The sequence below is a fragment of the Methylobacterium persicinum genome (genome assembly GCF_022179525.1).
In the GTDB taxonomy this organism is placed as follows: Bacteria; Pseudomonadota; Alphaproteobacteria; order Rhizobiales; family Beijerinckiaceae; genus Methylobacterium; species Methylobacterium persicinum.
The window spans coordinates 1-57289 of sequence record NZ_BPQX01000022.1 but is presented as its reverse complement, the minus strand read 5'-3'; the positions used below and the strand labels follow the sequence as shown (position 1 = coordinate 57289).

General features: G+C 68.1%; 51 protein-coding genes (1 of these 51 cut by a window edge). 26 read left to right on the top strand and 25 right to left on the bottom strand.

Annotation, left to right across the window (positions count from 1 at the left end):
* The 7 genes from MFF22_RS09840 to MFF22_RS09810 form a co-directional block, all read left to right on the top strand.
* Positions 1-760: the 3' portion of an inorganic phosphate transporter gene (locus MFF22_RS09840; RefSeq protein WP_238248790.1), read on the top strand. It extends 863 nt beyond the left edge of the window; 760 of the gene's 1623 nt are visible here — the last part of the coding sequence; its start codon lies beyond the left edge, outside the window; its stop codon occupies positions 758-760.
* A 162-nt stretch (positions 761-922) separates the two neighbouring features.
* Positions 923-2545, top strand: coding sequence for an ABC transporter substrate-binding protein (locus MFF22_RS09835; RefSeq protein WP_238248789.1), 1623 nt, complete (start codon positions 923-925; stop codon positions 2543-2545).
* Between the two features lie 197 nt (positions 2546-2742).
* Positions 2743-3696, top strand: coding sequence for an ABC transporter permease (locus tag MFF22_RS09830; RefSeq protein WP_238248788.1), 954 nt, complete (start codon positions 2743-2745; stop codon positions 3694-3696).
* 16 nt (positions 3697-3712) lie between these two features.
* Positions 3713-4636 (top strand): ABC transporter permease, encoded by a 924-nt coding sequence (locus tag MFF22_RS09825; RefSeq protein WP_238248787.1) that lies wholly within the window; start codon positions 3713-3715, stop codon positions 4634-4636.
* A complete protein-coding gene (locus MFF22_RS09820) occupies positions 4633-5688 on the top strand; it encodes an ABC transporter ATP-binding protein (RefSeq protein ID WP_238248786.1) in 1056 nt (351 codons plus the stop codon). The genes MFF22_RS09825 and MFF22_RS09820 overlap by 4 nt, the downstream gene beginning before the upstream one ends.
* On the top strand, positions 5685-6713 hold the full coding sequence (locus MFF22_RS09815) for an ABC transporter ATP-binding protein (protein ID WP_238248785.1): 1029 nt from the start codon (positions 5685-5687) through the stop codon (positions 6711-6713). The genes MFF22_RS09820 and MFF22_RS09815 overlap by 4 nt, the downstream gene beginning before the upstream one ends.
* A gap of 398 nt (positions 6714-7111) precedes the next feature.
* Positions 7112-7843, top strand: coding sequence for a GNAT family N-acetyltransferase (locus MFF22_RS09810; protein WP_238248784.1), 732 nt, complete (start codon positions 7112-7114; stop codon positions 7841-7843).
* A 121-nt stretch (positions 7844-7964) separates the two neighbouring features.
* Here MFF22_RS09810 and MFF22_RS09805 read toward each other — a convergent pair whose 3' ends face one another.
* Positions 7965-9515, bottom strand: a complete 1551-nt coding sequence (locus tag MFF22_RS09805; protein ID WP_238248783.1) for a GMC family oxidoreductase — start codon at positions 9513-9515, stop codon at positions 7965-7967.
* The gene (locus MFF22_RS09800) at positions 9512-10930 is read right to left on the bottom strand and encodes an alpha/beta hydrolase (protein WP_238248782.1); all 1419 of its coding nucleotides are present in this window, start codon (positions 10928-10930) and stop codon (positions 9512-9514) included. The genes MFF22_RS09805 and MFF22_RS09800 overlap by 4 nt, the downstream gene beginning before the upstream one ends.
* A gap of 73 nt (positions 10931-11003) precedes the next feature.
* Here MFF22_RS09800 and MFF22_RS09795 point away from each other — a divergent pair, with 73 nt between their 5' ends.
* Positions 11004-11750, top strand: a complete 747-nt coding sequence (locus MFF22_RS09795) for a GNAT family N-acetyltransferase (protein WP_238248781.1) — start codon at positions 11004-11006, stop codon at positions 11748-11750.
* Between the two features lie 159 nt (positions 11751-11909).
* Here the strand turns inward: MFF22_RS09795 and xseA are convergent, their stop codons facing one another.
* Positions 11910-13541, bottom strand: a complete 1632-nt coding sequence (xseA, locus tag MFF22_RS09790) for an exodeoxyribonuclease VII large subunit (protein WP_238248780.1) — start codon at positions 13539-13541, stop codon at positions 11910-11912.
* 112 nt (positions 13542-13653) lie between these two features.
* Between xseA and MFF22_RS09785 the strand changes: the two genes are divergently transcribed.
* Positions 13654-13869, top strand: coding sequence for a hypothetical protein (locus tag MFF22_RS09785; RefSeq protein ID WP_238248779.1), 216 nt, complete (start codon positions 13654-13656; stop codon positions 13867-13869).
* A gap of 83 nt (positions 13870-13952) precedes the next feature.
* Here MFF22_RS09785 and MFF22_RS09780 read toward each other — a convergent pair whose 3' ends face one another.
* Positions 13953-15596, bottom strand: coding sequence for an AMP-binding protein (locus MFF22_RS09780; protein WP_238248778.1), 1644 nt, complete (start codon positions 15594-15596; stop codon positions 13953-13955).
* Between the two features lie 244 nt (positions 15597-15840).
* On the opposite strand from MFF22_RS09780, the gene MFF22_RS09775 reads away from it, so the two are divergent.
* Positions 15841-16380 carry a phasin family protein gene (locus MFF22_RS09775; RefSeq protein WP_238248777.1) on the top strand — a complete coding sequence of 180 codons (540 nt, stop codon included), beginning with the start codon at positions 15841-15843 and terminating at the stop codon, positions 16378-16380.
* A complete protein-coding gene (locus MFF22_RS09770; RefSeq protein ID WP_238248776.1) occupies positions 16380-17312 on the top strand; it encodes an alpha/beta fold hydrolase in 933 nt (310 codons plus the stop codon). The genes MFF22_RS09775 and MFF22_RS09770 overlap by 1 nt, the downstream gene beginning before the upstream one ends.
* Before the next feature lie 504 nt (positions 17313-17816).
* Here MFF22_RS09770 and MFF22_RS09765 read toward each other — a convergent pair.
* From MFF22_RS09765 to MFF22_RS09750, 4 genes are all read right to left on the bottom strand, one after another.
* Entirely contained in the window at positions 17817-18896 is a 1080-nt protein-coding gene (locus tag MFF22_RS09765) for an HlyD family secretion protein (protein WP_238248775.1), read from the bottom strand.
* The gene (locus MFF22_RS09760) at positions 18896-19090 is read right to left on the bottom strand and encodes a DUF1656 domain-containing protein (protein ID WP_238248774.1); all 195 of its coding nucleotides are present in this window, start codon (positions 19088-19090) and stop codon (positions 18896-18898) included. The genes MFF22_RS09765 and MFF22_RS09760 overlap by 1 nt, the downstream gene beginning before the upstream one ends.
* A 22-nt stretch (positions 19091-19112) precedes the next feature.
* Positions 19113-21149, bottom strand: a complete 2037-nt coding sequence (locus MFF22_RS09755; protein WP_238248773.1) for an FUSC family protein — start codon at positions 21147-21149, stop codon at positions 19113-19115.
* Between the two features lie 130 nt (positions 21150-21279).
* Positions 21280-21561 carry a hypothetical protein gene (locus tag MFF22_RS09750; RefSeq protein ID WP_238248772.1) on the bottom strand — a complete coding sequence of 94 codons (282 nt, stop codon included), beginning with the start codon at positions 21559-21561 and terminating at the stop codon, positions 21280-21282.
* Between the two features lie 221 nt (positions 21562-21782).
* Here MFF22_RS09750 and MFF22_RS09745 point away from each other — a divergent pair, with 221 nt between their 5' ends.
* Complete coding sequence (locus MFF22_RS09745) at positions 21783-22418, top strand: glutathione S-transferase N-terminal domain-containing protein (protein WP_238248771.1); 636 nt, start codon at positions 21783-21785, stop codon at positions 22416-22418.
* Between the two features lie 16 nt (positions 22419-22434).
* Here the strand turns inward: MFF22_RS09745 and MFF22_RS09740 are convergent, their stop codons facing one another.
* Positions 22435-22899 (bottom strand): DUF2147 domain-containing protein, encoded by a 465-nt coding sequence (locus MFF22_RS09740; RefSeq protein ID WP_238248814.1) that lies wholly within the window; start codon positions 22897-22899, stop codon positions 22435-22437.
* A gap of 304 nt (positions 22900-23203) precedes the next feature.
* Here MFF22_RS09740 and ndk point away from each other — a divergent pair, with 304 nt between their 5' ends.
* Both ndk and MFF22_RS09730 read left to right on the top strand, forming a co-directional pair.
* Complete coding sequence (ndk, locus tag MFF22_RS09735; RefSeq protein ID WP_238248770.1) at positions 23204-23626, top strand: nucleoside-diphosphate kinase; 423 nt, start codon at positions 23204-23206, stop codon at positions 23624-23626.
* A gap of 170 nt (positions 23627-23796) precedes the next feature.
* A complete protein-coding gene (locus tag MFF22_RS09730; protein ID WP_238248769.1) occupies positions 23797-24159 on the top strand; it encodes a hypothetical protein in 363 nt (120 codons plus the stop codon).
* A gap of 60 nt (positions 24160-24219) precedes the next feature.
* Here the strand turns inward: MFF22_RS09730 and purN are convergent, their stop codons facing one another.
* Together purN and purM are read right to left on the bottom strand one after the other, a co-directional pair.
* Entirely contained in the window at positions 24220-24870 is a 651-nt protein-coding gene (purN, locus tag MFF22_RS09725; RefSeq protein WP_238248768.1) for a phosphoribosylglycinamide formyltransferase, read from the bottom strand.
* Positions 24870-25934 carry a phosphoribosylformylglycinamidine cyclo-ligase gene (purM, locus tag MFF22_RS09720; RefSeq protein WP_238248767.1) on the bottom strand — a complete coding sequence of 355 codons (1065 nt, stop codon included), beginning with the start codon at positions 25932-25934 and terminating at the stop codon, positions 24870-24872. The genes purN and purM overlap by 1 nt, the downstream gene beginning before the upstream one ends.
* Positions 25935-26038: 104 nt before the next feature.
* Between purM and MFF22_RS09715 the strand changes: the two genes are divergently transcribed.
* The 3 genes from MFF22_RS09715 to ppx all read left to right on the top strand — a co-directional run bounded on the left by MFF22_RS09715 (position 26039) and on the right by ppx (position 30805).
* Positions 26039-26752, top strand: a complete 714-nt coding sequence (locus MFF22_RS09715; RefSeq protein WP_238248766.1) for a P-loop NTPase family protein — start codon at positions 26039-26041, stop codon at positions 26750-26752.
* An 88-nt stretch (positions 26753-26840) separates the two neighbouring features.
* Positions 26841-29255, top strand: coding sequence for an RNA degradosome polyphosphate kinase (locus MFF22_RS09710; RefSeq protein ID WP_238248765.1), 2415 nt, complete (start codon positions 26841-26843; stop codon positions 29253-29255).
* An 11-nt stretch (positions 29256-29266) separates the two neighbouring features.
* A complete protein-coding gene (gene ppx, locus MFF22_RS09705) occupies positions 29267-30805 on the top strand; it encodes an exopolyphosphatase (protein WP_370877541.1) in 1539 nt (512 codons plus the stop codon).
* 72 nt (positions 30806-30877) lie between these two features.
* Here ppx and MFF22_RS09700 read toward each other — a convergent pair whose 3' ends face one another.
* Both MFF22_RS09700 and MFF22_RS09695 read right to left on the bottom strand, forming a co-directional pair.
* Positions 30878-31126 (bottom strand): DUF3297 family protein, encoded by a 249-nt coding sequence (locus MFF22_RS09700; protein ID WP_238248764.1) that lies wholly within the window; start codon positions 31124-31126, stop codon positions 30878-30880.
* Complete coding sequence (locus tag MFF22_RS09695) at positions 31123-31791, bottom strand: CatB-related O-acetyltransferase (protein WP_283206168.1); 669 nt, start codon at positions 31789-31791, stop codon at positions 31123-31125. Before MFF22_RS09695 ends, MFF22_RS09700 begins: the two co-directional genes overlap by 4 nt.
* Positions 31792-31863: 72 nt before the next feature.
* Between MFF22_RS09695 and MFF22_RS09690 the strand changes: the two genes are divergently transcribed.
* The gene (locus MFF22_RS09690; protein WP_283206167.1) at positions 31864-34194 is read left to right on the top strand and encodes an NADP-dependent malic enzyme; all 2331 of its coding nucleotides are present in this window, start codon (positions 31864-31866) and stop codon (positions 34192-34194) included.
* A 221-nt stretch (positions 34195-34415) separates the two neighbouring features.
* On the opposite strand, the gene MFF22_RS09685 is transcribed toward MFF22_RS09690, so the two are convergent.
* From MFF22_RS09685 to aspS, 4 genes are all read right to left on the bottom strand, one after another.
* Positions 34416-34751 (bottom strand): hypothetical protein, encoded by a 336-nt coding sequence (locus tag MFF22_RS09685; protein WP_238248762.1) that lies wholly within the window; start codon positions 34749-34751, stop codon positions 34416-34418.
* Positions 34748-35866, bottom strand: a complete 1119-nt coding sequence (locus MFF22_RS09680; protein ID WP_238248761.1) for an acyltransferase family protein — start codon at positions 35864-35866, stop codon at positions 34748-34750. The genes MFF22_RS09685 and MFF22_RS09680 overlap by 4 nt, the downstream gene beginning before the upstream one ends.
* A complete protein-coding gene (locus MFF22_RS09675) occupies positions 35824-36693 on the bottom strand; it encodes a glycosyltransferase family 2 protein (RefSeq protein ID WP_238248760.1) in 870 nt (289 codons plus the stop codon). The genes MFF22_RS09680 and MFF22_RS09675 overlap by 43 nt, the downstream gene beginning before the upstream one ends.
* Positions 36694-37016: 323 nt before the next feature.
* On the bottom strand, positions 37017-38861 hold the full coding sequence (gene aspS / locus MFF22_RS09670; protein WP_238248759.1) for an aspartate--tRNA ligase: 1845 nt from the start codon (positions 38859-38861) through the stop codon (positions 37017-37019).
* Positions 38862-39134: 273 nt separating this feature from the next.
* Between aspS and rnd the strand changes: the two genes are divergently transcribed.
* From rnd to xoxJ, 5 genes are all read left to right on the top strand, one after another.
* Positions 39135-40298 carry a ribonuclease D gene (rnd, locus tag MFF22_RS09665; RefSeq protein ID WP_238248758.1) on the top strand — a complete coding sequence of 388 codons (1164 nt, stop codon included), beginning with the start codon at positions 39135-39137 and terminating at the stop codon, positions 40296-40298.
* A 90-nt stretch (positions 40299-40388) separates the two neighbouring features.
* A complete protein-coding gene (locus MFF22_RS09660) occupies positions 40389-40670 on the top strand; it encodes a hypothetical protein (RefSeq protein ID WP_238248757.1) in 282 nt (93 codons plus the stop codon).
* A gap of 949 nt (positions 40671-41619) precedes the next feature.
* Positions 41620-43425, top strand: a complete 1806-nt coding sequence (xoxF1, locus tag MFF22_RS09655) for a lanthanide-dependent methanol dehydrogenase XoxF1 (RefSeq protein ID WP_238248756.1) — start codon at positions 41620-41622, stop codon at positions 43423-43425.
* A gap of 133 nt (positions 43426-43558) precedes the next feature.
* Entirely contained in the window at positions 43559-44167 is a 609-nt protein-coding gene (locus tag MFF22_RS09650) for a c-type cytochrome, methanol metabolism-related (RefSeq protein WP_238248755.1), read from the top strand.
* Positions 44167-45012: a rare earth element methanol dehydrogenase accessory protein XoxJ gene (gene xoxJ / locus MFF22_RS09645; RefSeq protein ID WP_238248754.1), complete on the top strand. Its 846-nt coding sequence runs from the start codon at positions 44167-44169 to the stop codon at positions 45010-45012. Before MFF22_RS09650 ends, xoxJ begins: the two co-directional genes overlap by 1 nt.
* Positions 45013-45152: 140 nt before the next feature.
* On the opposite strand, the gene MFF22_RS09640 is transcribed toward xoxJ, so the two are convergent.
* The 4 genes from MFF22_RS09640 to MFF22_RS09625 all read right to left on the bottom strand — a co-directional run bounded on the left by MFF22_RS09640 (position 45153) and on the right by MFF22_RS09625 (position 50036).
* Positions 45153-45965 carry an enoyl-CoA hydratase/isomerase family protein gene (locus MFF22_RS09640; protein WP_238248753.1) on the bottom strand — a complete coding sequence of 271 codons (813 nt, stop codon included), beginning with the start codon at positions 45963-45965 and terminating at the stop codon, positions 45153-45155.
* A 34-nt stretch (positions 45966-45999) separates the two neighbouring features.
* Positions 46000-47220, bottom strand: a complete 1221-nt coding sequence (locus tag MFF22_RS09635) for a CaiB/BaiF CoA transferase family protein (protein ID WP_238248752.1) — start codon at positions 47218-47220, stop codon at positions 46000-46002.
* A 2-nt stretch (positions 47221-47222) separates the two neighbouring features.
* Positions 47223-48515, bottom strand: coding sequence for an MFS transporter (locus tag MFF22_RS09630; protein WP_238248751.1), 1293 nt, complete (start codon positions 48513-48515; stop codon positions 47223-47225).
* 270 nt (positions 48516-48785) lie between these two features.
* A complete protein-coding gene (locus MFF22_RS09625; RefSeq protein ID WP_238248750.1) occupies positions 48786-50036 on the bottom strand; it encodes an MFS transporter in 1251 nt (416 codons plus the stop codon).
* A gap of 457 nt (positions 50037-50493) precedes the next feature.
* Here MFF22_RS09625 and MFF22_RS09620 point away from each other — a divergent pair, with 457 nt between their 5' ends.
* Positions 50494-51450 (top strand): L,D-transpeptidase, encoded by a 957-nt coding sequence (locus MFF22_RS09620; protein WP_238248749.1) that lies wholly within the window; start codon positions 50494-50496, stop codon positions 51448-51450.
* A gap of 121 nt (positions 51451-51571) precedes the next feature.
* Here the strand turns inward: MFF22_RS09620 and hemW are convergent, their stop codons facing one another.
* The 3 genes from hemW to rph form a co-directional block, all read right to left on the bottom strand.
* Positions 51572-52747 (bottom strand): radical SAM family heme chaperone HemW, encoded by a 1176-nt coding sequence (gene hemW, locus MFF22_RS09615; protein ID WP_238248748.1) that lies wholly within the window; start codon positions 52745-52747, stop codon positions 51572-51574.
* 140 nt (positions 52748-52887) lie between these two features.
* Complete coding sequence (rdgB, locus tag MFF22_RS09610) at positions 52888-53523, bottom strand: RdgB/HAM1 family non-canonical purine NTP pyrophosphatase (RefSeq protein WP_238248747.1); 636 nt, start codon at positions 53521-53523, stop codon at positions 52888-52890.
* The gene (gene rph, locus MFF22_RS09605) at positions 53520-54233 is read right to left on the bottom strand and encodes a ribonuclease PH (protein WP_238248746.1); all 714 of its coding nucleotides are present in this window, start codon (positions 54231-54233) and stop codon (positions 53520-53522) included. Before rph ends, rdgB begins: the two co-directional genes overlap by 4 nt.
* A 161-nt stretch (positions 54234-54394) precedes the next feature.
* Here rph and hrcA point away from each other — a divergent pair, with 161 nt between their 5' ends.
* A complete protein-coding gene (gene hrcA / locus MFF22_RS09600; protein WP_238248811.1) occupies positions 54395-55450 on the top strand; it encodes a heat-inducible transcriptional repressor HrcA in 1056 nt (351 codons plus the stop codon).
* A 143-nt stretch (positions 55451-55593) separates the two neighbouring features.
* On the opposite strand, the gene MFF22_RS09595 is transcribed toward hrcA, so the two are convergent.
* Positions 55594-56385 carry a DUF1236 domain-containing protein gene (locus MFF22_RS09595; protein ID WP_238248745.1) on the bottom strand — a complete coding sequence of 264 codons (792 nt, stop codon included), beginning with the start codon at positions 56383-56385 and terminating at the stop codon, positions 55594-55596.
* Between the two features lie 230 nt (positions 56386-56615).
* On the opposite strand from MFF22_RS09595, the gene MFF22_RS09590 reads away from it, so the two are divergent.
* On the top strand, positions 56616-57289 hold a 674-nt coding region (locus tag MFF22_RS09590), incomplete at its 3' end, for an MFS transporter (RefSeq protein ID WP_238248744.1).

Genomic DNA, 57289 nt, shown 5'->3' with positions numbered 1-57289 from the left:
GGCGTACGCCCTGAACCGGACCATGTCGGAGTCGGCGACCCCGGGCTTCGTGCAGTCGTCGCAGGCGGCGGCCACAGTGTTCGGCTCCCATGCCGCCGGCGCGTCCAAGCCGGATCCCGCCGCGGCCCGGACCATCGTGAGCGATGCCCTCAAGACCAACGGCCTGAACAAGCCGGATGTCTTCGCCGCCCTCCAGACCCTCTCCACCGACATCGCCGACAAGGTGAAGAATTACGGCGCCGTCCGTGCCGTCCCCGCGGCGCAGACCCAGAACCTGCGCAGCGACATGTACCTCACCTCCGATGCAGTGCGCCTGCTGCCGAAGGCCGGTGCGAGCCTGAATGACTCCGAGACCGCCACCCTGAAGGGCTATACCGGGCTTCTGAACGAGGGCACGCGCTACATCCCCACCTGGGTGAAGGTCTGCGTCGCCCTGGCCCTCGGCCTCGGCACGATGGTCGGCTGGAAGCGGATCGTCGTCACGGTGGGCGAGCGTATCGGCAAGACCCATCTCACCTACGCGCAGGGCGCCTCGGCAGAGATCGTGGCGGCGGGCACGATCGGCCTTGCCGAACTCTACGGCCTGCCGGTGTCCACGACCCACATCCTGTCGTCTGGCGTCGCTGGAACGATGGCGGCGAACGGCTCGGGCCTGCAGGTCTCGACCGTGCGCAACATGGCGCTCGCCTGGGTTCTCACCCTGCCGGCCGCCATCACCCTGGCGGCAGGTCTGTTCTTCATCCTTCGCCATCTCTTCTGAGGGCGAGACGGCGTCCCTCAGGCGCAGGACTTCGTGACGAGCGATGCGGCGGCCTCCGGAAGGAGCCGCCGCATTCTTCATTCAGAAGTTGGCCGAGGCTTTGCATCAGGGCTGTCCTGACCGGGCGCGACAGGCCCGGGGCCAGGAGCGAACCCAATCCCGATGCCTGTGGTTTTCAAGACAATCGGCGCCCCTGCGGTGCTCACCGGAGCCATCCTGCTGGCGGCGACCTCCGCCTCCCTCGCGCAGGGCGTCCTGCGGATCGGCATGACCGCATCGGACATTCCCCTCACCACCGGCCAGACCGACAATGGCGGCGAGGGCATGCGGTTCATGGGCTACACGGTCTATGACGGCCTCATCAATTGGGACCTGACCAGCGCGGAGCTGGCATCGGACCTCGTCCCCGGCCTCGCCGAGAGCTGGACGGTCGATCCCGCCGACAAGACCAAGTGGACCTTCAAACTCCGTCCCGGCGTGAAATTCCATGACGGGTCCGACTTCACCGCCGACGCGGTGGTGTGGAATTTGGACAAGCTTCTGAAGAGCGACGCGCCGCAATACGATCCGCGCCAGTCGGCCCAGGGCAAGACCCGCATCCCCTCGGTAGCGAGCTATAAGGCCATCGATCCGATGACCGTCGAGATCGTCACCAAGGCCCCCGACGCAACGCTGCCCTATCAGATCGCCTGGATCATGATGTCCTCCCCGGCACAGTGGGAGAAGCTCGGTAAGTCCTGGGACGAGTTCGCCAAGCATCCCTCCGGCACCGGCCCGTGGAAGCTGACCCTGTTCGCCCCCCGGGAACGCGCCGAGATGGTGCCGAACCCGGCCTATTGGGACAAGAAACGCATCCCGAAGCTCGACAAGCTGGTCCTCGTGCCGTTGCCGGAGGCCAATGCCCGTGTCGCGGCCCTGCGCTCGGGGCAGGTGGACTGGATCGAGGCCCCGGCGCCGGATGCCGTCGCCTCTCTGAAGGGTGCGGGCTTCACCATCGTCACCAACGCCTATCCGCACAACTGGACGTGGCACCTCTCCCGGGTCGAGGGCTCGCCCTGGAACGATATCCGCGTCCGTAAGGCGGTGAACCTCGCCATCGACCGCGACGGGCTGAAGGAACTGCTCGGCGGACTCGCCATCCCGGCCAAGGGCTTCATGCCGCCAAACCACCAGTGGTTCGGCCACCCGACCTTCGACGTGAAGTACGATCCCGAGGCGGCCAAGAAGCTGCTGGCCGAGGCGGGGTACAGCAAGGCGAAGCCGCTGAAGCTGAAGGTCGCCATCTCGGCCTCGGGTTCCGGCCAGATGCAGCCGCTGCCGATGAACGAGTTCGTGCAGCAGAACCTCGCGGACGTCGGCGTCGAGGTCGATTATCAGGTCGTGGAGTGGAACACGCTGATCAACATCTGGCGGGCCGGCGCCAAGGCCGACATCTCCCGCGGCGTTTCGGCGATCAACTACTCGTATTTCATTCAGGACCCCTTCACCGGGTTCATCCGCCACCTGCAATGCAACCTTGCGCCGCCGAACGGCACCAACTGGGGGTATTATTGCGACCCCGAGATGGACAAGCTGTTCGATCAGGTGCGCAACACCTTCGACAAGGACGCGCAGACGAAGGTGTTGCAGAAGGTCCACGAGAAGTACGTGGATGACGCCCTGTTCGTGATGATCACCCACGACGTGAACCCCCGGGCGATGAGCCCGAAGGTGAAGGGCTTCGTCCAGGCGCAGAACTGGTTCCAGGACTTCTCGACGATCACCATCGCCACCGCGGGACGGTGAGGCCGCATTGTCCCTCCCCCCTCTGCGGGGGAGGGTGCCGAGCGGAGCGAGGCGGGAGAGGGGCAGCGCGACGGTGCGGAAGAAGGCTCCCGTCGCGACATCTCCGGTGCCGGCGCTCCCCTCTCCCAACCCCCTGACGGGGGCCAACCTCCCCCGCCGAGGGGGGAGGGATTCCCGTGGCGACATGACCAGGACCAATGCTCCTCTACATCCTCAAACGCCTCGTCACCGTCACCCCCGTCGCCTTCGGGGTGAGCGTGGTGTGCTTCCTGCTGGTCCACCTCGCCCCGGGCGATCCGCTGAGCGCGGTGCTGCCGGCCGATGCCACGCAGCAGACAATCGACGAGATGCGCTCCGCCTACGGCTTCGATAAGCCGCTGCCGGTGCAGTACGCGATCTGGCTGTGGCACGTCCTGCACGGGGATCTCGGCGTCTCCATCGCCACGGGGCGGCCCGTCGCCCAGGAGGTCGGCCGGGCGGTGGTGAACTCGCTGATCCTGGCGAGCGTCGCGACCCTGATCGGCTTCACCTTCGGGACGTTCTTCGGCTTCGTCGCCGGCTACAAGCGCAACTCGCTCCTCGACCGGGCGGCCTCGGCCCTGTCGGTCTTCGGCGTAAGCGTGCCGCATTACTGGCTCGGCATGGTGCTGGTGATCGTGTTCTCGGCCACCCTCGGCTGGCTGCCGCCCACGGGGGCAGGGCCGGACGGCTCCGGCAACTGGCGGCCGGATATCGAGCACCTGCGCTACATCATCCTCCCCACCGTCACGATGGCGGTGATCCCGATGGGCATCATCGCCCGGACCGTCCGAGCGCTGGTCGCCGACATCCTTGGGCAGGATTTCGTAGAAGCCCTGCGTGCGAAGGGCATGAGCGAGTTCGGCGTGTTCAAGCACGTCGTGCGCAACGCCGCGCCGACCGCCCTCGCCATCATGGGGCTGCAGCTCGGCTACCTGCTCGGCGGCTCGATCCTGATCGAGACCGTGTTCGCGTGGCCCGGCACAGGCTTCCTCCTCAACGCGGCGATCTTCCAGCGGGACCTGCCCCTGCTTCAGGGCTCGATCCTCGTGCTGGCGATGTTCTTCGTCGCCCTCAACCTCATCGTGGACGTGATGCAGACCGCCCTCGACCCGCGCATCGAACGCGCCTGAGCCAGGAGGAACGGCCATGACAGCCCCCCTGACCGCCGCCTCCGTCGCCCTCGACGGGAACCTCGCCGCCGCCCCTGATGCACCAGAAGCCTTCGTGGCCTCCCGGGGCTTCTGGGGCCATGTCGGCCACCGGCTGGTGCGCGATCCCGTGGCGATGGCCGCGGGCGTGGTGATCCTCGTGGTCATCGCCATCGCGATCCTGTCGCCGTGGATCACCCCGATGGACCCGTACAAGGGGTCGATGTTGCGCCGGCTGAAGCCGGTGGGCGACGCCACCTACTGGCTCGGCTCCGACGAGCTCGGCCGCGACATGATCAGCCGTCTGATGCTCGGCTCACGGCTGTCGCTGTTCATGGGCGTCACGCCGGTGCTGATCGCCTTCGTCCTCGGCTCCGGGATCGGTATCCTCGCCGGCTATGTCGGCGGCTGGACCAACACGATCCTGATGCGCACGATCGACGTGTTCTTTGCTTTTCCGTCGGTGCTGCTGGCCATCGCCCTTTCGGGTGCGCTCGGCGCCGGCATCTTCAACTCGATCGTGTCGCTGACCTGCGTGTTCGTGCCCCAGATCGCCCGCGTCGCGGAGAGTGTCACCACCGGCATCCGGCGGCGGGACTACATCGATGCCGCCAAGCTATCCGGGGCCTCGGCCTTCACCATCATGCGGGTGCAGGTGCTCGGCAACGTGGTCGGGCCGATCTTCGTCTACTCGACCAGCTTGATCTCGGTCTCGATGATCCTGGCCTCGGGCCTGTCCTTCCTCGGTCTGGGCGTACGCCCGCCGGAGCCGGAATGGGGCCTGATGCTCAATACCCTGCGGACGGCGATCTACGTGAACCCCCTCGTCGCGGCCCTGCCGGGCGTGGCGATCTTCCTCGTCTCGATTTCGTTCAACCTTTTCTCGGATGGGCTGCGCAGCGCCATGGAGATCCGCCAGTGAGCGTCATCCCCCCCGGCCCGGACCCCTTCGCCGCCGACCGGGGCGGCCCCGCCCAGCCGCTCCTTTCGGTCTCCGGCCTCGTGAAGCACTTCCCCGTCCGTAAGGGTACCGGCCCGAAGAAGGTGGTGCGCGCCGTAGACGGCGTCAATTTCGATGTCCTCAAGGGCGAAACGCTCGGCATCGTCGGTGAATCCGGCTGCGGCAAGTCCACCACCGCCAAGCTGATCATGGGGCTGATCGAGCGCGATACCGGCGGGATGCTGTTCGACGGGCAGGCGATCGGCGAGCGGGCGATGCCCTGGCGCAGCTACCGGCGGCAGGCGCAGATGGTCTTTCAGGATTCCTATGCCTCCCTCAACCCGCGCATGACGGTGGAGCAATCCATCGCCTTCGGGCCGAAGGTCAACGGCGTGCCGGGCCGCGAGGCAGTGGAGCGCGCCCGCGCGCTCCTCGCCCGGGTCGGGCTGGAGCCGAAGCGCTTTGCCGGCCGCTACCCGCACGAGATTTCCGGCGGCCAGCGGCAGCGCGTGAACATCGCCCGGGCCCTCGCCCTGGAACCGCGCCTCGTGCTGCTCGATGAAGCCGTCTCGGCGCTGGACAAGTCCGTCGAGGCGCAGGTTCTGAACCTGCTCCTCGACCTCAAGGCCGAGTTCGGGCTGACCTACATCTTCATCAGCCATGACCTGAACGTCGTACGCTTCATCTCCGACCGGGTGATGGTGATGTATCTCGGCCGCGTCGCCGAGATCGGCCCGTCGGATTCGGTGCTGGCCGCGCCGGCCCATCCCTATACCCAGGCGTTGCTGGCCTCGATGCCCTCCCTCGATCCCGACAACCGGACGCAGAAGGCGCTGCTGGCCGGCGACCCGCCGAACCCCATCGATCCGCCCGGCGGATGCCGATTCCATCCGCGCTGCGCCCTGGCGGAGGGCGTCTGCGGGCAGGTGGAACCGCCCCTCGAACCGGTGCGGGCGGGTAACCGGGTCGCCTGCCTTGCCCGGCAGCCAGGCTCCGGCCATTCCGCCGCCCCCGCGGAGGTGCTGGCGGCATGAGCGCGACCGACATGACCCACGATGCGGCGGTGGAGCTGTCCGGCCTCCGCGTCGCCTTCGGCAAGACCCAGGTGGTCGACGGCGTCGATCTGCGGCTGGACCGCGGGCAGGCCCTGGCGCTGATCGGCGAATCCGGCTCCGGCAAGAGCGTGACGCTGCGCTCGATCCTGCGGCTGTTCCCGGCGGGGCGCAGCCGGATCGAGGGGCGGATCTCCGCGGCCGGAAAGGACGTGCTCGCCCTCGACAAGCGGGCGCTGGCCGACTTCCGCGGCGGCGACGTCTCGATGATCTTCCAGGAGCCGCTGCTCGCCTTCGACCCGGTCTATACGGTGGGCCGGCAGATCACCGAGTCGATCCAGCGCCACGAAAAGATTTCGGCACAGGATGCGCGCGCGCGGGCGCTCGCCCTGTTCGAGCGCGTCCGCATCCCGAGCCCCGAGCGGCGGCTCGACAACTATCCGCACGAGATGTCCGGCGGGATGCGCCAACGGGCGATGATCGCCCTGGCGCTCGCCTGCCGGCCACAGGTGCTGCTCGCCGACGAGCCGACCACGGCCCTCGATGCGACGGTGCAGATCCAGGTGCTGCTCCTGCTGCGGGAGTTGCAGCGGGACCTCGGCCTGTCGATCGTCATCGTCACCCACGATCTCGGGGCGGCGGTCGAAGTCGCCGACCGGATCGCGGTGATGTACGCCGGCAAGATCGTCGAGGTGGGCACGGCCCGTCAGGTGGTGCGCGATCCGCACCATCCCTACACGATCGGCCTCCTGCGCAGCCGGGCCGAGGGGGCCATGGACAAGGGCAGCCGCCTGCAGACCATCCCCGGCAGCCCTCCCGACCTCGCCAACCGCCCGCCCGGCTGCCCCTTCGCCCCCCGCTGCTTCCTGGCCGAAGACCGCTGCCGCCGGGAGATGCCGCCCGTCGGCACGATCTCCCCCGGCCACGACGTCGCCTGCTGGCGCACGGAGGAAGCCTCGGCCGCCTACCGCGCCGGGCCGCAACCGGTGGCGGTGGAGATGGCCTGAGGCGCCCGGTTCCCCTGCCGGGAGCGCTACGGCGTCTCCCTTTCTCCGTCATTGCGAGCGAAGCGAAGCAATCCAGGAAAGCGCCACGTCCTGAAACGGCCCGCCGCCCTGGATTGCTTCGGGGGCGCTCGCAAAGACGGGGAGGGTGGCAGGTCTCGCGTGCGTTCCCCGCCACTCCCACCCAGGAACTCATTCTGAGCTGCCCGCGTCAGTGGGCCTCGAAGGAGGGCTCCAGGGATCGCCGGAGCCTTCTGGAGCCCTCCTTCGAGGCCGCCGCTGCGCGACGGCACCTCAGGATGAGGGGGTGAATGGGAGCGGCGGCGGCAACGTCCTGGCCCGCAGACCTTCGCAGCCGACAGAGGGGATGCGCGGCGCTCCCTCATCGCTATACCCATTCCATGACCGCGACTCAGCCCAGCCCCCGCCTCAACGAGTACGGACAGCCCATCGGTCCGGCCCTGCCGGACTGGACGCCCCGGCCCCGACCGCCGCGCACGCTCATGAGCGGGCGGTTCTGCCAGGTCGTGCCCCTCGATCCGGAGGCCCATGCTGCGAATCTCTATGAGCTCTACGCCGGTGCACCGGACCGCAGTGGCTGGACCTACCTCGTCGATGACCTGCCCGCCACCGCGGCCGCCTATCGCGAGCGCCTCGACAAGCAGGCGGCAGGGGAGGACCCGCTGTTCCATACAATCCTCGACGGGCAGAGCGGCAAGCCGCTGGGCATCGCCTCCTACCTGCGGATCGATCCCGGCAACGGGGTGATCGAAGTCGGGCACATTCATTTCGGCCACGGCCTCAAGCGCCGGGCGGCGGCGACGGAAGCGATGGCGCTGATGATGGCCCGGGCCTTCGACGAACTCGGCTACCGGCGCTACGAGTGGAAGTGCGACAGCCTGAATGCACCCTCCCGCGCCGCAGCCCTGCGCTACGGCTTCCGGTTCGAGGGCATTTTCCGGAATGCGGTGGTGGTGAAGGGCCGTTCACGGGATACCGCGTGGTACTCCGTCACCGATGCCGAATGGCCCGCCCTGCGCGACGCCTTCGCCGCCTGGCTCGACCCGTCGAATTTCGATGCGGAGGGGCAGCAAAGGCGCGGACTGGCGGCGATGCGTGGCGAGGCCGGGTAGTCATTGCGCCACACCTGTCGTCATTGCGAACGCAGTGAAGCAACCCAGGGACGCGCCACGGTTTGGGGCGTCCCGCTGCCCAGGGTTGCTTCGCTTCGCTCGCAATGACGGCGTATGGCCGTCAGCGCCCCTGAGCCAGGAACCGGTCCGCCGTCCGGAGGGCGAGCGCCATGATCGTCAGGGCCGGGTTGGCGGCGAGGGAACTCGGGAAGGTCGAGCCGTCGCTGATCCACAGGTTGTCGATGTCGAAGCTCTTCCCGAACGGATCGACGACGGCCATGTCGCCGTCGCGGCCCATCCGGCAGGTGCCGATGGTGTGGGCGACGCGCTCCATGACCCAGATGTCCTTGGCGCCGGCCGCCTCCCAGATGCCCCGCATCACCTTGGTGGCGTGGGCGTTCAGGCGCTCCTCGTTGGTGCTGTAGCCGAAGTCGATCCGGGCCTTGCGCATACCGTGGGCATCGACCTCGTCGGACAGGGTCAGGACATTGGCATCGCTGGGCAGCGTCTCGCCATTGATGCCGATCCCCGCGAGGTGGTTGTACCGGCCGAGATAGTCGAGCAACTCTTGGCCCCATAGGCCGCGCCCCCGGGCAACGGCGTTGCCGAAGGTCACGGGGACTACGCCGAGGCTCTGAATGAGGTAGCCCCCGGCGAAATCCGCGTCGCTGGGTCGGATGTAGTCCTCGGTGATCAGGGAAGACGGGTAGCCCCGGTTCATTCGCACCTCGTGGTCGAAGGTGCCCCATACCTGCGTCGCCACATGGCCCATGTAGTTGCGCCCGACCTGCCCACTGCCGTTGGCGAGGCCGAGGTGCAGCAGCAGCCGTGGAGTCTCGACGGCACCGGCACAGAGAAACACCGCCCGGCAGCGCTGGCGCTTTGTCCGACCCTCATGGGTGTACACCACGGCGGTGATCCGCCCGTCGCTCCCGCGCTCCAGACCGTGGACGAAGCATTCGGGCCGGATCTCGGCGCCGTGCGAGACGGCGAGCGGCAGATAGGTGACGTCCATGCTTGTCTTGGCGCCGTTGCGGCAGCCCTGGTGGCAGAACCCGCAATTGATGCAGGCGTGACGGACCGGTCCGCCCTCGGAGGGGAACTCGCGGGAGACCACCGCGGCAGGGGCATCCGCCCAGCGGATGCCGAGGTCGTCGCAGGCCCCGGCCATGAGATCCGCCGGCCCGTTGCGCGGCACTGGAGGCAAGGGATAGCGGCGGGTGTCGTCCCACGGGTAGGTCTTCGGCCCGGAGACGCCGATGAACGCTTCGACCTGCTCGTAATACGGCACGAGCTCGTCATGGCTCAGGGGCCAGTCGACACCCTCGCCGGTCTCAGTGTGAAGGCGAAGGTCGCGGTTGTCGGCCCGGGGCACGAAGGCGCCCCAGTGGAGCGTCGAGCCGCCGACGCCCGTCCCGCTGTTGTTGGCACCGAAGGCTTCCGGGGTCGAGCCGCCACTCAGGCGCTCCTCGGTCCAGTAGATCTCGTCGGCGAGCGTCTCGTCGAAGGCGAAGCGCGAGGGCGTGAAGTTCGGCCCGGCCTCCAGGGCCACGATGCGCAGGCCCGCGGTAGCGAGGCGAGCGATCACGGGCGCGCCGCCGGCGCCGGTTCCGATGACGACGGCGTCCACGACGTCGTCCTCAGGGTAGGTCCGCATGGTATCGAGGTTCATCGTGCGGACTCCCCCGTCCGGGGCTCCCAAGGTTCGGGTGAATCGAGGCCGGTCTTCACGAAGCCCGGCAGCCCGGCGGCGATCGGCTCGGGGCTGTCCCCGCCCGCGCCGATTCCGGAAAAGCCGATCCGCGCCAGCCCGGCCGGGTGGGCGAGGTGGAGCCGAACCGCATCGGCCCGGACATCCTCGAACCAGAACCGCATCTGGTCGGCGTCGAGGCGGCCATTGAGTGCCGGCGGAACCGACAACTTGCCCTTCTGCGCCAGCGTCAGGAAGGCGTCCTGCTCGGCCGCCGGCAGGGCCACGAACGGCCGCTGATGGGCGGCGCGGGAGGCGGCGTCGAGGGTACGCAGGGCGGCCCGATAGGCATCCTTGTCCGGCGGAAGCGCGCTGAAGCGCCAGCCATCTCCCTCGCCGGACGCCAAGCGGCGGTCGGTCCTCGCGGCGAAGTCCAGTCCGGGGGCGGGAAGAACCCTGGCGAAGACCGCCCTGAGGATCGCCAGCTCCACGGCATCGAGGGCGGCGGGCGCGTAGGCGGGATCGTCGGGTTCCGCTCGCTCATGCAGGGCGGAGCGAAGGCGGTTGTTCACCCGGTCGGATGCGATGAGTTCCTCATAAGCCGGCGGAATGGCGGGAGGGCGTACCGACGCGTCCGCCGTCTCGACGAGCGAGGCGATCAGGCGGGCCAATTCCTCAGGCCGCTCCAGGGGCAGCAAATGGGCAACGCCCTCGACCGTGATCAGTCGGCCGTGGGGAAGGTGCGGCATCGTCAAGGCCGCCTGGGCGTCCGCGCCGAGATCGGCATCCTCTGAGCCCGCGATGACGACGACGGGCACGCGCAGCACGCCGACCCGGCCGGAGAAATCTTCCTTCGCACCGGCTTCGAGCCAAGCCCGCCACGCGGCCGGTTCGGCGCGAAGGACGTCCTCCACGGCCCGGTCCTCTGCCTCGGAGGGCAGGGTCTCGGCGGTGTTGGCCTTCACGAACTCCCGCGCCTCCCGGGCGCGGGTCGCGGGGTCGGCATCTATCCAGCTTAACATGTGGCTGCGGCGATCCTCGGGGATCGGTTCCGGGCTCGGGGGCGAGCCGGAGACGAGGACGAGGCCCGCAAGGCCCTTCAGGGCGGGATCGCCGTCCTCGGCGCGGCGGGCGAGGACGAGGGCGACCTTCGCGCCCATGCTGTGACCGGCGATGCGGAACCGTGCGGGCGATTCGGCCGCGATGGCCGCGCTAACCCGGTCGGCCATGGCATCGACGGCATATCCGCCGTCGCCGCGGGCTTCACCGAAACCAGGGAGGTCGAGGGGCACGAGGCGCATCGCGCCGGCGAGGGCCTCGGCCACGGGTTCCCAGGTCCGGGCGCTGCCACCCAGGAAGTGCAGGCAGTATAGGGGGTCGGGAGATGGGCCGCTCATCGGCTCGACATCGCGCGAGCTTGACCGAGTTCAAGACGGTGCGACACCGCATGGCGTCGGAATGGAGCGTACCGTGAGCCCGGACGACGCACTCTGCTGGCAGGTTGAGGAAGCCTGCCTCAACGCATGGCCGAGCCCGCGCCACGTCCTCGTGCACGGATACCTCCTGCGGGCGGCGGGGGGATCGTCGAAGCGCATCAATTCCTGCAATCCCCTGCGCGGGGCGGGCGATCCCGAGCGCGCGATCCCCGCGAGCGAAGCCATCTATGCTGCCCTGGGGCAGCGGCCGATCTTCCGGATCCCGGATATCGCCGCGCAGATGCTGCCTAAGCTGGATAGTCGGGGATACCGCGCCATCGGCGAGACATGCACCCTCTACCGCACCCTCGCCGGCCTTCCGGGCACAGAGGATGCGGAGGTGACCGTGTCGGAGGCGCCCGCCGCCGACTGGCTCGCCTTGCGCGATGCCCTGAGCGGCCACGATCCCATGACCGCACGCTCATTCCGCACGGTGACGGGGGCCATCGCGCTGCCACGTGCCTTCGCCTCCGTCGCCGTCCCCGGCGGTCTCGGCGCCATCGCCTTCGGCGTCAGGGACGGGCGCCTGTTGGTGATCGAATCCGTGGCAGTGCCGGAGCCCCTCCGCGGACGGGGCCTCGCCCGCCGGGCGGTCGGCGCTCTGATGGGCTGGGGCGCAACGGCCGGCGCCGACGCCGTGTGCCTGCAGGTCGAGGCTGGCAACGGCCCCGCCCGCGCACTCTATGCCCGCCTCGGCTTCGAGCGAGAGCTGTACCGCTACCATTACCGGGTGCGGGACTAGCCGGCATTCGGCGCTGGCCGCCTCAGCCCCACTGTCGTCTTCGCAAGCGCAGCGAAGCAATCCAGGGCAGCGGACCCTCTCAGGATGGTGCGGATCCCCGGGTTGCTTCGTTTCGCTCACAATGACGGCGCGGCGGGGAGCGCGAAGGGGGTGCGCGCCCTACGTGTCGAACAGCGTCCCCTGGCGCAGCGGCGCAGCCTTCGCCCTCGTGCGCTTCACCGGCCGGTCCGGCTTATTCGGTACCGCCTCCACGACCCCGTCGGCGAATTGCAGGCTGAGGCTTGCGGCGGCCTCGGCGTCGTCGGCCCGGCGCAGGGGATTGCCGTCACCGTCCCGGACCAGGGCGAACCCCCGGTCGAGCACGGCCCGGTAGCTCAAGCTTCCGAGCAGCCCGGCGAGCGCGTGCAGCCGGTCCCGGCGGCGCTCCACATCCCGCACGCCCGCCTGAACGAGTCGGGCGGTGAGGGAGGAGAGGCGGTCCCGGCGGCGGGCTTCGACGGCACGGGCGCGCTCCAGCCCTGCTCCCTTGGCCAGGACGAGCCGTCGCCCGAGTTCGCCGACATGATCCGCCCGCCGTCGCAGATCGACGGAGAGGGCACGGGAGGCGCGGTCGTCGATCCGTTCGAGTCGGGCGCGGGCCTGAGCCAGGGCAAGCTCGGGCGAGCGCCGGGCCAGCCGGTCGAGGACGGCCTGCAAGCGGACCCGGTGCCGGGCCGCCCCGGCGGCGAGGGCGGGCGCGAGGCGGGCCTCCGCGAGATCGAGCCGCTGGCGCTTGGCCGCGAGGAGCATGTCCGGCGCGGGCATCGCGCGGATGAGGCCGCGCAGGTCGGCCCGGTCGCGGTCAAGCCGGCGGCGGATTGCGCCGCCACCGCGGGCGGCCAGCTCGGCGACGGTCGCGATGAGGTCGGCGCGGACGGGGACCGCCATCTCCGCCGCACCGGTCGGCGTCGGGGCCCTGCGGTCGGAGACGTGGTCGATGAGGGTCGTGTCGGTCTCGTGCCCGACCGCCGAAATCAGGGGGATGACGCTCTCGAAGGCCGCGCGAACCACGCATTCCTCGTTGAAGGCCCACAGGTCTTCGATGGAGCCGCCACCGCGGGCCACGATCAGCAGGTCGGGCCGCGGGATCGGGCCTCTGGGGGGTAGGGCGTTGAAGCCCCGGATGGCCGCAGCGACTTCCTCCGCCGCCCCGTCGCCCTGCACCCGGACGGGCCAGACCAGGACAGGCCGGGGAAACCGATCCTGCAGCCGGTGGAGGATGTCGCGGATCACCGCGCCGGTCGGCGAGGTCACGACGCCGACGACCCGCGGCAGGAAAGGGATGGGCTTGCGGTGCTCGGGAGAGAACAGCCCCTCGGCCGCGAGCATCTTCCGCCGCTCTTCGAGCAGCGCCATCCAGGCGCCCAGTCCCGCGGGCTCCAGACTGTCGATAACGATCTGGTAGGACGACTTGCCGGCGAAGGTCGTGATGCGGCCGGTGGCGACGACCTCCAACCCCTCCTGCGGCTTCTGCCGAAGCCGGCCATAGACGCCCTTCCACACCACGGCGTCGATGCGCGCCTGCCCGTCCTTCAGGGAGAAGTAGGCGTGGCCGGAGCCATGAACCCCCCGGAACCCGGAGATCTCCCCCCGCAGGCGGACATGGCCGAAGCGCTCCTCCAGGGTCTGCTTGAGGGCCGCCGCGAGATCGCCGACCGACCATTCCGGCTGGTTGCCGGCGAGCACCGCGGAGGGCGGCACGTCGGTCGAAAGCGGCGGCGCTTTGGGGCGGGGAGGGGGGACCAGGGGCATCCCCCGAACGCTAGGCGGCCGGAGCGCGCTGGTAAAGGGATGGCGGGCTGAAGGATGGAAACCCGCCTCGGGAAGGGCATGTACACCCCTTCAACGAAAGGGGAGAACGCCCGTGAACGCCTTCATCGCCGTGGTTCTGGTCTGCGCGAACGGCATCGCCCAGGAGGCCTGCAACGATGCGCAGGCGCTGGAAGTCCGCAAGGTCAAGGTCGCCAACGAACTCGGCTGTGCCACGGGGTGGCAGGAGATCATCGCCCGCACCGACATGCGCGAGGACATCGGCAAGACCACGTATCTGAAGACCGAATGCCGCCGGGTGAAGCAATAGCGCGTCGCACCTCTGACCTGCTGACGCGTGCGTCTCGGGCTGGAAAGGGGCGCAGGCGTCGTTTGCCTCGCTCCCTTCAGCAATCACCCCAGTTCCCTCGCCAACTCCCGCAGCACGAATTTCTGGATCTTGCCCGTCGAGGTCTTCGGCAGGGGGCCGAATACCACCCTCTTGGGCACCTTGAACCGGGCCATGCGCTCCCGGCAGAAGGCGATCACCTCGTCCGCGGAGGGGAGGGTGGCGTCGGGCTTGGCTTCGAGGAAGGCGCAAGGGGTCTCGCCCCAGGTCTCATCCGGTCTGGCCACCACCGCGGCCAGCATCACCGCCGGGTGGCGCATCAGCACCTCCTCGACTTCCAAGCTGGAGATGTTCTCACCCCCCGAGATGATGATGTCTTTGGACCGGTCCTTGATCTCCACGGACCCGTCAGGATGCCAGACGGCGAGGTCGCCCGTGGCGTACCAGCCGTCGGCCAGGGCGCGGCCCGTCGCGCCCGGATTGCCGAGATAGCCCTTCATGATGGTGTTGCCGCGCAGGCGGATCTCACCGATCCGGCTCCCGTCCCGGGGCACCGGTTCCCCGGTCTCCGGGTCGGTCACGGTGACGGCCTCGAGGGTCGCCAACGCGACCCCCTGGCGGGCCATCCGCTGGTAACGGGCCTCGTCCGACAGGTCCTGCCAATCGGGCTGGGCGAGGCAGGCGGTGGCGGGTCCGTAGCTCTCGGTGGCGCCGTAGAGATGGGTGATGCGGAAGCCCATCTCCTCCATCGTGCGGATGATGGTCGAGGACGGCGCGGCGCCCCCCACCGCGCATCGGACGACCTGGGGAAAGTCCCGCCGCTCGTGCGCGGGGGCATGGGCGATCATCGAGAGGACGATGGGCGCGCCGCACAGATGCGTGACGCCGTGCTCCGCGATCAGCCGGAAGATCTCCGCAGGCTCGACCTTGCGCAGGCAGACCTGCGTCGCCCCGGCCGCGACGCAGGCCCAGGGGTAGGACCAGCCGCTGCAGTGGAACATCGGCAGGGTCCAGAGATACACGCTCTCCCCCGAAAGGCCGAAGGTCACGGCGTTGCCGAGCGCCTGGAGATAGGCGCCCCGGTGGCTGTAGACCGCGCCCTTCGGATCCCCCGTGGTTCCGGACGTATAGAGGAGGCAGAGCGACTGCCACTCGTCCTCCGGCCCCTTCCAGGCATAGGCGGGATCACCGCCCTCAATCAGCGCTTCGTACGGCACGCCCGCGTCCTGGCCGGCCTGGCCGATCGAAACGACCAGGGGCGGCTGCTCCAGCTCGGCCAGGGCCCGGGCGGCGAGGGCGGCGTGCGCCGCCTCCACGATCAGCACCCGCGCATCCCCGTGCCGGAGGGAGAAGGCGATGGTCGCCGGGTCGAGGCGTGTGTTGAGGGGGTTCAGGACCGCACCGAGCATCGGCACGGCGAAATGCGCTTCGACCATCTCGGGGATGTTGGAAGCCAGGATCGCGACGGTATCCAGCCGTCTGATCCCACGGCCGGCGAGCGCCGAGGCAAGGCGGAGGCAGCGCTCATGGAGGGCCGCGTAGGTGATCCGGCGTTCGCCGTCGATCACCGCGACCCGGGCACCGAAGGCCGCGGCGGCGCGTGCCAGGAGGCTGGCCGGCGTCAGCGGCACGTAGTTCGCCGCCCTCTTCTCGAGCCCGGCCTCGAACCGGTGCGGGTCCGCGCTTGCGGGCGGCGGCGTATCGGGCATGGGATCGTGCCTTCTCGGTCAGGCAGGAGAGGTGATCCTCCCCGGGCGTGGCGTGCGCCCTGACGTCCATGATTTCTGAGCCCGCCGGACTGTCAATCGCCGAACGCTGACAGACCGGACGGCTTGCCGTCCCGTGACGAGTCGACACCCGCCGTCACGGGACGCCAGTTGACGGCGTTCGGGTTCGTGTCAGATGCCGGACGAGCCGGCCCGGGTGCGGGCTCGTCGCAAGCGGGAGCCGAGGGTGAACGAGAAGAGACTGCCTGCCGTCCAGGATGCCGCGCGCCGGGAGATGGCCGGGAACGCCGTCGGCAAGGCCCGGGAGGCCTACGAATGGTACGCCCGGGCGGGCGAGCAGGCTCTCAACACCTTCGAGACCGCCATGGCACAGGCCTTCGACGGATGGCGAAAGGTGGCGGGTTCGAACCGGGAGGCGACGGCACAGCTCACCGACAGCCACATCGCGGGCGCCCGCAAGGCCCGAGAGCAGTGGGAGGCGACGGGCGCGCGCCTCTACAACGCCTACGAGGACAATGCGAGCCAGATGCTCGCAGCGATGCGGGAGGTCGGCCACCGCATGCTCGTCGCCTCGGACACGAACGTGCGCGCGTCCTTCGATTTCGCCGAACAGCTCGCCGGCACCTTGGATCCCCGCGAGATGCTGCAATTGCAGCTGTCGTTCCTGCAAGAGCAGACCCGGCGGATCACCGAGCAGGTGGTGGACCTCCACCAGACCACGACACGCCTTGCCCGCGAAGCCGCGACCCGCGCGCAATCGCAGTGATGGGGCTGATCGAGTCCCTGCGCGGGGGAGCGCAACCCCTGCGGCTCGACGCGCTCAGCGAGGCCGACGTCCCGTTCAGGACAGGGCACTTCCTCGCCTACGCCCCAAAGGACTTCCACCGCATCGCCTTTGTCGATTGGGGAGATAAGGACGCGCGCCGGGTCGTCGTCTGCGTTCACGGCCTGAGCCGGCAGGGTCGCGATTTCGATCCGCTCGCCTACGCCCTCGCCAGGATGGGCTACCGCGTGGTCTGCCCGGACCTTCCGGGCCGGGGCCTGTCGGGATGGCTGCGCGATCCCGAACTCTACGCCCTCCCGCAATATGCCTCCGACATGGCTGCGCTTATCGCCCATCTCGGCATTAGCGAACCGATCGACTGGATCGGCACCTCCCTCGGGGGGCTGACCGGTATGGTGCTGGCATCGGCCCAGGACGCCCCAATCCGCCGGATGGTCATCAACGACATAGGCCCGTTCTTGCCCTGGGCGCCGGTCCGCCACATCGGCGATCGCCTCCGCGACGCACCCCGGCTCCACCACAACCTCGCCTCGGGCGAATCACGGCTGCGGATCGTCCTCGGCGCGTTCGGAGCACTCACCGACGAGCACTGGCGCCACCTCGCCCGGCATAGCTTCTTTCCCGAGCCCACCGGGGGGTGGCGGCCGCATTACGATCCCGCGATTGGGCAGGCCTTCCGGCCCGGCCGGGTCTACAGCGTGAGCATGTGGCGCGACTGGGACGCCATCACCTGCCCGGTGCTGCTCCTGCGCGGCGCGCAATCCGACCTTCTCCTGCCCGAGACCGCCGACGAGATGATGCGACGGGGTCCGAGGACCTACCGCGTCGAGATCCCCGGTTGCGGTCATGCCCCGGCCCTGCTCGACCCGGACCAGATCCGCGTCATCACCGACTGGATGGGCCCCGCGTCCTGAGCGGGACAGGCGAAGGTTTGAGATCAGCCGTTTATCCCGCGACGGCGAAGCCGTGCGGGTGGGTCGTCTGCTAGTCTGATCGAACCCTGGACGGGAGGGCTGAGGTGGGGCGTCTCGCGTGTTCGAAGTCGTGCCGTGAAGGCCGCTTCCATGCCCCTGGGGCCGCTCGCATCCGGTTATTCGTCGGTGGGCCGCTAGGCTACGGGCCGAATCGTCCCGTTCCCATCAACGCGGCGTCCTGCTGAGGTGGAGTCATCCCTGTCTCCTTCAGCTTTCGCAATAATCGCCATGTCGCCAGCACAGTCTGCAGCGTCACGGACGACCAGTGCACGCATCTGCGAAGCACAGGGGAAGACTGCGCCCGTCCTTAAGAGCCGTCAACACAAAAGTATGGTCAAGATCACCTTTGTGGCCATACGCAAACGCCACGACAAGGAAATGTAAATTGTTGCCTTCGATCGTGTTGGCCACAACTCAACGGCTCGATCACAGCGGGGGCAGGCGCTATCGCGACTCCGCCTCGACGGTCACGGGCTGCTTGCCCGCCAAGCGATCACGCAGGTTCATGAACCAAGTGGGGGGCGGTGCGCGGCCATCGCCGACGACGACTGTGGCCGTCATGCCGGCCACGAGGGGGATATCCGGCGGCACGTAATCGATCTTGACCCGGACGGGCACCCGCTGCGCCAGGCGCACCCAGGTGTAGACAGGGTTCACGCTGGGGAGCCCTTGGGTGCTCGGGGCGGCATTGTCCGCGGAGATACCAAGCGTGATGCTGGCGACCGTCCCGCGGAGGTGCTGCGAATAGCCCATCAAGGCGATGTCGGCGGAGGAGCCCACCCGGATGTTGGCCATCTTGGTTTCCTCGAAATAGCCGTCGATCCAGTACGAATCGGTGTCGACGATGCTGATGTTCGAGGTCCCGCTGCGCGCGTAATCGCCGACGCGCATCAAGAGGTTCGTCACCCGTCCGTTGACGGTGGAGCGGACCTCCGTACGCTCCAGGTTGATCTGAGCCTGCCGCTGTTGCGATTTTGCGGAATCCAGGGCGGCCGACGCGATCTTGGCGTTGCCCGCGTAGATCTGCTTCTCTTCGATGGAGGTGGAGACCGTCGAAAGGGCTTCCCGGCGGGCGGCCTGGGCACTCTTGACCGATAGATCGGCTTCCCGGTTCTTCACCTCCGCGTTAGCGGACGTCACGGCGACCTGAAAATCGACCGGGTCGATGACGTAGAGAATGTCGCCCTTCTTCACGTTCTGGTTGTCGGCGACCTTCACGTCGACGATCTGGCCGGAGACCTGGGGAGCGATATTGGCGACCTGGACGCGGACGCGGCCGTCGCGGGTCCAGGGCGCCTCGACGTAGAATTGCCAGACGAACGCCGCCGCGATGAACGCGACGATGAGGATCAGGATGGTCGCGGAGATGCGGAAGACCTTCGCCGCCCGGCCACGGCCGGTGGCGCGGGTGTAGCCGGCATGGGTAGCCGGCGGATCGACCGGCGGCGGCTCCGCCTCCGGTCGGTCGGAATCCCCGGGGGCCACCTTCTTGGGGTCGTCCTCGTCGGCGGTCGTCTGCGGCATCAGGTCAAAGCAATCAGGAGAGCCAGCACGCACACGTAAATCCCCGCCTCGGCAAGGGGGGCGTTCGCGACGTAGCGGCTGAAACGGATGCGGGCGAAAAACAGTCGAAGGACAATCAGAATCGTGAATGCAATGAGCGCGTATCCCACGAAGGAGGATACGAATACCCCGCCGAAATGAAGATCCGCGTGCATGATTCTGTCTTGCCGCCTGTTTTCAGAACGGAGCGATGTCGAGACGTTGAAGAAAGCGCCGATGGGCGGCGATGGTTCGCGCGGCGCTGACGAGATCGCTCGCCGCCCGGGCGGTCAGCAGCCGCACGGCGCGCTCGTGGCCTGCCGCAGCCCGCACCACGGCGCGGGCGGCCTGCTCCAACTCGCGGTCGTTCCCCGTGGCAAGGGCTTGCCGGGCCTGTGGCACGTGCGGACGCATCGGCTCGATCCGCCAGAGGACGCGCAGTTCCGCATGGGCCCGTGCCGCCGCCGCCTCCAGCCGCGCCAGCGCGAAGGCATGCGTCAGGTTCGCCCGGCGCACCGCCCCGCTGCCGGAGCTGTAACCCGCGAACTGGAACAGACGGTCGGCGTTCAGGCTCGTCCGGGTGGTGGCATCGCCCCCCTCGCCGAGCAGCGCATCCGCCAGAGAGCGCTTGGCGGAATCGAGGGCGAAGACCCGCTGCTGCGCCCGGCTCACGGGCAGGACGAGGCGCACCACCACGCTGAGGATCACCGCGGAGACGAGGACGAGGAACGCATTCAGCAGAAAGGTCTGGGCGTCATAGCTCTGCGGGTTCGACGGACTCAGGAGGACGGGAAAGAAAACGATGAGAATGAAGCCGATGCCGAATGTCTTCTGGTTCAGCGAAAGGAAGCAGCCCAGGTAGATGACCGGCGCCATCGCGATGGCGAGCATCGGAAAGCCCTGCACGCCGTTCAGGAAGCCGTATTGCGCGATTCCTGCGAAGGTCGCGGCAAGCGTCATGCCGATGAGGACGCCATTGGCGAACTTCTTGGGGTCGGGCGTCACGGAGGACAGCGCGGCCGTCGAGGCCACCTGCACGAGGGCGAACGACGCCTGCGGCAGCCCCAGGGCGACAAAGATCCCCGCCGTCACGGCGAAGCCGATCACCACCCTCAAGGCCCCGCGCAGGGCCACCGGAAAATCCCTGTGGGTGGGAAGGGTGGCGTCGCGCAGGGGTTCGTGCCCATCGGCGAGGGCCTTCAGCCCATCCTGCGCGAAGGTCGCGGCGCAGGCGAAATCGAGGGCGCGCTGCAGCACCACGATCTCGTCCAGGGGTCGGTCGCGGTCTCGGATGGCATCATCGACCAGTGCGCGAAGGCGCTCGTCCTCCTCGTCGAGGGCGCGCGCGTCCTGCCCTACCGCGATCCTACGGCAGATCGCCAGGGCTTCCTCCACGGCGGGGGAGCGGCTGCGCAGATGCGCCGTCGCCGCCGCGACGGTGCGGATCGAGGCGGCCATGGCGTAGAGCGCCGCCGTGCAGCTCCGGGCTCCGGCCGCCCTGAATGGTCCCTCATCGAGCTCGCCGGCGATGGCGCTCGCATCCGCCCGCATCGGCGCGATCTGGCGGATCAGCGCCGCCGTCCGCGAGACGCCGAGATCACCCTTCTCAAGGGATTCGCGGGCAAAGGCACGGGTCGCGCCCCACGCCTCCGTCATGGTCGGGAGCAAGGTACGCCACGTGCTGGGCGAGGCGAGGGCATCGTTGATGAAGGTGATGGCGACGATGCCGAGCACGATCACCGCGACACGGGCCGTGGCCGCATCGAACGTATCCTGCGGCGTGTCGATCTGCGCCAGGGCGATGATGCCGACGGTGTATCCGGACAGCATCGCCCCGTAGGCGCGGGTATCCTGGAGGTACTGCGCGATGAACACACACAGGCCAAGCCAGACCGACACTGAGACCAGCATCATCACCCGGTCTTGGCCGAAGAGGGCGACGATGACGATGGAGGCCACGGCGCCGATCAGGGTGCCGACGAGGCGGTAGAGCGCCTTCGACAGGGCCTGGCCACGCTTCGGCTGCGCCAGGATCGCCACGCAGGTCGCCGCCGAGGATGCACTGTCGAGCTGCAGCCAGAACCCCGCGCCGAGAGCCAGGACCATGGCGAGCCAGATCCTCGTGGCGAAGGCCCAGGCGCTGGGCTTGGGTATCCACGCGTCCGCGACGTCGATCAGCCGATCGAATCGTGACCCGCCGGCCGCCGCGACGTCCTGTGAGGCGGCGTCAGGCATGGGCCGTCGCAGCCACACCGTGATGCCGCGCGTTCATCGATCCTCCGAAACAGGCTGGGCCGTCCGGAGAACAGAACGCGTGCGCGGCAGGGCAGTTCAATCCTGCGACGCCGGGGTCGGGCTGAGCGATTCAGGCCTTGTCGTTGCCCTTCAGGCGCTTGTTGCACTTGCTCCAGAACTGCGGCCACTTCGGCCCCTGGGACGCCTTCTGCGCGTCGGTGAGCCCGCGCCACTCGGCCCCGCAGGTCTTTTGACGCTCCCGCGCCGCAGCCTGTCCGGAGCTGGGGGCCTTCGGGGCTGGCGCGGGGGCGCTCGCGCCGGGTGCCGCCGGAGTCGCATCCTTGGCGAGGGCGGCCGGGGCGGCGGCCAAAGACAGGGCCACGAGAGAAGCCCGCAACATCCGATCAATCATTGTCACGTCCTTGAAGTGCCGCCTCCTCCGGCGGCGGCGAGACCGGGACACGGCTAAAGCGACACGTCGAGCCGGAACCGCCAAGCTGGGCGCGTCTTCCCCTCACGAAGACGTGAGACAACCGGGCCGTGTGGCTTGAGCGGACGATCAAAATCGTCTTCACTCAGGCGAGCATCGGGTCTGCAGCGGACCACCGATCCGGTTTCGAGAGGAAGCGATTGATGGCAGCGCTGGGCGCCCGCCCGATCGACGTGCACACGTGGAGCACGCCGAACGGTTGGAAGGTTCCGATCATGCTGGAGGAATGCGGCCTGCCGTACCGCATCGTCCCGGTGAACATCGCGAAGAACGAACAGTTCGCGGCCGACTTCCTGGCGATCTCGCCGAACAACAAGATCCCGGCCATCGTCGATCCCGATGGTCCGGGCGGACAGCCGATCTCGGTCTTCGAATCCGGTGCCATCCTCCAGTATCTCGGCCGCAAGACCGGCCAGTTCTACCCGGTGGACGAGCGCGCCCGGGTAACCGTGGACGAATGGCTGTTCTGGCAGGTCGCGGGCTTCGGCCCGATGCTCGGGCAAACCCACCACTTCAAGATTTACGCACCGGAGAAGGTGCCCTACGCCATCGAGCGGTTCACCGCCGAGGCGAAGCGGCTCTACGGCGTCCTGGAACGCCGTCTTGAGAGCCGCGAATACATCGCGGACGACTACTCGATTGCCGACATGGCCACGGTGACCTGGGCCAAGCTCAACTTCAAGCAGGGCGTCGATATCGGCACCCTTCCCAACATCTCACGCTGGCTGGAGCGGGTGCTCGCGAGGCCCGCCGTCCAGCGGGGCCTCGCGGCGATCTGACGAACCTTGCCGGCCCTCAATTCTTGTTCGACGCCTGCTGGTTCACCCCCGGCACCCGCGTCCAGGTCTGCGAGCCGCAGAGGATCTTCAACAGGCAACCCGAGACGCTGAGTTCGGATTCGCTCTCGCGCTCCATGCTCACGTCGTAGGTCTTGCCCTCCTCGACGTTATAGATTTGCCCCGAGAACTTGCCGTCGTCCGGCCGCAGGCCCTCGATGAGCTGCAGACCGAGCACCGGGCGGGCGCGCTTCTTCGGGTCGGGGTTCTTGATGTCGGTGCGGGGCGCCCCGGCATCGGTCGTCGGCACCTTGAGCCAGACCACCTTGCCGCAAACGAGGTGCTGGTTCGACCCGCAATGGTCGATCTGGATTTTCGCGCGACCATCCCCGGTGAGCCACGTCCCGGAGGGATCCTTCGGCGTCTCGGCCTGGGCGGCGGCGAGGCCGGCGAGGAGGAAGGCGGGGCTGAGGGCGAGGCGCAGGACCGGCGTCATGAACAGCTCCGTGTGTGAACGGCCCGGCTGTGACGCCGGAGCCCGATGCGGCGATGAGGCCCCCGCAATCAGGCGTTTTTTCGGCAGTGTTGCGGCGGCGCCACGTCCACCCGGGGTTTCCCCAGCGCCCCGTGCGGGTTGAGGCAGGGGATGCGGGGGGCTATAAGCCCGCCGCCCAAGGGATTTCGCGGAGATGTCTCATCTCGCGCTGACTCTGGGCCGCGGAGCGATGCGGACCAGTTTCGTGCGCCCGATCTGACGCCCGATTTCCCCGACAGAAAGACCGACGGACATGGCCACCGAGCGCACCTTCTCGATCCTCAAGCCCGATGCGACCCGCCGCAACGTCACCGGCGCGGTGAACGCCCTGATTGAGGGGGCGGGCCTGCGCATCGTCGGCCAGCGCCGCATCCAGATGACCAAGGCCCAGGCCGAGAAGTTCTACGAGGTCCACAAGGAGCGTCCGTTCTACGGCGAGCTCGTGGAGTTCATGACCTCCGGCCCCGTGGTCGTGCAGGTGCTCGAGGGCGAGAACGCCGTCGCCAAGTACCGTGAGGTGATGGGCGCCACCAACCCGGCCCAGGCCGCCGAGGGCACCATCCGCAAGCAGTTCGCCGAGTCCGTCGGTGAGAATACCGTCCACGGTTCGGACAGCCAGGAGAACGCGAAGCTCGAGATCGCGCAGTTCTTCCAGGACTCCGACATCACCGCCTGACGCGCTCGAGTCGGTGGCCGGCGGGGCACACAGCCCCGCCGGATCCACTACGGGCATTGTCCCGAACCGTGATGACCGGAGGGTGTGTCCGCTCCGTCATTGACGATGGGGGTCCCGGGGCGCGACCAGGGTCTACGGTGAAACACGCCGAGACCTGGGACCACAATACGATGACGACCCGCCTTCCCCTGCTGATCGCGACCGGCCTCCTTGCGCTCGGCGCCCATGCCGCCCTCGCCAGCGGCTCCTCGGCGCCGTTCGAGCAGTACCAGCCCGATCCGACCCTCAAGTCCGCGAGCAAGGCCAACCTCGAAGGCCGCGTGCGCCATGCCTGTGCCGTCGTCCAGGCCCGCATGACCAGCGCCCCCGAAGCCTCGCTGGAGCGCCCCTGCGGCTGCTACGCCAAGCAGACCATGCGCAGCCTCGACGAGTCCGAGCTCGAGGCCTACCGCGTCACCGGGTATTTCAACGACACCGCCCGCGCGAAGGCTCTTTCCGCCCTCGACGCCTGCAAGCTGCAGCGGCCGGTCTGACGCCCTTCGCCATCATGGCGAGCGCTAGCGACGCCATGACGGGACGTGGCGGCGGGACGCCTACAGGCTGACCAGGACACCGTCCGGCGGCGGGTCGTCGATGACCACGCGCCCGCCGTCGAGCCTAGCCCGGCGGCCCGCCACGAGGGCGAGGGCCTTGGGGTAGAGCCGCCGCTCCTGAACGATGACCCGCGCCGCGAGGCTGTCCGGGTCGTCGCCTTCATGGACCGGCACGGCCGCCTGGGCCACGATGGGGCCCGCATCGAGTTCGGGCACCACGAAATGCACGGTGCAGCCGTGCAGCCGCACGCCGGCCGCCAGGGCCTGGGCATGGGTATGCGTGCCCTTGAACAGGGGCAGCAAGGACGGATGGATGTTGAGCATCCGCCCGGCCCATCGCTCCACGAACCCGTCCGTCAGGATCCGCATGAACCCGGCGAGACAAATGAGGTCTGCGCCGGCTTCCCGCAGGGCCATATCGATGGCCGCATCGAAGGTCGCGCGGTCGGGATAGGACCGGTGGTCGATGGCGCGTGTCGGGATGCCGAGGGCAGCGGCACGGGCCAGTCCTTCGGCCCCCGGATCGTTCGACAGAACGAGGACGATCTCCGCCGGGAAGGACGGATCGCGGGCCGCCTCGGCCAGGGCGACCATATTCGAGCCGCGCCCGGAGATGAGAACCGCGACGCGGACCTTGTCCGGCGCCGGCATCAGAGGCTCAGGCTGCCGGTGAAGGTCACGGGTTCGGCACCCCGGGCGGTGATCCGGCCGAGCCGCACGGGCGCCTCGCCGGCCGCGGTAAGGGCCCCGGCGACCGTATTCTCCGCGCCGGCGGCGGCGACGACCACCATGCCGATCCCGCAATTGAAGGTGCGCAACATCTCGGCCTGCGCCACGCCGCCCTCGCGGGCGAGCCAGCCGAAGACGGGCGGCGGCGAGAGGGCGTCGAGGTCGATCTCGATGCCGACGGCGTCGGGCAGGACCCGGGGCAGGTTGTCGGGAAAACCACCGCCGGTGATGTGGGCGAGCGCCCGGATACCGTCGGTGGCGTGCAGGGCCGCGAGGAGGGGCTTCACGTAGATCCGCGTCGGCTCGAGAAGGGCCGCGCCGAGGCTTCTGGCGGTGTCGAAGGGCGCTGGGGCTTCCCAGCCGATGCCGGTCCGGGCCACGATACGCCGGACCAGCGAGTAACCGTTGGAATGGACGCCGGAGGACGGCAGGCCGAGCACCACGTCGCCGGGGGCGATCCCGGGCCGGGGCAGCAGCGTGCCCCGCTCCGCCGCGCCCACGGCGAAGCCTGCGAGGTCGTAGTCCGATCCGTCGTAGAGGCCTGGCATCTCCGCGGTCTCGCCGCCGATCAGGGCACAGCCGGCCTGCCGGCAGCCTTCGGCGATGCCGCGCACGATGTCCGCGCCGACGCCGGGCACGAGCTTTCCCGTGGCGTAGTAGTCGAGGAAGAACAGGGGCTCGGCCCCCTGGACCACGAGGTCGTTCACGCACATCGCCACGAGGTCGATGCCGATCGTGTCGTGCCGGCCGGTCTCGATGGCGATCTTGACCTTCGTGCCGACGCCGTCGTTGGCCGCGACCAGGATCGGGTCGCGAAAACCCGCCGCCTTCAGGTCGAACAGGCCGCCGAAGCCGCCGATCTCCGCATCGGCCCCGGGCCGGCGGGTCGAACGCACCAGTGGCTTGATCGTCTCCACCATGGCATTGCCGGCGTCGATATCGACGCCCGCCTGCGCGTAGGTGAGGCCCTTGTCGTCCGCCGTCATGCCAGCGCCATCCCGAACTGATTTCGCGACCGCTCTAACGGGTCGGGACGCTCCGCGCGAGTCGCTCTTGACCTGCATCGATCAAGTCCCGACCCTTGGGGAGCATGCCCAACGACTCCCCGCCCCGGCAACTCACCTTCGATCTGCCCTTCGATCCGCGGTACGGCCGCGAGGATTTCCTGGTGGGAGATGCCAACGAGGCCGCCTACGGCCTTGTCGAGGCATGGCCCCAATGGCCCGACCGGGTCCTGGTGCTGACGGGGCCGGCGGGCAGCGGCAAGAGCCATCTGTCGGCCATCTGGGCGGAGCGCGCCCATGCCTGGACCGTTCCCGCCTCGTCCGTCACCCATGAGCGGGTCCAGCACCTCGCCTCCAACGGCGCCCTCGTGGTCGAGGACGTGGACCGCCCCGAGGGCCGGGACGAGGCCGCCCTCTTCCACCTGCTCAACCTCGCCCGGGAGCGGGGAAGCCCGGTTCTGCTCACCAGCCGCCGGCCCATCGACGCCCTTGGGCTGGCGACACCGGACCTGCGTTCGCGCCTTCGCCTGGCGCCCGGCGTGTCCATCGAGCCGCCCGACGACGCCCTCCTGCGGGCGGTGCTCGTGAAGCTGTTCGTGGACCGTCAGCTCATCGTGGATCTCGGGGTGATCGAGGCCGTCGCCCTGCGGATCGACCGGTCCCTCGGCCGGGCGCGCGACGTGGTGGCCGAACTCGACCGGGATGCCCTGGGCCGGGGCCGCCGGATCAGCCGGCCCCTCGCCGTCGCAGTCCTCCGGCGGATGGGCCTCGACGAGACTGCCGGAGACGGCGACCTCTAGGTCGTAATTCGGGTACGGCGTGACGTCCCCTCCGCTCGGGTGATATGGGGCGCACGAGAACGACAAACCGGGAAGACGGGACATTCCGATGGAATCGACGCCCAAGCCCCTCGCACGCATGGAGAAAGGGGAAACGGCGGAGGAGCCGACCAATCCCGCGACTCAGGCCGCCGTCTCCCGCCGGTCGGCTTCGGGGCACCGTACCGTGCGCACCAAGGCCGCGTCCTCTGCATCGGGTTCGCGCCTGGCCGACAGGGCCGCGGATGCGGGCGACGAATGGCCCGCCTCCGCCGCGACGGTCGAGCCGCCGGCCGCGCCTGTACCCGGTCCGGCTTGGGACCCGGTGGTGGAGGCCGGGCGCAGCCTGCGCCACGCGCCCGAGCGCTTCGTGAATCGGGAGTTGTCCTGGCTGCAATTCAATCGCCGGGTGCTTGAGGAAGCCTCGAACAGCAATCACCCGTTGCTGGAACAGCTCCGCTTCCTCTCGATTTCCGCGAACAATCTCGATGAGTTCTTCATGGTCCGCGTGGCGGGACTCCATGATCAGGTCCGCGCCGGCATCACCGTGCCCTCGCAGGACGGGCTGAGCCCGTCGGAGCAGCTGTCGCGGATCGGGGCCGAGGTCGCGAGCCTCGCGGCGGACCAGCAGGCCCGTTGGCGGGAGTTGAAGGCTGAGCTTCACGCCGCCGAGATCGACCTCGTGGAGCCGTCGGACCTCTCGGGCGAGCAGGCGGCGTGGCTGGAAGACTACTTCCTCACCTACGTCTTCCCGGTCCTGACGCCCCTGGCCATCGACCCGGCCCACCCGTTCCCGTTCATCCCGAACCTGGGCACGACCCTGGCGCTGATGCTGGTGCGCCCCCGGGACGGACGTTTGCTGCGAGCTCTGATCCGCATGCCGGGCCTCCTCGACCGGTTCGTGCGCCTGCCGGCAGCGGAAGGCGATTCCCAGGCCCGGTTCATCGCGATCGAGCAGGTGATCGTGATGTTCACCGCCCGCCTGTTCCCCGGCTACCTCGTGAAGGGGCAGGGGGCCTTCCGGGTGGTGCGGGATTCAGATCTTGAAATTGAGGAGGAGGCGGAAGACCTCGTCCTCCACTTCGAGTCGGCTCTGAAGCAGCGCCGCCGGGGCGTGGTGATCCGCATCGAAGTCGAAGCGGGCATGTCGGAAGAGCTCCGCAACTTCGTCGTGGACGAGTTGGAGATTTCCTCCGACGCGGTGTTCCTCGTGGACGGGATGCTCGCCCTCAACGAACTGTCACAGATCGTCGGAATCGACCGACCGGACCTGAAGTTCAAACCCTACGCGCCCCGCTTCCCGGAGCGGATCCGTGAGAGCGGCGGCGACGTCTTCGCCGCCATCCGGCAGAAGGACTTCATCGTCCACCACCCCTACGAGTCGTTCGATGCGGTGGTGCAGTTCCTGTCCCAGGCCGCCCGGGACCCGAACGTCGTCGCCATCAAGCAGACGCTGTACCGGACCTCATCGAACTCACCGATCGTCGCCGCCCTGGCCGAGGCGGCCGAACTCGGCAAGTCCGTCACCGCCCTGGTGGAGTTGAAGGCGCGCTTCGATGAAGAGGCGAACATCCGTTGGGCGCGCAACCTGGAGAAGGCGGGTGCGCAGGTCGTCTTCGGCTTCGTGGAACTGAAGACCCACGCCAAGCTGTCGATGGTGGTCCGGCGGGAGGGTGACCGGCTCGTCACCTACTGCCACGTCGGTACGGGCAACTATCACCCGATCACCGCGCGCATCTACACCGACCTGTCCTTCTTTACCGCAGATCCGGCTATCGCCCGGGACGTCAGCCGGATCTTCAACTTCATCACCGGTTACGCCGAGCCCGCCGAATTGGAGCGCATGGCGGTCTCGCCGCTGACCCTCAAGAACCGGCTGCTGGAGCATATCGAGGCGGAGGTCGCCCATGCGAAGGCCGGGCGCCCGGCGGCGATCTGGATCAAGTGCAACTCGTTGGTCGATCAGCAGATCATCGACGCCCTCTACGACGCCTCGGCGGCGGGGGTGCAGATCGACTGCGTGGTGCGCGGCATCTGCTGCCTGCGGCCGGGCATCCCCGGCTTGTCCGAGACGATCCGGGTGAAATCCATCGTCGGCCGGTTCCTGGAGCACGGGCGCATCTATGCCTTCGGCAACGGGGTCGGACTGCCGCACCCCAAGGCGATCGTGTACATTTCCTCGGCGGACCTCATGAGCCGCAACCTGGACCGACGGGTCGAGGCTTTGCTGCCGATCACCAACACGACCGTCCACCAGCAGGTTCTCGACCAGATCATGCTGGCAAACCTCCTCGACAACCGGCAGAGCTGGCGTGTATTGGCCTCTGGTGGATGCGAACGAATCCAGCCCTTGGATGGTGAGGAACCATTCAATGCTCATAAGTACTTCATGACGAACCCGAGTCTGTCGGGGCGGGGGAAATCTTCCAAGAAGTCGAGCCCGCGGGCGCTCAGCCGCCGAGCCCGCGTCACGCAGAACGACTAGGATCGAACCGCTTGGCGAGTCCCATCGCAATCCTCGCCTCCGCCGTGTCGGCGGTGGAGGGACATGACCGGAACCGGCCGGTCGCCATCATCGATATCGGTTCCAACTCGGTGCGGCTCGTCGCCTATGACGGGCTCACCCGGGCGCCGACGCCGATGTACAACGAGAAGGTCCTCTGCGGTCTCGGCCGGAACGTGTTCACGACGGGCCGCCTCAACGACGAGGCGGTCTCCCGGGCGTTGATGGCTCTGGCCCGGTTCCGCATCCTGTGCCGGACGATGCGGGTCTCGCAGATCTTCGTCCTCGCCACCGCCGCCGCCCGCGACGCGCAGAACGGGCCGGACTTCCTGCGGGCCGCCGAGGATGTGTGCGGCCAGCCGATCCATCTGCTCTCCGGACGCCGGGAGGCCGAACTGTCGGCGCTCGGTGTCGTGTCGGGCTTCCACGCCCCCGATGGCGTCGTCGGAGACATGGGCGGTGGATCCCTGGAACTCGTGGATCTGCGTGGCTCGGTCGTCGGCCAGGGCGTGACGATGCCGCTCGGCGGACTCACCCTTCAGGACCTCTCGGGTGGGTCGATCAAGAAGGCCGGCAAGCTCGTCCGCGAGCACATGCGCAAGGCGGCGCCGCAGCTGGAGACCCTGAAGGGGCGAACCTTCTACGCCGTCGGCGGCACGTGGCGGGCTCTTGCAAAGCTGCATCAGGCGGCGCGGGGCTACCCCGTTCACGTCATGCACGGCTACACCGTCGATCCCACCGACGAATTGAGCTTCCTGCAGATCGTCGAACAAACCGACGTCTCACAGCTTCAAGATGTGGAAACGGTGTCGGAAGCCCGCAGGCCGCTTCTGGTCTACGGTGCCCTCGTGCTGGAAGAAATCATCCGGGTCGGGCGCCCGCGGGCGGTGGCGGTGTCAGCCTCCGGCGTCCGCGAGGGGTTGCTGTTCGAGCAACTGGACCGCGACACCCGCATGATCGACCCGCTCCTGGCGTCGGCCGCGGAGTTCAACAAACTACGGGCCCGGGCTCCCAAACACGGGGACGAATTGATCGCCTGGACCGACCGTTTCGTCTCCGACCTCGACGGCCCGGAGACGACGGACGAACGCCGCCTGCGCCACGCCGCCTGCCTCCTGTCGGATGTGGGCTGGCGCGCTCACCCGGATTACCGGGGCGAGCAATCGATCGCGGTCATCCAGAACGCGGCCTTCGTCGGGGTCGATCACCCCGGACGGGCCTATCTCAGCCTCGCCGTATCCCTGCGGCACATGGGCCTCTCGCCGGAAAAGGCCGACGTCGTTCTGCGCAATCTTGCGGGTCCCCGGCTCTTCGAGCGGGCCCGGTTGCTTGGTGCCCTGCTGCGGGTCGCTTTCCCGATCTCGGCGGGGATGGACGGCGCCCTGCCGCGGGCGCCGCTCACAATCGAAAATGGCCGCGTCACCCTCCGGCTCCCAACGGATTGGAGCCAACTCGGTGGCGAGCGGATGATCAACCGGATCCGCGGGCTCGGACGGGTGCTCGGGCTCGAAGGGCAGATCCTCGTCGGGTGACGGGCCGGCGCCGGAGCGCTTGAGGAGGCCGGGATGCGCGGTCTAGCGAGCCCCCGGCCCTCGCGTCGGGGCTTATTCCTCCGTCGCCGCCCTGAAATAGGGCTCGACTTTACCCTTCAGCTTCACGGTCATCGGGTTGCCGGCCCGGTCGAGGGCTTTGCCGGCAGAGAGGCGCACCCAGCCTTCGCTGACGCAGTATTCCTCGACGTTCGTCTTCTCGGCGCCGTTGAACCGCACGCCGATGCCGCGCTCCAGCAAGGCCTCGTCGTAGAACGGGCTGTTCGGGTTCGCCGCGAGGCGGTCGGGGGGCGTATCGCTCATCGCCTCGGTCCGGCTTCCATGTCCAACGCCCCGGGACGTCCGGGCGCGGCCCCGCCGTTACGGGATTCCACCGGCACACGCAACGCGGCGAGCAGGGCGTCGATCTCCCCACTCTGCAACAGAGGGACGAGCCGGCTCACCTCGTCCTGCGGCAGGTCCCACCATGCCGCGGCGACGAGGGCGTCGGCCACCTCCGGCGGGAAGCGGCGGCGCACCACCCGCGCCGGATTGCCCGCGACGACGGCATAGGGCGGCACATCGCGGGTGACGACCGCCCGGGCAGCCACCACCGCCCCGTGCCCGACGGTGACGCCCGACAGGATCATGCAGCCGGAGCCGAGCCACACGTCGTGGCCGATCACCACATCGCCCCGGGAGGCATGGTAATCCTCCGGTGCCTGCGCATCCGGGAAGTGTCCGCGCATGGCGGCGAAAGGGTAGGTCGAGGCCCAGTCGAGACGGTGATCGCCGCCCAGAAGGATCTCCACCCGGTCGGCGATGGAACAATAGCGGCCAATCGTCAGCGTCCGGCCGCTTTCGGGGAAGCGGACCTTGGGCCGGCCGTAGGAATAGCGACCGATGGAGAAACCGTAGCGCTTCGTCAGTTTGGCGAGATGCAGCCGGGTTTCGTTCAGCGGGTTGCGCCCCCTGCGCAGGCGTTGCAACAGACCCATCAGCGCACAGCTCCGCCGGGCCGGCGGGCCGGGCACGATACAGGACGAGCAGGAGAGCGATCGATGGCCGATAACATGTCCGAGGACCTCAAGGCCGGGGCGCTCGTCTACCATCGGCTGCCGCAGCCGGGGAAGCTCGAGATCCAGGCCACGAAGCCCCTCGGCAACCAGCGGGATCTCGCGCTCGCCTATTCCCCCGGCGTCGCCGCCGCCTGCATGGCGATCCACGACGATCCGCAGGAGGCGGCCACCCTCACGATCCGCCAGAACCTCGTCGCGGTGCTCTCGAACGGCACGGCCGTGCTTGGCCTGGGGGATATCGGCCCGCTCGCCTCGAAGCCCGTGATGGAAGGCAAGGCGGTCCTGTTCAAGAAGTTTGCCGGCATCGACGTGTTCGACATCGAGGTGAACCAGAAGGACGTCTCCAAGCTCGTGGACGTCGTCTGCGCCCTTGAGCCGACTTTCGGCGGCATCAACCTCGAGGACATCAAGGCCCCGGAATGCTTCGAGGTGGAGGAGCAGTGCCGGGCTCGAATGAACATTCCGGTCTTCCACGACGACCAGCACGGCACGGCGATCATCGTGGCGGCGGCCGTGATGAACGGGTTGGAGCTGGCCGGAAAGAAGCTGGAGGACGTCAGGATCGTCACCTCCGGCGCCGGCGCGGCCGCCCTGGCCTGCCTCAACCTGCTCGTCTCCCTTGGCGCCCGGGTCGAGAACATCACGGTCACCGACATCAAGGGCGTGGTCTATCAGGGCCGCCCCGAGCTGATGGACCGCTGGAAGGAGATCTACGCGAAGGAGACCGACAAGCGAACGCTCGCGGAGGTCATCCCCGGCGCCGACGTGTTCATCGGCCTTTCGGCGGGCGGCGTGCTGAAGCCCGAATACCTTCGCGAGATGGCCGAGAAGCCACTCATCATGGCGCTGGCCAACCCTTACCCTGAGATCATGCCGGACCTCGCCGAGAAGGAGCGGCCGGACGCGATGATCTGCACCGGGCGGTCGGATTTCCCGAATCAGGTCAACAACGTCCTGTGCTTCCCCTACATCTTCCGCGGGGCCCTGGATGTCGGCGCCCACAAAATCAACGAGGAGATGAAGAAGGCCGCCGTGATGGCGATCGCCGGCCTCGCCCACGAGACGACCTCGGACGTGGTGGCCCGGGCCTATGGCGGCGAGGTGCGGCCGTTCGGGCCAAAATCCCTGATCCCGAGCCCGTTCGATCCGCGGCTGATTCTGCGCATCGCCCCCGCCGTCGCCAAGGCGGCGATGGAGTCGGGCGTCGCCGGGCGCCCGCTCGAGGATATCGAGGCCTATACCGAGAGCCTGGACCGGTTCGTCCACCGCTCCGGCCTCATCATGAAGCCGCTCTTCACCAAGGCCAAGGAGAACCCCAAGCGGGTGATCTACGCCGAGGGCGAGGACGAGCGGGTCCTCCGGGCTGTGCAGGCCATCGTCGAGGACAGGGTGGCCCTGCCGATCCTCGTCGGGCGCCCGCGGGTGGTGGAGACCCGGCTGAGGCGGTTCGGCCTTTCGATCAAGCTCGGTCGGGATTTCGAACTCATCGATCCTGAGGACGATCCCCGTTACCGCTCCTTCGTCCAGACCTATCTCGACGTCGCCGGCCGCCGGGGCATCACCCCCGACGCGGCCCGGACCCTGGTGCGCACCAACAGCACGATTATCGGCGCCATCGCGGTCCGGCGGGGCGAGGCTGATGCGCTGATCTGCGGCCTGGAAGGCCGGTTCGAGACGCGGCTTCGGATCATCCGCGACGTGATCGGCCTGCAGGCGGGCATTAAGCAGCTCGCGGCCATGAGCCTGATCATCACCAACGAGGGGCCGTACTTCCTCGCCGACACCCATGTCCGCGCCGACCCCACCGCCGAGGAGATCGCCGAGATCGCCCAGGCCTGTGCCAACCACGTCGCCCGGTTCGGCATCACGCCGAAGATCGCGCTGCTCAGCCATTCGGATTTCGGCCAGTCCGATTCGGCCTCGGCCATGAAGATGCGGCAGGCCCTCGCGCTGATCGGGGAGCGCGATCCTGGCCTCCAGGTCGATGGCGAGATGCAGGCCGATTCGGCCCTGTCGGAAACGGTGCGTGACCGGGTCCTGCCCGGTTCACGCCTCAAGGGCGCGGCGAACGTGCTGATCTTCCCGAACCTCGACGCGGCGAACATCGCCTTCCAATTCGCCAAGGTGCTGGCCGACGCGCTGCCCATCGGACCGTTGCTGATCGGCCCGGCGAGGCCCGCCCACATCCTGACGCCTTCGGTGACCGCCCGCGGCATCGTGAACGTCACGGCGGCGGCGGTGGTCGAGGCCCAGACCGTGGGGGACTTCCCCCAGGAAGGCGGCGAGGCCGGCGTAGGGATGCTCTCCGAGTAGCCGAAGCGGCGCAGGCGACCCGGGTCGTCCTGCGCCGTCATTCCATCGAGGCGAGCGGCCCTGCCGCTATCGCCAACGGCCCCACCATCATTGCGAACGAAGTGAAGCAAACCAGGGCAGCGCCCACGCTCGGACGCGGGCTGCCATTGCTGGATTGCTTCGCTGCGCTCGCAAAGACGGATTTGGGTGACGGCGACCGGGCGAGCCGTCCGGCCAGCTCGTCAGGCAGAAGCGGGAGGAGCGGTCGGTGGCGTCGCGCCTGCTTCGCGCCGCACTCGCCCCGCCTCGAAATCCCGTAACGCGCCCCGCACCAGCGCAGTCACCTGCTCAGCCGAGCGGGGGGCATCGATGATTAGGCTCGTCAGAATGTCCGTGCGCCGCTTGCGCTGCTTTGGCGTGCGGGCATGGTTCGACAGGCGCAGGTGCCAGGGGCTGCCGGGCCGGTGGAGATAGAGGCTGTCGCCGCGCTCGTTCCTGGCGGCGATGGCGAAACCCTCCCGTGCCAGCAGCGTCGCGGCCAGATCCAGGGCGGCCAGCGGCGGGAGCGTGGTGCTCACGGGCCGGCGGGCTCGATGGTGCCGAGACTCCGGCGACCAAGGGTGCGTGCCTTGAGGGCGAGGGCAGGGCGCTCGACGGCGTACCAAGACAGGGCTGCCACCGGTAGAGTCACGGCGAGGGCCGGCGCCAGCAAGGCGAGGCCGGAGGGCGCCGGCCACAGGGCGTGAAGGGTCTGCTGCACCGGCCAGCCGTAGAGATAGATTCCGTAGGACAGGTCGGCGGACGGATCGAACGGCTTCGCGGCAAGGGGGCCGAGGGCGAGCCAGACCGCGGCGTAGGCCGTCCCCAGGAACAGCAAGGGCGGGTAGGCCGGCGTCCGCGCCAGCACGAACAGGGCGATGGAAAGACAGATCATCGCCGGGGTCGCGATTCGCAACGTGTCCCGCCAGAGGTAGAGGGAGGCGCCGGCCGCGAAGATCATGGGCAGCCGGAGCGCGGTCTCGACTCCTTTGGGCAGCGCATCACCCTGCACCGCGAGCTCGATCCCCAGAGCGATGGCGAGGCCGACGCAGAGCGAGGGCGCGATCCACCGCCGCCGGAGCAGGCCGCAGAGGGCGAAGGCCAGCACGCCGCAGTAGCAAAGCACCTCGTATTTCAGGGTCCAGACGGTGCCCAGCGGCGATCGGTAGGGGTTGGCCTCGAAGACACCGGGCAATGCTGCGTTGCTCTTGAAGGTCGTGAGCGTCCCGCGGATGAATGACCACATACCCGGATCACGCCAGTAGTCACTGAGGGGCAGCGTGGTCATGGCGCCGCCAAGGATGAGCGACACGACGAGGGTGGCCGCCACCAGCCCCGGCAGGATGCGCAGGGTCCGCGCGACGACGTAGTCCCGCAGGCCCCGCTGGTCGCAACTCATGGTGACGAGGAAGCCCGATACGGCGAAGAAGCCGTTCACCGCATGCTCGCCGAGGGTGTAGCCCGTGGCCTTCGCCAGGGGCTCGTCGGCGGCGATACCCGTCGCGACGCTGAAGGCATGGGACACCACCACCGCCACGGCGAGGCCGAGTCGCAGGCCGGTGAAGCCGTTGGGCCCTCGTGCGAGGGCTTCCGCAATGGTCGGCGCTCCGCTCACGACAGCCCCTCCCGTTCCAGAGCCCCACGCCCCCGCCATGCGGCGTAGGCGCCCGCGACCGAGCCGCCGTAGCGCTCGAACCCGGCCCGCCGGAACGCGAGCGCCGCCAGGGCGGCCTTCGGCAGATTGACGATCATCGTGGGCAGGCTCGGATCCGGCAGGTCGTATTTGCGGCTGACATAGGCCCGCGACCATGCCTGATGCCAGCGGGAGCGGAACATCCGTCCCCGCTCCGGCGCCGAGGAGCGGCCCCGACCGTGGAGGACCACCGCCGCATGCACATGGACGAGGGCCCGGCCGGACTCGGCGATCCGGCGGCACAGGTCGTCATCCTCGTAGAAGAGGAAGATCGCCTCGTCGAAGCCGCGGAGGGCGAGGAACAGGTCGCGCTTCACCATGAAGCACGCCCCGGAGAGGAAGGGGGCGCAGGCATCCCCCTCAGGCAGATCGCGCCGGCCCTGCGGATTGGTGAGGTAGGGCGCCAGCAGCGAGCGCGGCTGGTAGAAGTACCGCCCGTCCGGCTCCACGATACGAGGGGCAAGGAGGCCGGCATCGGGCCACGCCCGTGCCGCGGCGAGCAACGTCGAAGCCGCACCCGCCTTCAACTCCACGTCGGGGTTGACGATCAAGACGTGAGCGGCGCCCTCGGCCGCCCTGACGCCGATATTGTTGGCCCGACCGTAGCCCTCGTTGCGGGCATTGCGCACCACGCGGGCGCCGGCGGCCTCGGCCACCGCAGCGGTGGCGTCCCGGCTGGCATTGTCCACGACGATGGCCGGCACGCCCTCCCGCGCCAGGGCCGCGAGGCAGGTGGGCAGGACGTCGGCGCTGTCATGGGCGACGACGATGGCGACGAGGTCGGGCATCAGGCCCCTCCGCGGCGATCGTTGCAGTATGCGGGGGTCCTGCGCATCACCGGACGCCCTCTCGTCTTGGCTTCGCTGTGCTCGCGAGGACGGCGAGGGTTTCAGGACTCGCCCCTCTCCCGTCCTTCCCCCTCATCCTGAGGTGCCGGCGCGAAGCGGCGGCCTCGAAGGACGGCTCCAGCCTGCCGCGCGATCCCTGGAACCCTCCTTCGAGGCCCGCCGATGCGGGCACCTCAGGATGAGGACGAGGGGCGGAACAGGAACGAGAGGTGGGACCGGTTTCGCACTGGTCCCATTCTCGCCGCATCGGGCTGTCTGGGGTCTTACGCCTTCTTCTCCGGCAGGTTGAGGCGGATGTGCAGCTCCCGGAGCTGCTTGGCCGTCGCCTCGGAGGGCGCGCCCATCATCAGATCCTCGGCCCGCTGGTTCATGGGGAAGAGCACGACCTCACGAATGTTCGGCTCGTTGCACAGGAGCATCACGATGCGGTCCACTCCCGGGGCGATGCCGCCGTGGGGCGGGGCCCCGAGGCGCAGGGCGTTCAGCATGCCGCCGAACTTCGCCTCCAGCACATCCTTGCCATAGCCGGCGATGGCGAAGGCCTTCTCCATCACGTCGGGACGGTGGTTCCGGATTGCCCCCGAGGACAGCTCCACGCCGTTGCAGACGATGTCGTACTGGAACGCCTTCAGGTCGAGGATCCGCTTGGTGAGGTCCCCGGTCTCGCCCGAGGCGGCGAGGGCCTCGACGTCGAAGGCGAGGAACTCGTCCCGGTCGATGTTGGGCATTGAGAAGGGGTTGTGGGAGAAGTCGACCTTCTTGTCCTCCTCGTTCCACTCGTACATCGGGAAGTCGGTGATCCAGCAGAAGGCGTACTGGTCCTTATCCGAAAGGTTCAGGTCGTCGCCGACGCGGATGCGGGCCTTGCCGGCGAGGGCGGCGGCCTTGGCCTCGGCCCCGGCGGCGAAGAACACGGCATCGCCGGCCTTCACCCTGGCCTTCTCCGCGATGATCGCCTGGACGGGGGCCGGGATGAACTTGGCGATCGGCCCCTTGCCGACGAGCTGGCCGCCTTCCTCCTCGAATACGACATAGCCGAGGCCCGGCGCCCCTTCCGAACGCGCCCAGTCGTTCAGCTTGTCGAAGAACGAGCGCGGCTGGCTCGCAGCGCCCGGGGCCGGGATCGCCCGGACCACGCCGCCCGCCTTGATGGCGCCCTTGAACGCCTTGAACTCCACGTCGTCCCGGGCAAACTCGTCCGTGACATCGGCGATCAGCAACGGGTTGCGCAGGTCCGGCTTGTCGACGCCGTACTTGAGCATCGCGTCGGCGAAGGTGATGCGCGGGAACTCCTTCGTGACCCGCTTGCCCTCGGCGAACTCATCGAACACCCCGCGCAGGACAGGTTCCACCGCCTGGAACACATCCTCCTGGGTGACGAAGCTCATCTCGATATCGAGCTGATAGAACTCGCCCGGCGAGCGGTCGGCGCGGGCATCCTCGTCGCGGAAGCAGGGCGCGATCTGGAAGTAGCGGTCGAAGCCCGCAATCATCGTCAGCTGCTTGAACTGCTGCGGCGCCTGCGGGAGCGCGTAGAATTTACCGGGGTGAACCCGGGACGGCACGAGGTAGTCGCGGGCACCCTCCGGCGAGGACGCGGTGAGGATCGGCGTCTGAAATTCAAAAAAGCCGCCCTCACGCATCCGGCGGCGGAGCGAATCTATGATCGCGCCGCGCTTCATGATGTTGGCGTGCAGCTTCTCCCGGCGCAGATCGAGGAAGCGGTACTTGAGGCGAGTCTCCTCCGGGTATTCGAGGTCGCCGAAGACCGGCAACGGCAACTCGCCCGCCGGGCCCAGCACTTCCAAATCGTCGATATAGACTTCGACGGCGCCGGTCGGCAGCTCGGCATTCTCGGTACCTGCAGGACGGGTGCGTACGCGGCCGTCGATGCGGATGACCCATTCGGAGCGCACGGCCTCGGCGGCGGCGAAGGCCTGCGAATCCGAATCCACGACGCACTGTGTCACGCCATAATGGTCGCGCAGGTCCACGAACAGCACACCGCCGTGGTCGCGGACGCGGTGGCACCAGCCGGAGAGCCGGACGGTCTGCCCGACTTCGGACGGGCGCAATGCCCCGCAGGTATGGGTACGGTAACGGTGCATGGCGGTTTCTTCTTGGAAGGAGGCCGGCACCATTCACGAGGGGGTGTCCAAGTCAAGCGTCGCACGTTACGCGCGGGTCCGATCCCCTGCCGACGATCGTTCCGCCACGTCGCGGGAGTGTAGAGGCCCGCTGCCCGGCGCGGCCGCCGCGGTCAGGCCGCTGCGCCACGCGATATGGCCAGACGCGTGGAAAATGCGACAAGTCCCGGGGAAACAGCCCCGTTCGAGCCTGAACGGCTCCCCATTCCGCCGGAGCTTGCGTATAGCCGAGCGATGGATTTGATCACGACCACCGGCGAATTGCGCGACGTCTGCACGCGGCTGGCCACGCAGCCCTTCGTGACCGTCGATACCGAATTCATGCGGGAAACGACCTACTATCCTAAGTTGTGCCTTATCCAGATGGCGGCGCCCGACGGCAGCGCAGTCTTGGTCGATCCCCTCGCGCAGGGCATCGACTTGCAACCCTTCGTCGATCTGATGGCGGACGAAGGCGTGGTGAAGGTCTTTCATTCCGCCCGTCAGGATCTGGAAATCGTCTGGATGCTGGGACAGACCCTGCCGCATCCGTTCTTCGACACACAGGTCGCCGCGATGGTCTGCGGCTACGGCGATTCCGTCTCCTACGAGCAGCTCGTCAACGACGTCGCCAAGGCCAAGATCGACAAGTCATCGCGGTTCACCGACTGGTCCCGCCGGCCGCTCTCGGACGCACAGCTCGCCTATGCGCTGTCCGACGTGACCCATCTCGTAAAGATCTACGAGGTCCTGGTCTCCGAACTGCTGCGGACCGACCGCGGGGCGTGGCTGGACGAAGAGATGGCGGTCCTCACCTCTCCGGAGACCTATCAGGCCGATCCGCAGCAGGCGTGGCGCCGGCTGGCGGGGCGGATGCGCAAGCCGCGTGAGATCGCGATCCTGATGGAGGTCGCGGCATGGCGGGAGAAGGAAGCGCAGTCGCGCAACGTCCCGCGGGGCCGGGTTCTGAAAGACGAGGCGGTGATCGACGTCGCCTCGGCGGCACCGCGCAGTGTCGAAGCGCTGGGGCGGCTGCGCACGATACCGGCCGGCTTCGAGCGGTCACGGACCGGCGCCGACATCCTGGCCGCGGTCGAGCGCGGCCTCGCCAACGATCACGGGGCGATCGCGATGCCCGAGCGGACCCGCCGATCCGGCGGCAACGGCGCCCTGGTGGAGCTTCTCAAGGTCCTCCTCAAGGCGGTGTGCGAAGCGGAGGGCGTGGCGCCCAAGATCATCGCCACCGTCGACGACCTGGAGGCGCTCGCCGACGACGACGCTGCCGAGGTACCGGTGCTGCAGGGCTGGCGCCGCTCGCTTTTCGGAGAAAAGGCCTTGGCTCTAAAGCACGGCCGGCTGGCCCTCTCGGCAAGGGGCAACCGCATCGTGGTGCACGACCTCACGGCCCCCGTCGCCTGACACAGCTGTGATGATCGTCGCTGCAGGGCGGTGACAGGGGCCTGCTTCGGGATTAAGCGGCAATAGGTTTGCCGATTCATCCTGGCCACAATGCCCGAGCACGATCCCCAGGTATCGACCGGACGTGGGCTCGTTCAGGCCGAGGGCTGCGAACCGGTGCGGGTCCGGTATCGCCTCGTGATCGAGCGCCGCCCGGAAGGGCCCTTCGCCCACGGCACGCTGACCGGGCGCCACTCGGGCCTGTGGCCGATCTGGCTCGAGCCCGATGCCCATCTCCGCCTAAAGAACGGACGCTCCCTCGCGATTTCCGTCACCGACCTCGTCGGCGACGTGGCGGAATTCGAATCGACCGGGCCCGTTCCGGAAGCCTGACCGCTCCCGCCGTTCACACCGCCGAAGCGTCTTCTGTCATCCTTGGATCACCTCCGCGGTCATTGCGAGCGAAGCGAAGCCACCCACGGATCCGCCACATCCTAAGAGGTCCCGCCGCCCTGGATTGCTTCGCTTCGCTCGCAATGACGGCGTAGCGGCACGGGAGATGAGGCGATCCAGAACGCTTCTCACAAATGCGCTCACGCTTCGCTCGGCTCGCTAGCGCGGTCAGTGGCTCGGATAACGTTCGATGAGTGCTCTGGCCTGCGGGCTCAGATCTGCCACTTCGCTGTCGATGGGAGCGATTCTTCCGGTCGCCGGGCATCGCCGCCTGCCGAAGCCCTTCGGTCTGTAATCCGTTGCCGAATTTTCCCGAGATTTTTAGGAACATCATGCGGCGAGACGGCGCAATCACCCCCTCGTGAGGCCGGTTCGGCAATCCCGTCGGTCGCGCGCAAGCGCCTCCCTCTGCCGCATCGCAAAATCTTTGCTCGATGGTCAAGCTTGGCTGCCTAACGCCATATAGTTCGCGCTAGAAGACGACAGAACAACGAAGTTTTGTAGACCAAGCCACTACAGCTCTTCCGACGCCCACAACGATTCTGATCCGAGCCGCGCTTTTTCATCGCACCGCACACTGAAATTGTGCAAAGCGGCAATTCTGTTGCTTTCGTAAATCAGAAACCATGAGGCGGCTTGCCGGTGGAACCGCCGTCAAACTCCGTGTTGACGGCGCTCAAAAATCTCTTAAGGTCCGTCCCAGCTTCGGTTTCGAGGGGGCGGCCCAAGGGGATGGGCGGCCTCTGGCCGGTAGTCTGAAAGACTACCGTCACCCAATCGCCCGCTATCGAGGCTTTATCCCTGTCGCGAAAGAGTCAGGTTACAGTTCTTCTCACATCGCCTTCTTGGCGTGTTCTGAGAACTTGATAATGACTTGTCGGAGGAATCCATGAGAGCGGTACATCTCCTTGCCCTCGGGGCAGGCGTTGCGGCCGTCGCCACGCCGGCGCTCGCCAACGACGACGTGATGAAGCACCTCAACAATCCTGCTGAGCAGGTGCTTCAGACGGTCGACTACGCCAATACGCGTTATTCCAAGCTCGATCAGATCAATGCCAAGAACGTGAAGGACCTCCAGGTCGCCTGGACGTTCTCGACCGGCGTTCTGCGCGGCCACGAGGGTTCTCCCCTGGTCGTCGGCAACATGATGTACGTGCACACGCCGTTCCCGAACATCGTCTACGCGCTCGACCTCGACCACGACGCCAAGATCGTGTGGAAGTACGAGCCGAAGCAGGATCCGTCCGTGATCCCGGTCATGTGCTGTGACACGGTCAACCGTGGTCTGGCCTATGCCGACGGCGCCATCCTCCTCCACCAGGCCGACACGACCGTGGTTTCGCTCGATGCGAAGTCCGGCAAGGTCAACTGGTCGGTGAAGAACGGCGACCCGTCGAAGGGCGCGACCAACACCGCGACCGTTCTCCCGGTCAAGGACAAGGTCATCGTCGGCATCTCCGGCGGCGAGTTCGGTGTGCAGTGCTCCGTCACCGCCTACGACCTCAAGACCGGCAAGCTGGTGTGGCGCGGCTACTCGGAAGGCCCGGATGACCAGATGCTGGTCGACCCGGAGAAGACCACCGAGCTCGGCAAGCCGATCGGCAAGGACTCTTCGCTGAAGACCTGGGAAGGCGATCAGTGGAAGACCGGCGGCGGCTGCACCTGGGGCTGGTACTCCTACGACCCCAAGCTGAACCTCGTGTACTACGGCTCGGGCAACCCCTCGACCTGGAACCCGAAGCAGCGTCCGGGCGACAACAAGTGGTCCATGACCATCTGGGCGCGTAACCCGGATACCGGCGTGGCCAAGTGGGTCTACCAGATGACCCCGCACGACGAGTGGGACTATGACGGCATCAACGAGATGATCCTCTCGGATCAGAAGGTTGACGGCAAGGAACAGCCGCTTCTCACCCACTTCGACCGTAACGGCTTCGGCTACACCCTGAACCGTGAGACCGGCGCCCTCGTCGTCGCCGAGAAGTACGATCCGGCCGTCAACTGGGCGTCCAAGGTCGACATGGACAAGGGTTCGAAGACCTACGGCCGTCCGCTGGTCGTGTCGAAGTACTCGACCGAGCAGAACGGTGAGGACGTGAACTCGAAGGGCATCTGCCCGGCGGCTCTCGGTTCGAAGGACCAGCAGCCGGCGGCCTACTCGCCCAAGACTCAGCTGTTCTACGTTCCCACCAACCACGTTTGCATGGACTACGAGCCGTTCCGGGTGACCTACACTCCGGGCCAGCCCTATGTCGGTGCGACCCTCTCGATGTACCCGGCCCCGAACTCTCACGGCGGCATGGGTAACTTCATCGCCTGGGACGGCGTGAACGGTAAGATCAAGTGGTCGGATCCGGAGCAGTTCTCGGTGTGGTCGGGCGCGCTCGCCACCGCCGGTGACGTGGTGTTCTACGGGACCCTCGAGGGCTACCTGAAGGCGGTCGACGACAAGACCGGCAAGGAGCTCTGGAAGTTCAAGACCCCGTCGGGCATCATCGGCAACGTGATGACCTACCAGCACAAGGGCAAGCAGTACGTGGGCGTCCTCTCGGGCGTCGGCGGCTGGGCGGGCATCGGCCTTGCGGCCGGCCTGACCGACCCGAACGCCGGCCTCGGCGCGGTGGGTGGTTACGCGGCTCTGTCGCAGTACACCAACCTCGGCGGCCAGCTGACCGTCTTCGCTCTGCCGAACTAATAGGCCGCAGCGAACCCCACAGAAACGATGCCGGCGCGGTCTTCCGCGCCGGCATCCTTGCGATTAAGCTACGCGGTCAAGGGGTCTCTGCTCGAAGGGAGACGGAAAGACCTCAATCAGGGAGAAGCCCACGTTGCTCCACCTCAGCACCATCATCACGCGGCCCGTTCTGGCCGCCCTCGCCCTAGCGACCGTTTCCGTGGTCGCCGTACATGCTGAGGATGCCAAACCCGATCCCGCCCTCGCCAACTCGCTCAACGCGAACGACAAGACCGCTGAGCAGGATCCCGCTCTCCTGAAGAAGGATGCGGCGGTGAAGATCGAGGACGGAAAGTACATCGACGCCGACGGGCATCCGACCTTCCACGTCACCGACGACGGCAAGAAGCTCGATTGGTACAGCTATTCCGGCTACCGCCGGTACCACGCCGAGTGCCACGTCTGTCACGGTCCGGACGGCATGGGTTCGACCTACGCTCCGGCGCTCAAGGATTCGCTGAAGCACCTCTCCTATGAGGAGTTCATCGGCATCCTCGTCGGCGGCAAGCAGGACGTAAACGCCGCCGAGCAGAAGGTCATGCCGGCCTTCGGCGACAACAAGAACGTCATGTGCTACTCGGACGACCTCTACGTGTACCTGAAGGCCCGTGCCGCAGGTGCGATCGGCCGCATCCGGCCGAGCGACCACGAAGACAAGCCCGACGCCGCCAAGAAGACCGAGAAGGAGTGCATGGGCTTCTAATGGCCCGCGCCCCTCAGCTTGCGATCCTCTGCGCCCTGTCGATGACGGTGGCGCAGGGGGCTGTCGCACAGCACCTGCCGGATACCGTGACGACCGACGTTCTGCGGGTCTGCGGCGACCCCGGCAACATGCCGTTTTCCGAGCGCAAGGAAGACGGCTTCGAGAACAAGATCGCCTCGATCATCGCGGACGAGCTGAAGGTCAAGGTCCGCTATTACTGGCTGACTCAAGGTCCAGGCTTCGTTCGCAACACCCTCGGTACTGGTCTATGCGACCTGATCGTCGGCCAAGCCTTCGGCAGCGATCTCGTCCAGACCACCAATCCCTATTACCGCTCGATCTATACCCTGGTGACCCGTGCCGGCGACCTGGACGGCGTGACCGCCCTCGACGACCCCCGGCTCAAGGGCAAAAAGATCGGCGTCATCGCGGGCACGCCGCCGGTGAATCGGATGGGGGATCTCGGCCTCATCCCGGATATGAAGGCCTACGCGCCTTACGCCCTCGACCCGCAGCGCAAGCATCAGACGGTAGCTGCCGAGGTCATCGCTGACCTCGCGTCGAAGACCATCGATGCGGCCGTGCTCTGGGGGCCCGCCGCAGGCTGGCTTGCCAAACAGAGCGGGACGGCCATGGTCGTGACGCCGCTGCTCAAGGAGCCTGAGCGTCCGCCGATGGCCTATCGCATCGCCATGGGTGTCCGGATCGGCGAGAACGACTGGAAGCGCACGCTCAATACCGCCCTGCGCAAGCGCAAGGCCGACATCGAGAAGGTGCTGCGCGACTACGACGTTCCTCTGCTCGATGAGGACGAGAACAAGCTCGCGGCTCCGGGCGAACGCTAGGACGTCCTCGCGGCGTTCGGGCGAGTTCCGAAACCCGCGTCGTTATTGCGAGCAGAGCGAAGCAATCGAGGGATCCGGCACCTTCGGAGGTGGCATGCTTCCCTAGATTGCTCCGCTGACGCTCGCAATCACGTCGCGGATCAGCGTCCCTTCCAGTCCGGCGGACGCTTGCCCAGGAACGCTTCCATGCCTTCCCGGAAATCCTGGCTCATGTAGCACATGAGGATCAGGTCATCGCCGGGGCGGGGAGCGTCGGCCGGAAGATCCTCTTCCTCGGCGAGCCGGCGGAGGCCCTCTTTCGTAGCCTGCATGGTCAGGGGCGCGTGGCCCGTGAGCAGCGTGGCGAGGGCATCGACGCGTTCGGTCAAGGCATAGCGGTCGTCCACCACCTCTCCGACGAGGCCGATCGCCAGGGCTTCCTCGGCGCCGACAAGCCGGGCGGTGAAGATGATGTCCTTCACCCGGGCCGGGCCGATCAAGTTCGAGAGCCGCTTCAGGTTGCCCTGGCTGAGGCAGTTGCCCAACGTCCGGGCGATGGGAAAGCCGAACCGTGCGTCGCGGGTGGCGATCCGCAGGTCGCAAGCCGCCGCGATGGCCGCGCCCCCGCCCGTGCAAGCGCCCGCGATGGCGGCGATGGTCGGCACGCGCAGACATTCCAGTCCGCCCAGGACTTGATCCATGAAACGCTCGTAGCCGAGGGCATCCTCAGCCGTCTCGAACGCCCGGAACTGCGTGATGTCGGTGCCGGCGGCGAAGGCCTTGTCGCCTGCGCCGGTGATGATCAGGGCCTTGACCGCCGGATCGGCGGCGATGTCCTCGCAGCAGGCGATCAGCCCGCGATACATCGCGAAGGTGAGGGCGTTGCGCGCCTGCGGCCGGTTCAGGACGATCCGGGCCACGCCGGATTCGTCCTTGGTGAAGACCAATTCGTCGGTCGGGGCGTGAGCGTTCATCGAAGCCTCCGGACAGTCGGGAGCGGGCACGGGATCAGGCGCGGGTTTCGCGCACGATGCCCCGGGTGATCAGGTCGTCGATCGCCGCCTCATCGTATCCCGCTTCCGCCAGGATGGAACGGGAATGCTCGCCGAGCAGAGGGGCGGCCCCGTGCACGCGCCCCGGCGTCCCGGAGAACTTCACCGGAAGACCGAGCGTCTGCATTGTCCCGATCCGGGGATGCTCCACCTCGACCACCATCTCCCGGGCGAGGGTCTGCGGATCGCGGTGCATGGCATTCACGTCGAGGACCGGCCCCGCCGGCACGCCCCCGGCTTCGAGCCGGGCGAGCCAGCTCTCCGAACTTTGAGCGCGGAAGGCGGGTGCCAGGGTGGCGGCGAGGTCCTCCCGGTTGGCCATCCGGTCCCGGTTGTGGGCGAAGCGCGGATCCTCGGCGAGGCTGTCCATGCCGATGGCCTTGAGCAGGCGGAGCCAGTTGGTCTGGTTGGCCGCCCCGATGGTGATCCAGCCGTCCGCGGTCTCGAAGGCCTCGTAGGGGGCATTCAGGGGGTGTGCCGAGCCCATGGGGCCGGGGGCGATCCCCGTCGCCATGGCGATGGCCGATTGCCAATAGGTGTGGGTGATTCCCGCCTCGAACAGGGATGTGTCGACGGCCTGCCCCTCACCGGTCTTCAGGCGCCTTGTGTAGGCCGCGAGGACGCCCATGGCCGCGAGGATGCCCGCGGTGATGTCGGTGACCGGCGGGCCGCACTTCATCGGCGGCCGGCCGGGACCTTCCCCCGTCACCGACATGAGGCCGCTCATACCCTGGGCCACGAGATCGAACCCCGCCCGGTCGGCATAGGGGCCACTGCGGCCGAAGCCGGACAGCGAACAGTAGACAAGGGCGGGGAAATCCCGGTGCAGGGTATCGTAGCCGAGGCCCAGCCGCTCCATCGTGCCGCCCCGATAGTTCTCGATGAGTGCGTCGGCCTTGGCGAGGAGGCGCCGCAGAACCGCCACGCCCTCCGGGGCCTTCAGGTCGAGGGCGATGCCGCGCTTGCCGCGGTTCATCATCATGTAGGCGGCGCTCTCGCCCTCCAGGGCGGGGGGCACCGTCCGGCGGGTATCGTCCCCTTCGAGCTTCTCGACCTTGATCACCTCGGCGCCCATGTCGCCGAGCATCAGGCCACAGACTGGCCCCGCCATGATGTGCGCGAGCTCGATCACCCGCATGCCGGTGAGGGGACCTTGCCGTCCCGGCGCGTGGACCATGCTCACTCTCCCGCGGGGACGCTGGCGATCCGCCCGGCCGGATCGGCCGGTGCGGCCTCGAACTCTCGCTCCGGATGCATCGTGAAGGCGAGTACCGCGCCCAGGAGGCAAAGGCCGATCGATCCGATGAAGGGGAGGGTCCAGCTTCCGGTCTTGTCGACGATGAAGCCGAACACGACGGGCGAGACGATGGCCGCCACGGCAGAGCCTGTGTTCATCAGGCCGCTCGCCGTGCCGGCATATTTCGGTGCGATATCCATGGGGACCGACCAGATTGGGCCGATGACGAGTTCGGAGAAGAAGAAGCCGGACGACAGAAGCAGGGCGACCAGGGTCAGGTCATGGGTGAAGAACACCCCCGTCAGGCTGGCGGCCGCCCCGAGGAAGCCCACCACGATCACCGAGAGGCGGGCTAGCTTCACGTTGCCGGTGACATGGCCGATGCGGTCGCTCGCCATGCCGCCGACGGTATCGCCGATGACCCCGGCGAAGAACACGCCCGACGCGAAGAGGGCCGAGTTTTTCAGATCGAGTCCGTAGCTCTCCTTGAAGAAGGTCGGGAGCCAGCCGAGGAACAGCCACAGCGTCCAGCCGTAGCAGAAATAAGTGACCGTCACCGGAAGCATCCGGCGGGTGAGGGCGCCCCACGGGACGGCTTGGCGGATGCCGACCTTCCGCGGCGCAGGCAGGGTCTCGAGTTCGGCCTTCGTAATTCGGGCGTGATCGGAGGGATCGTCCCGGAAGTAGAGGTACCAGACGACCACCCAGACGAAGCTAAGCACACCGAGCACGTAGAAGCTCACGCGCCAGCCGAAGTGATAGATCAGGAAGGCGACGATGGGCGGGGCGACGGCATTGCCGAGCCGGGCGAAGGCGTGGGTGATCCCCTGGGCGAAACCACGCTTTCCGGGGGCCGTCCAGTTCTGCATGGCCCGGGTGGCGGTCGGGAAGGTGGCGCCCTCGCCGAAGCCGAGGAGAACACGGGCGAGGAACAGGCTGGCGAGGCCGCCGACCAAGCCCGTCAGCACCGTCGCGGCCGCCCAGATGATGCCGCAGACCATCAGCGTGCGCCGGGCGCCGAAGCGATCGCCCACCGAGCCGCCGATCACCTGAAAGATCGCGTAGGGGTAGGCGAAGGCCGACAGCATCAGCCCGAACTCGGTCTTCGACATGCCGAGGTCGTGCATCATCACCGTGCCGGCCGTCGCCAGGTTCACCCTGTCGAGGTAGGTGATGAAGTACATGATGCAGAGCAGGCCGAGCACGCCGTTCGTGGCGCTCACGCGCTTCATCATCGCCCGTTCCTCCCGGCGGTGCTGCGGACGTCTGACCGTCCCGCCCGCACGGCGCCACGTCCCGGAAGGGCGAGCGCTTTTTCTAATACGTTATTCAAACTCGTCTCGGCGCCGTTGGCAACCGCAGATCATTCTTGGATCCCCTATGCAATCGGGACAAACCGTGCGGGGGGAGGGCGGTTCACTCGTTCTCTCCCTCATGCGGCGCGACAGGGGCAAACGCAAACGGGGGCCGCAGGGCCCCCGTCGCGTCGCCACGGATCGTTGTGGTCAGGCGGTGGCCGGACGGAGCTCCCGGGATTCACCCGTATCGGGGGAGGTGAGGGCTTTCCCCCGCGGACCGACCCAAGAGCCGACCCAGCTCCGCTGCCACAGGAACAGGCAGCCCAGCACCACGGCCGCAAAGGCGGCATAGATCACGAAGCCGGTGGCGAAGTGTCCAGTATACTGCTTCGACATCCCCATAACGTTGGGCAGGATCGCTCCGCCCAGGGCTCCGACTTCGCCGATCATCGAACCCGCCACCGCGGTGTTGTTCGGCCAGCGCAGAGGCACCAGCTGGAACAGGGCCCCGTTCCCGGCACCCAGCGCCGCGAAGCAGAACATGAACAGAAGCGTCGTCAGGGCGAGGGATGGGTTCGTCGTCAGGCCGAGGAACGCCGCCACCGAGGCCAGCAGCACCACGGCGAGAACGGCCACGCCGCCGAGCTTGTCGGCGAAGTAGCCGCCGACGATGCGGATGCCGGATCCCATCAGGGCGGCAAGCATCGTGAGGCGTCCGGCCTCAACCTTCGTCACCGAAAACTGCTCGTAGAAGAAGGTCGGCAGGAAGTTCGAGAGACCAATGAAGCCGCCGAAGGTGATGACGTAGATCAGCGAGAACGCCCAACCATCCTTCGTGAACAGGCAGGAGATATGCTCCTTGAAGGACTGGCCATGGAGATCCGGCGGCTCCTTGGCGAGGACGATCATCACCACCAGCGGCAAGAGCATCACCACGCCCGCGAAGCCGTAGACGGCCTGCCAGCCGTACATCTGCGCCAGGGGCGGCGCGAAGAGCACTGCCAGCACGGTGCCCGAATTGCCGGCACCCGCGATGCCCATGGCGAGGCCTTTATGCTCCGGCGGGAACCAGCCCGACCCGAGGGAGAGGGCGACGCCGAAGGAGGCGCCGGCGATGCCGAGCAGGACGCCCATGGCGAGGACGTCACTGTAAGACGAGACGACGAAGAAGCCGTACGCCATCGCCAGGATGATGATGCTCATCTCGGTGATCGCGGCGTTCTTCCGGCCGATATACTGGGCCAGCACGCCGAGGGGAAACCGCATGATTGCGCCGGCCAGGATCGGCAGGGAGATCATGAAGCCCGTTTGGGCCGGGGTCAGTTTGTAGGTTTCGGTGATGAACGGGCCCATCGCACCGTTCAGCACCCAGATCGCGAAGCAGAAATCGAAATAGAGGAAGGCCGCAAACAGAGTCGGAGGATGCCCCGACTTCATCACAGTCTTGAAGCTTGCCATCGATGAGGTGCTCGTCTGAGTTTGCAAGCCGCGACGCGGCCGCACATGCCGGAGGTCCGGACTCACACCGTCCGCTGTCGGGAGCGCCGTTGCTCCGCATGCCGCGCCAAGGTCGGCGAGGGTGAGAATGCACGAGCCATGCCAGCGCCCGGGGGACCGATCGGCAGGCCGGCCCCACCCCACTTCGGTTTTCGCAACGGAGGGCCTGGCCGGTGGCGGTGCTTGCGAACAAGGCAAATCTGCTGCGCAAACGGGCGCAGGACCGGTCTGCGAAGAAATCGGGGATGATCTTGCTGCCTTCGTGCAACAGAGCCGCCGGAAAGGCCGCGCCGGGCGGGTATGTCTCCGCCTGCGCTTGGCGCAGCGCCACGAAATCTGTAGATCTCGCGTAAGCTTGGCCGATGGCCGGTGGTATGGTCCACCCGCGATCCGCACTCTTCTTCCAGGAAGTCCCGCGATGTCCGCCCCGCTCCGCCTGTTCCTCCTCGCCGGCCTCGCCGCGTGCGCAGCGGCCTCACCCGCCCTGGCGCAGAGCCGCGCCACCGTGGCCGATGCCCGGATGGATGGCGATGCCGACCGCCTCTACCAGGATCAGAACGGCGCCTTTTACCTGCGCCGCGGCGACCGCTACGTCCCCTATGCCGGCCGGGTCGAATTCGGCCGCGCGGTTCTCGACCGGCAGGCCGCCGCCGCGCCTGCCGCCGTCCCCGCCATGTCGCCGCCCCCCGCGGCCCAGGCGCAGCAATCCCGTCAGGCCGCCCTCGTGCAGCCTGAGGCGTCGGGCGACCCGGCCCTCTCGCCCATCGAAGCCGCCAAGGCGAAGGCCGTCCTGCGCGCGCCCGACAACGGCCCGATCGATTACGCGAGGGCCTACGGTCCGGTCGAGGACGACGTGTTCCCCGTGCGCGCCTTCGACTACAAGAAGATGAACCCGGCCTACCTGCGCCAGGAGATCGCCTATCACGGCCCCTACGAGCCCGGCACGATCATCGTCGATCCGCGGGCTCACCAGCTGACCCTGGTGGAGGAGGGCGGTCGCGCCCGCCGCTACGGCGTCGGCGTCGGCAAGCAGGGCTTCTCTTGGTCGGGTACCGCGACGGTCAACTCGAAACAGGCTTGGCCGGACTGGTATCCGCCCAAGGAGATGATCGCCCGCAGCCCGAAGCTCGCGAGCGAGGTCGACAAGCTGCAGAGCGGCCTCGGCGTGTCGGGCGGCCTGCGCAATCCGCTCGGTGCCCGTGCGATGTATCTCTGGCAGGGTAACAAGGACACGCTGTTCCGCATCCACGGAACCCTCGAGCCCTTCTCCATCGGCAAGAGCGTGTCGTCCGGCTGCATCCGCATGATCAACCAGGACGCCATCGACCTGTTCAGCCGGGTGAACGTCGGCACCAAGGTCGTCGTCCTGAACTGAACACCGCCGTCATTGCGAGCGGAGCGAAGCAATCCAGCGGCGCCACGGTCGGACACGGCCCGCTGCCCTGGATTGCTTCACTGCGTTCGCAAGGACGTGCGCGCGCCCGGACGGGCGGCCATTAGCGGGCCAGCTCGGCCACGAGGGCGTTGAGCACCGGAGCCCCGGTGGCGGTCGCGGCGATCCGGCCGTCCGGCCGGCGTGCCAGCAGACCGTCCTGCACCAGGGCGGTGATGCGCTCCGAGTCGAGGGGCCTGCCCTTGAGGACGGCGTAGCGGGCGGGGGCGATCCCCTCGGTCAGCCGCAGACCCATGACGAGGAACTCGTCCGCCTGGGCGGCGGCATCGAGAGTCTCGGTCTCTGCGATGCCGTGGCCCTTGGCCTCGACCCGGGCGAGCCATCCTTCGGGAGAGCGCTCCGTGACGGTGCCGATCCGCCCCCCCGTCGTGACGAGCCGGCCGTGGGCGCCGGGGCCGATGCCGGCATATTCGCCGTAGCGCCAGTAGAGCAGGTTGTGCCGGGCCTCCGCGCCGGGGCGGGCGTGGTTTGAGATCTCGTAGGCCGGCAGCCCGGCGGCGGCGCAGACCTCCTGCGTGACGTCGTAGAGAGCGCGGGCGACGTCCTCGTCGGGAATCACGAGCTTGCCGGCGGCGGCGAGGCCGTAGAACGGCGTGCCGGGCTCGATGGTCAATTGATAGAGCGAGAGATGCTCCGCCGCCCGGCCGATCGCCTCCGTCAGCTCGGCCCGCCACGCGTCTGGGCTCTGACCGGGGCGGGCATAGATGAGGTCAAAGGAGGTTCGGGCGAAGGTGGTCTGCGCGATACGGATCGCCGTGAACGCTTCGGCCGCATTGTGCAGGCGCCCCAGGGTCTTGAGCGAGGCGTCATCCAGCGCCTGCACCCCGAGGGAGACGCGGTTCACCCCCGCCGTCCGATAGCCCTGGAAGCGACCGGCCTCCACGCTCGACGGGTTGGCCTCGAGGGTGATCTCGGCGTCCGGCGCCACGCTCCAGTGGTTCGCCACCGCATCGAGCAGGCCGGCCACCGTCTCCGGCCGCATCAGCGAGGGCGTGCCGCCGCCGAGGAAGACGCTCGTCACCACCCGGCCCGGCACCCGCCCGGCGACATGCGCCATCTCGGCGCGGAAGGCCGTCAGGAAGCGCGCCTCGTCGACGCCCGCGTGGCGGACATGACTGTTGAAGTCGCAATAGGGGCACTTCGCGGCGCAGAACGGCCAGTGCAGGTAAACCCCGAAGCCCGCGTCACGGGTGGGGTGGTCAGGGATGGTCGGTGGCATGTCGCGCCTGTCAGGGCGGTCGCGCGGCATGTCCTCGTGCCGTCATCGCGAGCGCAGCGAAGCGATCCGGAGCCGTGCTTGCTGGAAAGCCAACGCGCGTTCCCGGTTTGCTCCGCTGTCGCCTGCAAAGGCGGCAGGTGTCAAATCCGCGCCGCCGGGGTGAGGCACTCCCGCGCAAGGTTCACGAAGGCCCGGGCCCTATGGGAAAGGCCACGTCCAGCCCGCCAGTCCACCCCGTGCTTCTCCTCGGCGGACATCTCGCCGAAGGTGCGCACGTGCCCGTCCGGCCGGAACAGGGGATCGTAGCCGAAGCCCGCATCGCCCCGGGGCTCCACGATGTCGCCGAACACCCGCCCCTCGAACAGTTCCGTGTGCCCGTCCGGCCAGGCCAGCACGAGGGCCGAGACGAAATGCGCCCGGCGATCCGTGGCCCCCCGGGCGTCGAGCTCGGCGAAGATCCGCGCCATGGCCCCGGCAAAATCCTTCGTCGGTCCCGCCCAGCGGGCCGAGAAGATGCCCGGCGCCCCGTCGAGGGCATCGACGCAGAGGCCGGAATCGTCGGCGAAGGCCGGCAGACCCGTGGCCCGGGTGGCCGCATGGGCCTTGATCGCCGCGTTCTCGGCAAACATCGTCCCGGTTTCATCGGGCTCCGGCAGGCCGAGCTCGCCGGCCGACACCGCCTCGATGCCGAAGGGCCCCAGAAGCTCCCGCATCTCGGACAACTTGCCCGCGTTGTGGGTGGCGATGACCACCTTGCCGGTCAGGGGCCGCCTCACGCGATGGCCTCCTTCTGCAGGGCGACGAGGCGCTCGGTGCCGGACCGGGCGAGCCGGAGGAGTTCCAGAAGCTGCGCCTCGGTGAAGGGATCCTGCTCGGCCGTGCCCTGCACCTCGACGATGCCGCCCTTGCCGGTCAGGACGAAGTTGGCATCCGTTTCGGCGGCGGAATCCTCCTCGTATTCGAGATCGAGGATCGGCATGCCCTTGTAGATCCCGCAGGATATTGCGGCGACGTGATCCCGCAGGGGATCGACGGAAATGATCGAGCGGCTGCGCATCCAGGCGAAGCAATCGTGAAGGGCGACCCATGCCCCGGTGATCGCCGCCGTGCGGGTGCCGCCATCGGCCTGGATCACGTCGCAATCCACCGTCACCTGCTTCTCGCCCAGGGCCGACAGGTTGGTGACGGCGCGCAGCGAGCGGCCGATCAGCCGCTGAATTTCCTGCGTCCGGCCGGAGGGCTTGCCGGAATTGACCTCCCGGCGCGTCCGCTCATGGGTGGCGCGGGGCAGCATGGCGTATTCCGCCGTGACCCAGCCCTTGCCGGAGCCCCGCAGCCAGGGCGGTCCCCGCTCTTCCAGGGTGGCGGTGCAGAGCACCTTGGTGTTGCCGAAGCAGACGAGGCACGAGCCCTCGGCGTAGCGCGCGACGGCGCGTTCGAGGGTCACGGGCCGCAACGCGTCGGCGGCACGGTGGGATGGCCGCATGCGAGGCCCTTTCCGTATGAGAGGTGCGGGCCGGGCTCATAGGCCGCACCGCCACGGCGGGCAAGCGGCGGATTGATCCGCGGCCCCGGCGCGGACATGATCCGCGCGCAGGATCGCCGAACGTGACACATCAGAGCTTCGACATTTCGCAGAACCCATCGATGCAGGCCCTCGCCGCCCTCAACGAACGAGCGCGCGAGATCTTCCGGCAGATCGTCGAGAGCTACCTGACGACAGGTGAGCCCGTGGGCTCGCGCAACCTCGCGCGCATCCTGCCGATGGCCCTGTCGCCGGCCTCCATCCGCAACGTCATGGCGGATCTGGAGCATTCGGGATTGATCTTCGCGCCGCATACCTCCGCCGGCCGTCTGCCGACGGAGCAAGGCCTGCGATTCTTCGTGGATGCCATGCTCGAACTCGGCGATGTCGGGCAGGATGAGAAGGACCGGATCGAGGGCCAGATGCGGTCGGTCGCCTCGCGCCACACTTTCGAATCGGCCCTCACGGAGGCCTCCACCCTCCTGTCCGGGGTGTCCCGGGGGGCTGGGGTGGTCCTCACCACCAAAGCCAACGCGAACCTCAAGCATATCGAGTTCGTGCGCCTGGATCCGAGCCGCGCTCTGGTCGTCCTCGTCTCGGACGACGGCACCGTCGAGAATCGCCTCCTCGACCTGCCCGCCGGCCTACCGGCGGGCGCCCTGCAGGAGGCGACGAACTACCTCAATTCACGTCTCGCCGGCCGCACCCTCGGGGGGCTGCGCGCGGAGATCGAGGCCGGCCGCCTCGCCAAGAAGCGCGAACTGGACGAACTGACCGAGCGGCTGGTGGATGCGGGCCTCGCAACACCCGTCGGCCCCTCCGAGGCCCGGCAACTCATCGTCCGCGGCCAGGCCAACCTCCTGGACGACCTGCGGGCGGCCGAGGATCTGGAACGCATCCGCCTGCTGTTCAACGATCTGGAAACCCAGAAGGACGTGATCGACCTCCTCGCCCGGGCCGAGCAGGGGGAGGGGGTGCGCATCTTTATCGGCTCCGAGAACAAGCTGTTCTCGCTCTCGGGCTCGTCCCTCATCGCCGCGCCGTTCCGCGACGGGTCGCAGAAGATCGTCGGAGTCGTCGGAGTGATCGGCCCGACCCGGCTGAACTACGCCCGCATCGTGCCGATGGTCGACTACACGGCCCGCGTGGTATCGAAACTGCTCGACGGCGGGCGATGAGCCACCGACCCGCACTCACATCCTCACCGTCATGGCGAACGAAGTGAAGCAATCCAGGGACGCGCCACTCACCGACGCGGCCCGCTCCCTGGATTGCTTCGCGATGCTTGAAATGACGGCTTTGGGCCTGAGGGCGGTGCCCCTTACAACGGGATCACGTCCACGATCTCGTAGGTGTCCGGATCGATGATGACGATGTCATCGCGCACGAGGATGTAATCGTACCCCTCGTAGTCCGGAACGAGTTCGACGATCGACGGCGGCAGCCGATGAAGGCCGATCGAGCGCGGGATCGCCGTGCCGACGCTGAGGGCGAAGTTCACATCGTTCAGGCGCGAGACGCCCGCCCGCGTGATCGACTGCCGGAACTCGCCGCGCCGGGCCGTGTCGAGGCGTGAATAGCCGCCACGGGCCGAGCCGCCCGCTTCCCGTCCACCCCGTGCCCCGGGACCGCGCTCGCCCGCCCTGCGCTCGCCGCCGGCATTCGGGCCGCCCCGTCCGTCGGGGCCACCCCGCTCCGCCGCGCCGCGACCCGGACCGTTCGGCCCTTCCTCGCGGGCATTCGGACCGCCCGGACCGTTGCCCCGCTCGCCGGGGCCGCCCCGATCGGCCGCGCCCCGTTCGGCAGGGCCACCCTGCTCGGCAGGTCCGCCGCGCTCGGCGGCGCCACCCCGCTCCGCAGGACCGCCGGCCGCCGGGCCGCGACCGGGTTCGCCGCCGCGCATGCCCCCCGGCGCTCCGCCGCCACCGGCCGGACCACCCGCGCCGGGTCCACCTGCACCACCGGGCCCGCCCGCGCCGGCCGCTCCGCCGGCCGCACCGGGACCGCCCGCACCCGGTCCACCGCCGCCACCCGGGCCGCCCTGGGCGAAGGCGGTCGTCGCCCCCGCGATGATGATCGCTGCGGTAATCGTGCCGCGAAGTATTCTGTTCATCCGCCGTCCCGCCGTCGCTGTGGGCGCGCCCGACGGGCGCTCGACCCGGGCCGGAACGGGAAATGCTTCGAAACCGTTCCGCGCCGCTTTCGCCGCAACCGGGTGACATCGCGTCACCAAATCGGGTCTGCCGGAAGGTCGGCGCTTGCGGTCGAAGTCCTGGGCTGGCACGTCTCCGGGATTACAAGAAGCCGGTCCAGGGCCGGCCAGTCGTGAGTTCCGGAGACGCCATGTCCACTCCCCCCGCAGGGCATATCAGCATCGATTCGAATACCCACGATGCCGCCGACCGGCGCCGCCGTATCATGGCGATCGTCGGTTCCTCTTCGGGAAACCTCGTCGAGTGGTACGACTTTTACTGTTACGCCTTTTTCGCACTCTACTTTGCCCCGGCCTTCTTCCCGAAGGGCGATTCCACAAGCCAGCTTCTCCAGACGGCCGGCATCTTCGCCGTCGGATTCTTCATGCGCCCGGTGGGCGGGTGGCTCTTCGGCCGCATCGGCGACCGGGTCGGCCGGCGGACCTCCATGGTCATCTCCGTGCTGATGATGTGCGCGGGGTCGCTGCTGATCGGCGTGCTGCCGACCTACGACACGGTGGGCACCCTGGCGCCGGTGCTCCTGCTCCTCGCCCGGATGCTCCAGGGCCTGTCGGTGGGCGGTGAGTACGGCACCTCCGCCACCTACATGAGCGAGGTCGCCATCAAGGGGCGCCGGGGCTTCTATGCCTCGTTCCAGTACGTCACCCTCATCGGCGGACAACTCCTCGCCTCCCTCGTGCTGGTGGCACTCCAGTCCTTCATGACCGCGCCGGAACTGACCGCCTATGGCTGGCGCATCCCGTTCTTCATCGGGGCGGGCCTCGCCATCGTGGCGCAGGTACAGCGCCACGATGGCGAGGCCCG

Coding starts and splice junctions, on each gene's coding strand:
- MFF22_RS09835 (WP_238248789.1), top strand. CDS start 923: ATGCCTGTGGTTTTCAAGACAATCGGCGCCCCTGCGGTGCTCACCGGA.
- MFF22_RS09830 (WP_238248788.1), top strand. CDS start 2,743: ATGCTCCTCTACATCCTCAAACGCCTCGTCACCGTCACCCCCGTCGCC.
- MFF22_RS09825 (WP_238248787.1), top strand. CDS start 3,713: ATGACAGCCCCCCTGACCGCCGCCTCCGTCGCCCTCGACGGGAACCTC.
- MFF22_RS09815 (WP_238248785.1), top strand. CDS start 5,685: ATGAGCGCGACCGACATGACCCACGATGCGGCGGTGGAGCTGTCCGGC.
- MFF22_RS09810 (WP_238248784.1), top strand. CDS start 7,112: ATGACCGCGACTCAGCCCAGCCCCCGCCTCAACGAGTACGGACAGCCC.
- MFF22_RS09805 (WP_238248783.1), bottom strand. CDS start 9,515: ATGAACCTCGATACCATGCGGACCTACCCTGAGGACGACGTCGTGGAC.
- MFF22_RS09800 (WP_238248782.1), bottom strand. CDS start 10,930: ATGAGCGGCCCATCTCCCGACCCCCTATACTGCCTGCACTTCCTGGGT.
- xseA (WP_238248780.1), bottom strand. CDS start 13,541: ATGCCCCTGGTCCCCCCTCCCCGCCCCAAAGCGCCGCCGCTTTCGACC.
- MFF22_RS09780 (WP_238248778.1), bottom strand. CDS start 15,596: ATGCCCGATACGCCGCCGCCCGCAAGCGCGGACCCGCACCGGTTCGAG.
- MFF22_RS09770 (WP_238248776.1), top strand. CDS start 16,380: ATGGGGCTGATCGAGTCCCTGCGCGGGGGAGCGCAACCCCTGCGGCTC.
- MFF22_RS09765 (WP_238248775.1), bottom strand. CDS start 18,896: ATGCCGCAGACGACCGCCGACGAGGACGACCCCAAGAAGGTGGCCCCC.
- MFF22_RS09760 (WP_238248774.1), bottom strand. CDS start 19,090: ATGCACGCGGATCTTCATTTCGGCGGGGTATTCGTATCCTCCTTCGTG.
- MFF22_RS09755 (WP_238248773.1), bottom strand. CDS start 21,149: ATGCCTGACGCCGCCTCACAGGACGTCGCGGCGGCCGGCGGGTCACGA.
- MFF22_RS09750 (WP_238248772.1), bottom strand. CDS start 21,561: ATGATTGATCGGATGTTGCGGGCTTCTCTCGTGGCCCTGTCTTTGGCC.
- MFF22_RS09745 (WP_238248771.1), top strand. CDS start 21,783: ATGGCAGCGCTGGGCGCCCGCCCGATCGACGTGCACACGTGGAGCACG.
- ndk (WP_238248770.1), top strand. CDS start 23,204: ATGGCCACCGAGCGCACCTTCTCGATCCTCAAGCCCGATGCGACCCGC.
- MFF22_RS09730 (WP_238248769.1), top strand. CDS start 23,797: ATGACGACCCGCCTTCCCCTGCTGATCGCGACCGGCCTCCTTGCGCTC.
- purN (WP_238248768.1), bottom strand. CDS start 24,870: ATGCCGGCGCCGGACAAGGTCCGCGTCGCGGTTCTCATCTCCGGGCGC.
- purM (WP_238248767.1), bottom strand. CDS start 25,934: ATGACGGCGGACGACAAGGGCCTCACCTACGCGCAGGCGGGCGTCGAT.
- MFF22_RS09715 (WP_238248766.1), top strand. CDS start 26,039: ATGCCCAACGACTCCCCGCCCCGGCAACTCACCTTCGATCTGCCCTTC.
- MFF22_RS09710 (WP_238248765.1), top strand. CDS start 26,841: ATGGAATCGACGCCCAAGCCCCTCGCACGCATGGAGAAAGGGGAAACG.
- MFF22_RS09700 (WP_238248764.1), bottom strand. CDS start 31,126: ATGAGCGATACGCCCCCCGACCGCCTCGCGGCGAACCCGAACAGCCCG.
- MFF22_RS09690 (WP_283206167.1), top strand. CDS start 31,864: ATGGCCGATAACATGTCCGAGGACCTCAAGGCCGGGGCGCTCGTCTAC.
- MFF22_RS09680 (WP_238248761.1), bottom strand. CDS start 35,866: ATGGCGGGGGCGTGGGGCTCTGGAACGGGAGGGGCTGTCGTGAGCGGA.
- MFF22_RS09675 (WP_238248760.1), bottom strand. CDS start 36,693: ATGCCCGACCTCGTCGCCATCGTCGTCGCCCATGACAGCGCCGACGTC.
- aspS (WP_238248759.1), bottom strand. CDS start 38,861: ATGCACCGTTACCGTACCCATACCTGCGGGGCATTGCGCCCGTCCGAA.
- rnd (WP_238248758.1), top strand. CDS start 39,135: ATGGATTTGATCACGACCACCGGCGAATTGCGCGACGTCTGCACGCGG.
- MFF22_RS09660 (WP_238248757.1), top strand. CDS start 40,389: ATGCCCGAGCACGATCCCCAGGTATCGACCGGACGTGGGCTCGTTCAG.
- xoxF1 (WP_238248756.1), top strand. CDS start 41,620: ATGAGAGCGGTACATCTCCTTGCCCTCGGGGCAGGCGTTGCGGCCGTC.
- xoxJ (WP_238248754.1), top strand. CDS start 44,167: ATGGCCCGCGCCCCTCAGCTTGCGATCCTCTGCGCCCTGTCGATGACG.
- MFF22_RS09640 (WP_238248753.1), bottom strand. CDS start 45,965: ATGAACGCTCACGCCCCGACCGACGAATTGGTCTTCACCAAGGACGAA.
- MFF22_RS09635 (WP_238248752.1), bottom strand. CDS start 47,220: ATGGTCCACGCGCCGGGACGGCAAGGTCCCCTCACCGGCATGCGGGTG.
- MFF22_RS09630 (WP_238248751.1), bottom strand. CDS start 48,515: ATGATGAAGCGCGTGAGCGCCACGAACGGCGTGCTCGGCCTGCTCTGC.
- MFF22_RS09625 (WP_238248750.1), bottom strand. CDS start 50,036: ATGGCAAGCTTCAAGACTGTGATGAAGTCGGGGCATCCTCCGACTCTG.
- MFF22_RS09620 (WP_238248749.1), top strand. CDS start 50,494: ATGTCCGCCCCGCTCCGCCTGTTCCTCCTCGCCGGCCTCGCCGCGTGC.
- hemW (WP_238248748.1), bottom strand. CDS start 52,747: ATGCCACCGACCATCCCTGACCACCCCACCCGTGACGCGGGCTTCGGG.
- rph (WP_238248746.1), bottom strand. CDS start 54,233: ATGCGGCCATCCCACCGTGCCGCCGACGCGTTGCGGCCCGTGACCCTC.
- hrcA (WP_238248811.1), top strand. CDS start 54,395: ATGCAGGCCCTCGCCGCCCTCAACGAACGAGCGCGCGAGATCTTCCGG.
- MFF22_RS09595 (WP_238248745.1), bottom strand. CDS start 56,385: ATGAACAGAATACTTCGCGGCACGATTACCGCAGCGATCATCATCGCG.